Genomic DNA, 55,618 nt, shown 5'->3' on the forward strand with positions numbered 1-55,618 from the left:
AACGACGTCTGAGTCGCGTCTCGACCGTGGGGAGCACAAAAACCACCGCGTGCAAAACAGTCAACCGGCGGGCGCGTGAGAGTCGTCTATGCCAGACGTACGAGTGCTGAGTTGCGGCGGGACGATCGCCAGCGAACCGAGCGAGACGGGGGCCGCTCCGGCGAAACGCGGCGCGGAACTGGTCGAGGCGGTGCCGGAACTCGTCGAGTACGCGACGGTCACCGCGGAGGAGATCGCCTCGTACCCGGGGTTCGACATGCAGTTTTCGGCCGTCGCCGCCGTCGCCGAGGCGGTGGAAGCGTCCGACGCCGACGGGTTCGTCGTCACTCACGGCACGGACACGCTCGCGGACACGGCGTACGCGCTCTCGCTGCTGCTCGACGTCGACGTTCCGGTCGTGGTCACCGGGTCGCAGCGCCGCTTCGACGAGGTCGGAACCGACGCGCCGGCGAACCTCCTCACCGCCGTCAGAGCGGCCGCCTCCCCCCGATTTTCGGGCGTGTTCGTCGCGTTCGACGACGAACTCCACGCCGCCCGCGACGTGGAGAAGACCCACACGAACGCGCTCTCGACGTTCAAATCGCCGGGGAAAGGCCCCGTGGCGACGTTCACTCGGTCGGAGACGCATCTGCACCGCACCGCCGAGAGTACGTCCTCGGATTCGGCGTCGCTCCCGGTGGCGACCGCCGCCGACGCGTCGGCGACGGTTCCGGTCGTCCACTCGGGTATTAGTGTCGCCGGCGACGAACTCGACAGAGCGGTCGACGCCGGTGCGGACGGCGTCGTCGTCGAGGGGACCGGTCTCGGTAACGTCTCCCGGAGCCTCGGCGACGCCGTCGCGCGCGCGGTCGAATCGGTCCCCGTCGTCGTCAGTTCGCGCTGTCACGTCGGCCCGACCGACCAGGTGTACGGCACTCGCGGCGGCGGCGTCACGCTCCGCGAGCACGGCGCGCTGTTCTCGGGCGACCTTCCGACCTCGAAAGCCCGAATCAAGCTCCTGCTGGCCCTCTCCGCGGGTATCGAGGGCGACGACCTCGCGGCGCTGTTCGGCTGAGTTTCCGACTGCCGTCCGACCGATTCTTTACCCGCGGCACCGACCCTTCGGGCGAAATGGCCGACCTCAACCCCATCGCAAAGCGCATCCACAACGTCTCGCCGGAACCGGTTCGACTGACGCTCTCGGACGGGTCGAGCGCCGTCTATCAGTTCTCGGGGACGCAGTTCTTCCAACGGGAGTTCCAGGGAGAGGGCACCTGCGAGGACGACGACGCCGACTATCGGCTCATCACGAGCGAGGACAACGAGTCCGTGTTGCTCGGCCGGAAGGGGCCGGACGACGACGGCTGGTCGATGGTCGGCGAAGTGGTTGAAGCCGAGCGGACCGAACGAGCCGAGTAGCGCCCGACCCTCGGACGGCCGACGATTACGACAGCCCGGCGGAACGGCCGACCAACTGCTCGCGTATCGCATCGCGTTTCAGCAGGACGAACCCGCCGAAGATGAACAGAAAGCCGAGCGCCGTCTCCGTGCTCAGCGGTTCTTGGAGGACGAGATAGCCCGAAATCGCGGCGAAGACGGGCGCGACGTAGGAGACGAGGTTGATCTCGATGGCCCCCAGTCGGTCCAGGAGGTCGAAGTAGACGAGGAAACCGAGCGCGCTCGCCGCCAGCGAGAGGTACAGCAGCGCCGCGACGCCTCGCGTCGTCCAGGTGATGTCGGCGAGCGTCTCGCCCATCCCGAGCGAGACGACGTGCATCAGCGCCGCGCCGCCGAGCATCGCCCACGCCTCCATCGTCTCGATGGGGAGCCCGTCGTCGATGCGCTGAGAGAGGACGCTTCCGAGCGCGAACGCCGCCGCTGCGCCGAAGACGAGCAGTTTCGACACCGTCGCGCCCGCGAGCAGGTTGGTGGGGTCCAGGTCCGAGAGGACGGCGACGCCCACCAGACCCAACAGGAGGCCCGCGGCGCCGGCGGCGGTGAGTCGCTCGCTCGGGAGGAACATCCGCGCGAACACCGACGTCAAGACGGGGCTGAGGCTGACGAGAACCGCCGCGGCGGCGCTCGTCACCGGCCCGCTCTGGCCGACGAACAACAGGACGTGGTAGGCCGCGATGAGAAAGACCGCGCCGACGGCGACGGCGGCCCACTGCTGGCGGGTTCGGGGTATCGGGTCGTCGACGGCGTACGCGGCGTAGCCGAGCATCAACACGCCCGCGATGTCGTAGCGCAGCGCCGCGAACAGCACCGGCGGAAACGACGCCAGTCCGGCGTTGATGGCCATGAACGCCGACCCCCAGACGGCGGCCAGGAGGAGAAACAGCAGTGCGTCCCGTGTTTGAGTCACGTCGAAACTGGTCGGTCGGGGGGCGTGTAGTTTTCGTTTGCGGCGGAGGAGGCCGGTTGCGACGCGCCCGCGGGACCGACGTGCGACTCAGTCGGCCTCCGCGCCCGTCTCGTCGTCGCCGACGACGTCGGCTTCCGGGTGCGCGCGCACCGGGTCGCGGTCGACCGGTGCGTCCGCCGGTTGCTCGTACAGGTGGCACGCCGACGGGTGCTCGCGCTCCTGCAACAGCGGTCGAGTGGTCTCACAGACGCTCTCAAAGCGTTCGCGGAGGATGGCGATCGCTTCCTCCGTGTCGCCGTTCGACAACGCCTCCAGCGCCCGTTCGACGGCCGCTTCGTCGTCGCCGCTCAGGTCGTGACTGAAGAACTCCTCTCGGAGGTGGCGCTTGAACCCCGGTTTGTCGGTCTCGTCGTCGACGTTGCTCCACACCGACTCCGCGCTCAACTCGCCGCGTTCGAGGCGGTCTCTGAGGTCCATCACCTCGCGGTACGCCCGCTGCGAGAGCGTCACGTCGGCGGGCGGGATGACCCGCGGACAGCGCGTGCGGAACCGACAGCCGCTCGGCGGGTTCCGCGGACTCGGCACGTCGCCAGCGAGCGGCTCGACGCGGCGGCCGCTCTCCGCGACTGCGGCCCGCGGGACGCTCTCCAACAGCGCTCGCGTGTAGGGGTGCTGCGGGTCGTCGAACAGGTCGTCGGTCGGCCCGAGTTCGACGATGTTGCCGAGGTACATCACGGCGACTCGGTCGCAGATGTGGCGGACCACCGAGAGGTCGTGCGCGATGAACAGGTATGTGAGGCCGAACTCCTCCTGGAGGTCGTCCAGCAGGTTCAACACCTGCGCCTGCACGCTCACGTCGAGCGCGGAGACGGGTTCGTCGAGCACGATGAACTCCGGTTCGAGCGCGAGCGCGCGAGCGATACCGACCCGCTGGCGCTGCCCGCCGGAGAACTCGTGCGGGTAGCGCTCGACGTGGTTCGCCGAGAGCCCGACGCGTTCGAGCAGTTCGGCGGCCCGGTCGATGCGCCACTCGCGCTTCGAGCGCCCGTCGTCGGGCGACTCCTCGGGCAGTCCGTGGATTCGGTACGGCTCCGAGATTATCTCGCCGATGGTCATCCGGGGGTCGAGACTGGAGAAGGGGTCCTGGAAGACGATCTGGGCGCGGCGGCGGAACTCGGTCAGTTCGTCGCCCTCCATCTCGTAGACGTCGTCGCCGGCGAACTCGACGCGGCCGTCGGTCGCCTCTCGCAGGCGAAGCAGCGTCTCGCCGGTGGTCGACTTCCCGCATCCGGACTCGCCGACGAGCCCCAGCGTCTCGCCTTTGTGAACGTCGAAACTGATACCGTCGACGGCCTTGACGCTCTCGGACTCGCGGCCGAGCAGCGTGTCGAACAGCGAACTCTCCTCGCCGTAGTACTTCTTCAGGTCGGTGACCCGAAGGAGCGGGTCGCCGTTGGTCGCCGTCGGTCGGCGGTTCTCAGTCATCGCTCACCACCTCCTGTTCGGCGGCGTCCTCCGGCGTCTCCGGGTCCGCCGCCTCGTCCGCGCCGCGGAAGTAGTCGTCGGCGAGCGCCTCCGCGGGGTCGAACTCGCGGGTCGCGAGCACGCAGCGGGCGGTGTGAACCGCCTCCGCGTTCGCGCCGTCGCCGACGACGTCGCCGCTGTCGGTGTCGTACTCGGGGATGGGGTTGAGACACGTCTCCATCGCCTTCGGGCAGCGGTCCGCGAAGTAACAGCGGCCGCCCATCTCCGAGTCGAGCAGACTCGGCACGTTGCCTTCGATGGGCGACAGCCGCGGTGACGGGTCTTCGAGGTCCGGAATCGACCCCAACAGCCCCTCCGTGTACGGGTGTACCGGCCGTTCGAAGATGTCTTCGAGCGTGCCGCGTTCGACGACCTGTCCGGCGTACATGACGCCGACGCGGTCGCACATCCGCGCGATGACGCCGAGGTCGTGCGTTATCATGATGATGCTCATATCCTGTTCGCGCTGTAGCTCTCTGAGCAGGTTCAGAATCTGCGCCTGAATCGTCACGTCGAGCGCCGTCGTCGGTTCGTCGGCGACGAGGACGTCGGGTTCGCCCGCGAGCGCCTGCGCGATCATCGCCCGCTGGAGCATCCCGCCGGAGAACTGGTGGGGGTACTCCTCGGCGCGCGCCTCCGGGTCGGGGATGCCGACCTGTTCGAGCAGTTCGATGGCTCGCTCTTTGCTCTCGTCGCTCGTGTACTCCCGACCGGGAACGACGCTGTCGACGAGGTACTGCGCGAGACCGTACCCCTGGGTCCGCGAGCGGGTGCTCCGCGGGTTCGCGCGGGCGCGGCGCTGGACCTCGACCGCTTCGGCGATCTGTTCGCCCACCGTGATGGAGGGGTTGAGACTGCTCATCGGGTCCTGAAACACCATGCTGAACGAGGGACCGCGAAGCGACCGGCGGACGCCCTTGGGTAACTGCCGCAGGTCGACGAACGCGCCGTCGACGGCGTCCGGCTTCTGTTCGCGGAACTCGTCGGCGAGCGCCTCGTTTCGGTACCAGACCTCGCCGGCGGTCACCCTGCCGGGCGACTCGATGAGGTCGATGACCGACAGCGCCGTCACCGACTTGCCGCTGCCGGACTCGCCGACGATGCCGAATATCTCGCCGTCTCGAACGTCGAAACTGACGCCCTCGACGGCGTTGACCTGTCCCTCCTCCGTGAAGAACCGCGTCTTCAGATCTCTGACTTTGAGTATCTCGTCCATCTAAACGCCTCCTTCCCCCTCGATGCCGGGGTCGAGCGCGTCGCGCAGCCAGTCGCCGACGAGGTTGACCCCGATGACGGCGAAGACGATGGCGACGCCGGGAATCGACGCGATCCACCACGCCGACGCCAGATAGTCACGGCCCTGTGCGATGTCGAGCCCCCACGAGAGGTTCGCCCCCGAGAAGCCGAGGTACGACAGCGAGCTCTCCAGGAGGATGATGGCGGCGACCTGAATCGTCGCCAACACCAGGATGGGAGTGATGCTGTTCGGGAAGATGTGTCGCGCCACGATAGAGCCGTCGCTCGCGCCGAGCGCGCGGGCGGCTTTCACGTACTCCTCGCTGCGGAGGCTGAGCGCCTCGCCGCGGGCGACGCGAGCGAACCACACCCAGTTGACCAGCGCCACGACGAGCACGACGGTGCCCGGTAACACGATGTTCGGCGGCATATCGGGCGCGAGTCCGACGGCGACGAACGGGTCGGGTATCCGTATCGTCACCCCGCCGAACAGGCCGATGAGTGCGATAGCCAGGACGAGCGACGGGAACGCCAACATGATGTCGGACATCCGCATCAGGCCGTCGTCGACGCGGCCGCCGTAGTAGCCGGCGGTGAGGCCAACGGTGACGCCGATGAGCACCGCCAACAGCGTCCCGAGGACGCCGACGAGCAGCGACGTACGCGCCCCGTAGATGGTCCGCGAGAGCATGTCGCGGCCGAGCGCGTCGGTGCCGAGCGGGTGGGCCATCGTCGCGTTCACCGTCACCTCCTCCTCGATGACCTGGATGCTCCCGTTGACCATCTCCGAGCGCGTCTCGTTCTCGGTCGTGCTGAACCCGAGCGGCGGCACCTGCGAATTCTGTAGGTCCTGCTGATACGGGTCGTACGGCGCGATGAACGGCGCGAACATCGCCACGAAGATGATGGCCAACACCAGCACGATGCCGATCTTGGCGAGCGCGCTCCCGCGGAGTTCGCGGCGGAGATTCCGCCACGTGCGTGGAGCGACCATCAGTCGTACACCACCTGCGGGTTGACGTACGCGTACAGCGCGTCGACGACGATGTTCACGAAGACGAAACTCGACCCGATGATGATGAGACTGCCCTGGATGAGCGGCCAGTCACGGGTGTTGATGCTGTTGATGACGAGCGTTCCCAGTCCGGGCCACGCGAACACCGCCTCGGTGATGACCGCGCCGCCGATGAGCGTCCCCAGTTGGAGGCCGAGAACGGTGATGACCGGGATGAGCGTGTTCCGGAGCGCGTGCTTGTACCGGACGAGCGTCTCCGGAAGCCCCTTGGCGCGGGCGGCGTCGACGTAGCTCTTGCCGAGCTCGTCGAGCATCCCGCTGCGCGTCAGGCGCGTCACGAGCGCCGTGAAGTACGTCCCCAGCGTGATGGCCGGGAGCGTGATGTGCTGCAGCCAGAGGACGATTCTGGCGGGGTTGCCCGCGACGAGATACCCCATCGCGGGGGTGAATCCGATAGGTCGGCGGCTCGTCGGCAGGAAGTTCAACTGCACCGCGAAGACGAGCACGAGCATGATGCCGAGCCAGAAGTTCGGCGTGCTGATACCCGCGAGCGAGAACGTCGTCGCGGCGTAGTCGGCCGGTTCGTGCCGTCGCGTCGCGCTGACGACGCCCAGCGGAATCGAGATGATAATCGCGACGACGGTGGCGGCGACGGCGAGTTCGACGGTCGCCGGGATGCGAGCGAAGATACGCGTCGCCGCTTCCGTCCCCGAGATGTACGAGTAGCCCATGTCGCCGGTGAGCAAGCCCGCGAGATAGTCGAGGTACTGGACGTACAGTGGTTGGTTCAACCCGAGTTCCTCGGCGATACGCTGCCGAAGTTCGGGACTGGCGTCTAACGGGGCGATGAAGTTGACGGGGTCGCCCGGCGTAGAGAACCGCAGGAGGAATACGACCGTCACGACACCCCAGACGACGAAGATTCCCTGCAGGCTCCGCTTGATTATGAATCGTGCAAATGACATGATTGAGTGGAGAGAAGGCCGCGTGAGTCGTCCGTTACGGCTGGGCGATTTCGTACGCCTTGATGGACTCGTCGCGACGTGGCTGCCAGTCGATACGCGAACTCGCCCCGTAGACGCTGTACTGCCGGTTGAGGAAGATCCACGGCGCCTCGTCGTGGGCGAGTTGGTTCGCTTCCCGAAGCAGCTGTTCGCGCTGGTCGGCGTCGGCGGTCTGCCCCGCCTCGTCGAGTAGGCTGTCGAACTCCTCGTTGCTCCAACTCGACAGCGCGCCGTCGGTCGACAGCAGCGGGATGAGCGTCTGACTCGCGTCGAACGTCTCGTTGCCCCAGCCGATGAGGTACCAGTCGGGCATGTCCTCGATGTTGCCGGTGGTGAGCTGCGCGGCGAGGTCACCGAAGTCGCGCTGGGTCACCTCGGCTTCGACGTTCGAGAGCTCGTTGATGTAGCCGACGACCGCCTGCGCGATCTCGAGGTCTTTCAGGTAGCGACCGACCGGCGTGTGCAGTTCGAGCGTCGCGCCGGCGAACCCGCTCTCCTCGACGAGCTGTTCGGCCTGCTCGACGTCGTACGGGTACGGGTCGATGTCGGGGTTGTAGCCGACGAACCCTTCGAGCGTCGGCTGACCCGTCGGGTCCGAGAAGTCCGCGAGCACCTCCGCGACGATAGTGTCGAGGTCGATGGCGAGGTTCATCGCTCGCCGGAAGTCGCGGTTCGAGAACGGCTCGACGTCGTACCGCATTCCGTTGTAGATGACGCGCGTACTCGGTACGGCTTCGACGCTCGTGTTGTCGTTGCCGTTGATGCGGCTGACCTCCTGTGGTGGGACGTTGACGACGATGTCCGTCTCGCCGCTGACGAGCTGGTTGACGCGGGTGCTCGACTCTGACGCCGAGGTGATGGTCAGCGCGTCGACGGCCGCCGGTTCGCGCCAGTACTCTTCGTACTTCGTGTACTCGACGCTCTCGTCTTGGGTGTAGTTCGACAGCTGGAACGGTCCGGTGCCGTTTGCGTGGCTGTTGATGTAGCTGTTGTCGTTCGATTCGACCCACGACTGCTGCATGATGTCACCGTAGCTGGCGAGCAGCCCGACGGCCATCGGGTTGACGCCGTCGGAGACGACGTCGACCGCGTTCTCGCCCTCGACCGGCTGCGCCTCCGTGATACCCGCCAACTGGTCGCTCTGCGGGCTGGCGAGGTTGCCGACGTCGGGGTTGACGATGCGGTTGATGCTGAACGCGACGTCCGCGGGGGTGAGTTCGTCGCCGTTGTGGAACGTGACGCCCTCGCGGAGCGTGAGACGAACGCGGTCCGGTTCCGCCTGTTCGTAGTTCTCGGCGAGACCCTCGATGACCTGCCCCTCGCGGTTCCGGTCGAGCGCCCCCTCGTACATCTGCATGGTGATGATGTCCGTCGTCGTCTCACGGTGGTCGTGAGGGTCGAGACCGGAGTCCATCTGCCCCTGCGTGATGGTGACGGCGAACTCTCCGCCGTCCTGGTTGTCCTCCCCGTCGGAGCTCCCGGTGTCGTTACCGGTGTCGTTTCCACCGCCGTCGCCCCCGGTGTCCGCGGGCGTCTCGGTGTTTATCTCGTCGGAGTCGCCGGAACAACCGGCGAGTGCTGCCGTCGCGGCGGCACCGCCTGCCAACTGGAGGTAACGGCGTCTGCTAACACGTGACTGCCTGTCTTCAGTCATGAACGCACATGGGCGTTACCCCGATATATATGCTATGGTATGACCAATCGCAACACGTGGTCGAGTTACTACTGGTGTGACACGTCGACCATACAGTTAAGTATCGGAATTACCAAGCGTGCGACATGGCCGCACACCGCCGGTCATCGCTGAGAAATCTGTTCGACCAATCGCCCACCCCGCACATCGCGCATCCGCCGCGAACCCACCACCGCCAGTTCTACGTCGCGACCGACGGGTCGTACCGTCCCGGCGGGGGCGGACTCGGGGCCGTCATCGAGACGCGCGACGGCGTACGGGTCGCCCGCGTCTCCCTCCCCGACGCCGTTCCGAATAACAACGTCGCCGAGTACCGTGCGCTTCACCTCGGCTTGGACGTGCTGGCCGCGCGCGCACCTAGAACCGCGAGCGTCGGCGTCCTCGTCGACCACGACGACCTGGCGGCGAACGTCAACGCCGCGACGCTCGCGGCCGCCGACCCGTCGTGGAACCCCGCCGGAACGCCGCCGGTCCCGGACGGGAGCGAGAACCACTGGCGCGGCATCCTCGCGCGCATCTCGGGGTTCGCCGACCTCCGCGCGGCGCGCATCGACAGCCGCGAGAATCCCGCCCACGTGCTGGCGAACACGCCCACCGAGTACGCTCACGTGAACCGCGAACCCGACCGCTGCGTGCTCCCCGAACCGCCGGGAGCCTCGAACGGCGCCGGCGACGGCGTTCTCCCGCCGTCGCGGACCGAACGGACCGCGGGCGACTGAGACAGGCGAGTCCGGGGCGAAACGCACACAGCTATCCGTCCGCGACGACGACAGTTCGAGCGATGCCGTCACCGTGGACACGACTCCGGGAAGACCTGCGCGCCGCACTGGAGAACGACCCGGCCGCGCTGAGTTACACTGAAGTTCTGTTGACGTACCCAGGAGTCCACGCGCTCTGGATGCACCGGATAGCGCACGCGCTGTGGAACGCACATCTGCACCTCCCCGCTCGACTGCTCTCTCATCTCTCGCGGTTTCTCACCGGCGTCGAACTCCACCCGGCGGCGACCGTGGGCCGTCGGGTGTTCATCGACCACGGGATGGGCGTCGTCGTCGGCGAGACGGCCGAGATAGGCGACGACGTCGTACTCTACCACGGCGTCACGCTCGGCGGCAACTCGATGCAGCGGACGAAGCGCCACCCGACCGTCGAGGACGGCGCCGTCTTGGGCGCGAACGCGACCCTCATCGGGCCGCTCACCGTCGGCGAGAACGCCCGCGTCGGGGCGGGCTCGGTCGTCGTCGACGACGTTCCCCCCGAGACGTCCGTCGTCGGGAACCCCGCCCGAGCACCCGGAGACGGGACGAACGCCGGCGAAGGGGGAGACGAGGACGGAGACGAAAATCGACGCTCCGACTCGGTGACAGACGCCGACGACACCTGACAGCCCGGGTCAGTCGCGGACGTCGACGATGTCGACGGAGGGAGTCGCGGAGGCGGATTCGGGGGGAGAAAATTGATAACACGGTTGGGCATACCCCTCGCATGGTCCTCGAAGCAGATCGCGTGCGGGAGCTCGGACCCAGAGGGAGTGGCGTTCTTCTGCGGATTGCCCGCACGCAGGCACGCGAACTCACCCTCCTGTTTTCCGTCGCCGTCGCGCTGACGCTCGCCGCGTTTCGAGCGACCGGGGTCGACCTCCAGAAGGCCGCGCTCGGCGTCTACGCGCCCGCGGGGACGACGCTCCCGACCGACCCGCTGGTCTCGCTCGGCGTCGAACTGCAGGTTGCAGCGCTCGCAGGCGTCGGCGTCGCCGGAACGGCGCTCCTCTGGCAGGCACGCGCGGAGATTCGTCCACACGGCACGCGAACGAGACGGCTGTATCTCCTGTCGGCGGGACTCTGTCTGCTCGGCGTCGTCCTCGGTGCGGTGCTCGTCGTTCCCGCACTGCTGGAACTGCTCAAGTTCGGCATCCTCAGAAGCGGGTTCGTTCCGGCGTACCGACCGTACTGGCTGGCGGAGGTGGCGCTGTTTCTGCCCGTCGCCGTCGGCGTCGCCCTCTCGCTACCTCCGCTGATGGTCGCGCTCGTCGGCGACGGTATCGTCTCCTCGTCGGTGCTGCACCGCGACTGGGGGTTCGTCCTCCTCGGCGTGCTCGGCTACGCGTCGGTGTACTCGCCGCCGGACTCGGTGACGTTCGTCGTCTACGGCGGCGTACTCTTCGCCGGCTACGTCGCCGGATTGGCCGTGCTGACGTTCGGGTGATCGGCATTTCGCCGACCGAGATTCTAGCGTCTCGCCTGTGATACCCGTAGCTTCCACCTCGATTTGCTGGTGTCAGACGTAGTTTAGAAACGAAAAGAAAACCAGAGTCGACGGTCGCTATCGACCGACTGCTACTCTTCCTGCGCGTCCACGACCGCCACACCCGCCAGATTCACGATGTCCTTCACTTCGTCGCCGCGCTGGAGCACGTGAACGGGTTTGTCCATGCCGACGAGCATCGGGCCGATTGCCTCCGCGCCGCCGAGGCGCTGCAGCAGTTTGTAGCCGATGTTGCCCGCTTCGAGGTTCGGGAAGATGAGCACGTTCGCCGGTTCGTCGAGCTCCGTGAAGTCGTAGGTGCCTTCGAGGATATCCTCGACGACGGCGGTGTCGGCCTGCATCTCGCCGTCGACGGGGAAGTCGACCTCGGGGTCGTCGTGCAGGATGTCGACCGCCTGCCGCGGCTTTCGGGTGCCCTCGTTCTCGACGCTGCCGAAGTTCGAGTACGACAGCATCGCCGCGCGCGGTTCGACGTTGAACCGCCGCGCGAGTTCGGCGGTGTGTTTCGTGATTTCGGCGAGCACCTCGTCGTCGGGGTCGAGGTTAACCGTCGTGTCGGCGGCGAAGATGACGCGGTTCTTGAACGTCAGCATGTACACGCCTGCGGCGTAGTCGGCGTCTTCGGCGGTGCCGATGACCTGCAGCGGCGGCCGCAGCGCGCTCGGGTAGTGGTGGGTGAGACCGGTGAGGAGCGCGTCCGCGTCGCCCTGTTCGACCATCACGCTACCGAAGTAGTTGCTGTCGCGGCTGATGAGCTCGCCCGCCTCGCTCCGGGTGATGCCTTTGCGGCGGCGGAGCTCGTGGAGCCTGTCGGCGTAGCCCTCGTGGTCTTCGCCCGCCGGGTCGACGATGTTGGCGTCGAACTCCAGCCCGAGGTCGGCGGCGGTGGCGCGGATGGTGTCCGCGTCGCCGAGGAGAATCGGGTCGGCGATACCCTGTTCTTGAATCTGGTAGGCGGCGCGAATCATCTTCTCGTCGGTGCCCTCCGCCAGCGCGACGCGCTTGGGGTCCGACTTCGCCTTGTTGAGCACGACGCGCATCATCTCGCGGGACTTGCCGAGACGGGCTTCGAGGCGCTCCTCGTAATCGGCCACGTCGAGGTCCTTGCGAGCCGCGCCGCTGGTCATCGCGGCCTGCGCGACGGCGGGCGCGACCTCGAACAGCACGCGCGGGTCGAGCGGTTTCGGGATGATGTACTCCGAGCCGAACTGCAGCGGCTGGTCGCCGTAGGCCTTCACGACGGCGTCGGGGACGTCCTGACGGGCCAGTTCGGCGAGCGCCTCCGCGGCGGCGACTTTCATCGCCTCGTTGATTTCGGTCGCGCGCACGTCGAGCGCGCCGCGGAAGATGAACGGGAAGCCGAGTACGTTGTTCACCTGGTTCGGGTAGTCCGAGCGACCCGTCGCCATGATGACCGTGTCGTCGCGGGCGTCTTTGGCCGCCTCGTACGTTATCTCGGGGTCGGGGTTCGCCATCGCGAAGATGACGGGGTTGTCGGCCATCGACCGCACCATCTCCTGGGAGACGATGTCGGCGACCGAGAGGCCGACGAACACGTCCGCGCCCTCCATCGCGTCGGCGAGGTCGCCGTTCGGGCGGTCGGCGGCGAACTCGCGCTTGAACTCGTTGACCTCGTCGGAGCGGTCGACGGTGATGATTCCCGAGGAGTCGCACATCGTGATGTTCTCCCGCTTCGCGCCCAGCGAGACGTAGAACCGGGCCGTGGCGATGGCGCTCGCGCCCGCGCCGGAGAAGACGATGTCGAGCTCTTCGAGCTCCTTGTCGACGATTTCGGCGGCGTTCAGAAGCGCCGCGCCGGAGATGATAGCCGTCCCGTGCTGGTCGTCGTGGAAGACGGGAATCGACATCTCTTCGCGGAGTCGTTCCTCGATTTCGAAACACTCGGGCGCTTTGATGTCTTCGAGGTTGACCCCGCCGAACGTCGGTTCCATCGCGGAGACGCACTCGATAATCTCGTCGGCGTCGGCGCGGTCCAACTCGATGTCGAACACGTCGATGTCGGCGAAGCGCTTGAACAGCACGCCCTTCCCCTCCATGACGGGTTTCGACGCCTGTGCGCCGATGTTGCCGAGACCGAGCACCGCGGACCCGTTCGAGACGACGCCGACGAGGTTGCCCTTCGCCGTGTAGTTGTACGCCTCGTCTGCGTCGTCGGCGATGTCCAGACACGGTGCGGCGACCCCCGGCGAGTACGCCAGGCTCAGGTCGCGTTGGGTGTTCGTCGGTTTCGTCGTCGAAATCTCGATTTTGCCGGGAGGTGATTGCCGGTGGTACTCCCGTGCGTCGTCATCCAGCCCCATGGCTGCGGCGACTCCCTCCGTCAGCAAAAAACTATGGATAGCGTCGATATCGTGGTTCGACGAACGACGAATATCAGCGTTTGTCGGGACCGAATTTGAAGCCCGAATCGTCGTCGTCGCTCTCCCCGTCGCCGCCGGATTCGCCGCCGCTCGGGGGCGCTGTCTCGTCGGTGGTCGACTGCCACGACGGCGAGTCGTCGGCGGAGTCGGCGGAGTCGGCGGAGTCGGCGTCGGAGCGACCTGTGGGCTCGTCGTCGGGGTCGTCGACGGGCTGCCCGTCGTCGGTTCGGTCGTCACCGAATCCCCCGGAGCCGCCGGCACCACCGGGTCCGTCTCCGTCGTCGGACTCGTCCCCGTCGCCCGGTTCGGCTCCGGCGTTCTCGTCGCCGTCGTCGTCCGGAATCGGGACGAGGGCGAACCGCGGGTTCGAGCGACCGAGCACCATCAGTTCGTACGTCCGGAAGTACGTCTGGACGACGATTCCGACCGGGAGCGCGACGAGCAGGAACGCCAGAAACGCCACCAGAAGCGTCAGACCGCCCAGAACGACCGTGGCCGGAGAGAGCGCCGCACCGAACGCGCTCACGATTGCGATGACGACGATGACGGCTATCGCCCCGATGACGAGCGCGGGGATTGCGACGACGATGCTGGTGACGATGCCGACACCGATTCCGAGGATGGCACGCATGACGAGGTAGACGAGGTACTGCTTCCACTCGCCGCGCAGCGTCGTCCAGAAGCGTCGCCAGCCCTCGACGACACCGGTGTCGTCGACGAGCATCACCGCGGTGACGAACGTGTTCGTCAGACCGACGACGAGACCGAGAACGATACTGACGACTGCGAGGAGGGCGAAGACCGCGACGAAACCGATGGCGCCGAGGCCGGTGACGACGCCGGGGGCGATGCCGAATCCAGATAGAATCTCGGGTGCGGCGAACGCGAGGACGAAGAGGGCCGCGCCGGCGACAATCGGGATGTTCACCGCGAGCGAGAGGACGAGTTTGAACACGAACAGCCGAATGCCCTTCCCGAGTCGGCGACGGAACGGAGTACGGATGCGCACGTCGCCGGTGCGGAGGGCGTCGAGGAAGACGAAGCGCATCACGTCGCCGACGAGGCCGAACAGGAGCGAGAGGACGATGACGAACACCACGAGGCCCGCGACGAGGAGGGCGATGTTAGTGAGCGTCCCGGGGTCGACGCCGCCCGTCGGGTCCGGCGACGGAGACGGCGAGGGCGTCGGCTGCGGCTGGGTCGGCACGTCGCCGCTTCCGCCGAAGTTACCGAAACTCGGCGGTGAACCCCCGGTGCTCAGCGCACCGAGGAAGAAGACGATCACTGCGAGTCGGAGCCACCGACCGAGACTGAACGGGAACAGGAACCGACGAGTCGAATCTATCGCGTCGTCGATTGCATCGATTGCGTACCAGGGCACGGTCGCATGGTTTCACTCACACGACAAATACGTTGCCCTAAAAAGCCCTCCCGGGTCGGCGGCGCAGTCTCCTTGTTATACTTTCAGACTACAAGGAGAGCACGTCGTGGCGTTCCACCGTCGCGTCGTACCCCACGGCGTCGGCCTCCCGAGTCGGCCACTCGCCGGTGCTCGTGAGCACCTCGAACCCGTCGTCGGTGACGAGTACGGTGTCCTCGCTCTTCGCGCCCTGAATCGTCGGGTTCCAGGCGTATCCCATCGGGAGACGTACCTCGTCGTCGGCCGTCGGCGTCGCGAACCACTCGCGGCCGGCGTAGCCCGCCGCGCCGCCCTGGTGGTGGTTCTGCCACTCGTCGGGGAAACCGACGTCGTCGTACGCCGCCTGAACCGCGCCGAACACCTCGGACGCCGGTCCCCTCTCGCGCCCAACCGCGCGCGTCGCCGCCAGCGCCGTCGCCTCGACTCGCGTCGCCTTCTCGTGTCGCTCCGCCAGCCACTCCGGCGGGTCGAACGCGACGGTTCTGGTCGTGCTGGCGTGGAGGCCGCCCCGCTCCGCCGTCACCGAGACGAGCGCATAGTCGCCGAGTTCGGCGAGCTTCGGGGTGTAATGGCGATACGACTGCGCGCGTTCGGAGCCACCGACGAGAACGACGGGCGCGTTGATTCCGCGCGCCGACAGCGTCACGCGCAGCGCCGACGCCGCCTCGTGTTCGGTGTCGCCGGATTCCAGTTGACGGCAGACCTGCTCGACGGCAGCGGCGGTGTCGCGGCCGAGTTCCCGGTATGCCTCGATATCGCCCTCCGAGAGCGGCTGTCGGAGCGTCGAGGCGTCGACCTCCCCGAACCCCGGAACGTCGAAGTCCGCGGCCGCGTTCTCCGGCGAGTGGTCGGCGACCGACTCCGCGAGCGACGACTCGTACCACCGGCCCGCCTCGACGGTAAACTCGCCGGGAAGCTCCTCGTCGACGAGCCGCGGCGCTTCGATGTTGTCGGTGACGACGCGGAACTCGCCGGCGTCGGCGTCTCCGTCCTCGGCGACGTAACCTGCGGCGGCGACGCCGAGGTCGGCCGTCGCGCTGACGACGTTGTCGCCGCCGGTGAGCCACGCGAAGGAATTCGGGCGGGCGAACCAGACGGCGTCGAGACCGGCGTCGTCGAGATACTCGCCGAGCCGGCGTCGCCGGTCGGCGAGTCGGTCGGAATCGGCCGTCTCCGTGACTCCGCTGTCGCTACCCCCGGTGTCGTCGGTGTGGTCGGTCACGTTCGAGTGCACCGGCGGAACGTACTTCAACCGGTCGAAGGCGGTCAGCGAGGACGCCGACTCCGCCGTCTCAGCGCGGTTCGAAGCGGTTCGTTTCGACGCGGGTCGAACCGGTTCGACCCGATTCGGCGGTCTCACGTTCGATGAGTGGACCAGACGGGCGTTCGGACAGGTCTAAGTACGCCCGCTCCCGAGTCTGCGATAGGGATTATGCTGAGAACACGCACCCGCCCGAACTGGCTCTCGTTCCGGCGCTTTGCGGCCGTCACCACCGCGTCGACGGCGCTGCTCATGATGTTGGGCGTCTACACCGCCGCGACCGGGTCCGGACTCGCCTGTTCGGCGCAGTGGCCGCTGTGCGACAACGGACTGCTGCCGCAGACGATTCCGAGTTTCATCGAGTGGTTCCACCGGCTCGTCGCGATGGTCGTCGGCTTCCAAATCCTCGGAACGGCCGCGTGGGCGTGGAGGCGCGGCGCGAAGCGGAGCGTCAAACTCTCGATGACGCTCGCGCTCGTCGTCCTCCCCCTGCAGGTGAGCATCGGCGCGGTGACGGTGACGCTGTCGGGGCTGATTCCGAACGGCTACTCGGTGCCGACGCAGGCGGCGCACTTCGTCGTCGCGCTGACCATCTTCACCGCGCTGACGTTCGGCACGCTCCGCGCGTACGACGGCCACTTCCGGCGCTCGGCGCTCGAACGGGTGAACCTCGCGCTTCCGGCGACGTTGGTGCTCGTCGCCTTCGCGGCGCTGACGAGTCGGGTCTGGGGGCTCCTCCCGTACGGGTCGACGGCGCAACCGCTGTTCGTCGGGTCGACGCTCGTCGCCATCGCGGCGCTCGTCGCGACGGCGGTCTGGGTGACGCAGGCGTCGCACTCGCAGGCGCCGCTGACGCGCCTCCGTCCGCTCGTCCTCACCGCCGCCGGTCTGCTCGTGGTCGTGGCGCTGCTCGGTCGCGACCTCGTCGTCTACACGCCGCTCGTCCGCGACCTCAACGCGCTGCTGTTCGGTCTCGCGGCGCTCTGTATCGTCGCCGCGACGTGGCTCGCCCGACGCGTCGAAACCAGCGAACAGGCGACGACTCACGGCGTCAGCGGCGATTGAGGCGACCGTTCGGGTTCGTCGCTTTCCTTCCGGTCGAACATTAGTAAACGAATAAACACGTCAGACCCAGTGGTTGTTTCCGGTCAGGAAGAAAAGTTGAAGCGTCTGCTTGGCCTCGTCTATCGGTATGAAGTCAAACCGTCAGTCTGGCGTCAGTCGTCGGACGTATCTGAAGTTAGCCGGAGCGAGCAGCGTCGCAGGCCTCACCGTGACCGCAGGATGTACCGTCGACACCGGCGGAGACGGTGAAAACGGCGGGGGCGGCGGCGACGGCGGCGACGACGGGTCCGGCAACGACACCGGAACCGACGGGGGCGACGGCGGCAACACGGAGATCGTCCCCGGCACCGCGCCCGGGTTCCCGCCGTTCGAGTTCAAAGACGAGCAGGGCGAACTGGTCGGCTTCGACATCGACCTGCTGGAGGCCGTCGTCGAGGAGACCGACTACACGCTCGCCGACTGGGAGGAGTTCGAGTTCGACTCGCTCATCCCGGCGCTACAGAACGACCGCATCGACGTCATCGCCGCGGCGATGACCATCACCGAGGACCGTCAGGAGACCATCGCCTTCTCGGACCCCTACTACAACGCCGACCAGTCGATTCTCGTCGCCGGCGGAAGCGACTTCGACCCGCAGTCGCTCGACGACCTCGCCGGCCAGACCGTCGGCGCACAGGAGGGCACGACGGGCGCGGGCGTCGTCGAGAGCGAACTCGTCGAACCCGGCGACGTCGACCAGTCGAACTTCCGGACGTACGGCAACTACGTCCTCGCCGTGCAGGACCTCGAAAACGGCAACGTCGACGCGCTCGTCATCGACCAACCCGTCGCGCAGACGTTCGCCGACCAGCGCGACGTCGAGATCGCGTTCGTCTACGAGACGGGCGAGCGCTACGGCTTCGGCCTCCGGCAGAACGAGAGCGACGTGCAGTCGGCGCTCAACGAGGGGCTGCAGGCGGTCCGCGACAGCGGCCAGTACGAGGAGATTCGCAACGAGTGGTTCGGCGGCTCCGGCGGGGAGACGTCGGGCAACGAGTCCTCGGGTAACGAGTCCGGAAACAGCTCGAACTCGTCCGCAGTCGGGGAGTAACGGATGGACCCGACTGTCGTCGCACAGACCACGGGCGACTGGGCGTTCGTCCTCGACAACGCCCCCTACCTTCTCGTCGGCGCGGTGCTGACGGTCGTTCTCACCGTCGTCAGCATGCTGCTCGGCTTTCTCGTCGGCTTCCCGGCGGGCATCGTCGAGGTGTACGGCGGCCGGGTGAGCACGTTCCTCGTCGAGACGGTCGGTATCGTGCTCAGAGGGACACCCATCGTCGTCATCCTCATCTTCATGTACTTCGTGTTCTCGACGCCGAGTCTCACCCTCGGGCTGTTCGACGTGACGGTGACGCTCTCGGACGCGTTCATCGCCAGCGTCCTCGGGTTGGGGTTCCGAAGCGCGGCGTACCAGTCCCAGATTTTCCGCGGGGCGCTGCAGAGCGTCGACGAAGGACAGTTGGAAGCGGCGCGCTCTGTCGGGATGAGCAAACTCGAAGCCATCCGCCACGTCGTCGTGCCGCAGGCGCTCCGTCGGTCGATTCCGGGCTTCCAGAACGAAGTCACCATCGTCCTCAAGGACACGAGCGTCGTCTTCGCCATCGGTCTCGCCGAGTTGCTGACGCGGAGCTACGACCTGTTCGTCCGACAGACGACCGCGGTGCTGGAGGTGGTGTTGTTCGTCAGCGCCATCTACTTCGTGCTGACGTTCGTCACCAATCGGGGACTCGACTTCGTCGGCTCGTACTACGAGATACCGGGCGGTGAACAGGCGTGACGGCGGTTTCGAGCGGTCGGAGTCGGCGCAGTTACGAAGGAGGTCGACGCACATGAGCGATAGCGATCACACACATCTACTCGAGGTGGACCGCGTCTCCCAGAGCTACGGGACCGAGAAAGTGCTGCGCGACGTCAGTTTCGAGATGGACCGCGGCGACGTGACGGTGCTCGTCGGCCCGAGCGGGTCGGGCAAGTCGACGATGCTCCGCTGCGTCAACCGACTCACCGAGATAGACAGCGGGAACATCTACCTCGACGGCGAGCGCGTCACCGGCCCCGACATCGACGTGAACGAACTCCGCAAGGAGGTCGGCATGGTGTTTCAGGACTTCAACCTCTTCGCGCACCTCACGGCGCGACAGAACATCATGCTCGGGCCGCGTCGCGTGCTCGGCCTCAGCAAGGAAGAGGCCGGAAAACGCGCCGACGAGCATCTGGAGATGGTCGGGCTCACGCCGCAGGCCGACTCCTACCCCGGCGAGCTCTCCGGCGGCCAGCAGCAGCGCGTCGGCATCGCCCGCGCGCTCGCGATGGAGCCGAAACTGATGCTGTTCGACGAGCCGACGAGCGCGCTCGACCCCGAACTCATCGGTGAGGTGCTGGAGGTGATGCGCGACCTCGCAGACCGCGGGATGACGATGCTCGTCGTCACCCACGAGATGAGCTTCGCGCGGGAAGTCGCCTCCGAGATGCTGTTTCTCGACGGCGGGAAGATCGTCGAGCGCGGCCCGCCCGAACAGCTGTTCGACCGTCCCGAAGAGGACCGCACGGCGTCGTTCCTCCGGCGCATCACCGAGATGCACTCATGAGCGAACCAGTCGTCGACGCGGCCCAAGAGCAAGAGAAGCCGAGCGAGCCTCGAATCTCGACCGGCGCGGTCGGACGGGCGCTGCTCGTCGCCGCCGGCGTCCTGTTCTGGGGGTGGCTGCTGCTCCGGTGGGCCAACGACTGGCTCGGCGGCCTGCTGGTCCCGGTCGGCCAGCCGTTCGTCGCACCCGAGACCATCGAGTCGTTCGGAGCCGAGGTTCCGGGTCTCGCGGGCGCGTTCGACGCGCTCGCGTTCGCCGTCGAGTATCTGCCGACTCTCTCGGAGGGGCTGTGGCTCACGCTCGTGTTGACGGTTCTCGGCATCTTCTTCGGCTTCTTCATCGCCGTGCCGCTGAGCGTCGCCCGCGTCTACGGCAACCTCTCGAAGTACGTCTCGCTCCTCTACACCGAACTCCTTCGAGGGACGCCGCTTCTGGCGCAGTTGTTCGTGCTCTACTTCGGACTGGACATCTCGGGGTACGTCCCCGGCTTTCTCGACGGCGTGTTCGCCAACAACGCCGCGTGGGCCGCGCTCGTCGGGTTCGTACTCAACAGCGCCGCCTACCAGGCGGAGTACATCCGCTCGGCGCTGCAGAGCGTCGACACGGGGCAACTCACCGCCGGTCGCGCCATCGGCCTCTCGAAGGTGGACGCGATTCGGTACGTCGTCCTCCCGCAGGGACTCAGATTCGCCATCCCCGGCTGGACGAACGAGCTCATCTACCTCATCAAGTACTCCTCGCTGGCGGCGTTCATCACCGTCCCGGAGCTGTTCAAGCGCGCCAACGACATCGCCTCCTCGAACTTCCGCTACACGGCGATGTTCACCATCACCGCGGTGCTGTATCTGGCGCTCGTCATCACGGCGTCTCGGCTGATGAACTACGTCGAGGACCGGACGTCGATTCCGGGACTCGGTTCGGGGAGCGGGCGGTAGCGCGCGTTCAGAACTCGGTCACGACCTCGATTCCTTCCGTCTCGTAGTTCGTCATCGCCGCCAGTCGCTCCGGCACGTCCGACAGCGGCACCTCTCGGCTCACGAGCGCGCCGGGGTCGACGTCGCCGGTCGCCATCAGTCCCAGCAGTTCCTCGTACCGGGTCGGGGGCATCCCCCGAGAGCCCAAAAAGGAGATCTCCTGCATCGTCATCCTGTCCGTCGGCAGCGACACCTCGCCGCGTTCCTTCTCGGTCGTCAGCCCGAGTTGGACGTGCGTGCCGCGCTTGCGAAGGCAGAAAATCGAGTTGCGACACGTCTCTTCGAGGCCGAGCGCGTCGACGGAGACGTGCGCGCCGCCGTCCGTTTCGGCGCGAATCGCGCTCGTGACGCCGCGGCCGTCGAGCTCCGAGGAGTCGACGACGGCGTCCGCGCCGACCTCGCGCGCGAGGTCCAGTTTCCCGGCGTCGATGTCGACGGCGACGACTCGCGCGCCGACCGCGTTGGCGACTTGCACCGCCGAGAGACCGACGCCGCCGCAGCCGTGGACGGCGACCCAGTCGCCCGTGCGGACGTCGGCGCGGTGCGCGAGTCCGTGGAAGGCGGTCATGAACCGACAGCCGAGCGCGGCCACGTCGCGGGCGGCGACGCTCTCCGGCAGGGGCATCGCGTTGTAGTCGGCGTAGGGGACGTGGACCTGCTCGGCGAACGCGCCCGGCGCTTCCGACTGAAAGCCGAGCGAGAGACCGTCCGCACAGACGTTCCCGTGACCGTTGCGGCAGTACGGGCAGGTGCCGTCGCCGAGGTTGAACGGGACGGCGATTCGGTCGCCCTCGCGGAGGTGGTCGACGCGCTCGCCGACGGCGACGACGCGACCCGCGGGTTCGTGGCCGAGAATCTGGCCCTTCGGCACCTGGTCGTCGGCCCACTCGCCGTGGCCTTGCCACGCGTGCCAGTCGCTCCGGCAGATACCGCAGGCTTCCACGTCGACGACGACGCCGTGCGGCGCGGGGTCGGGTGCGTCTACGTCTTCGACGACGAGCGGTTCTCCGTACTCGTGCAGGACTGCGGCACGCATCACGCTCCGGTATGCGAAGCCGTCACAAAAAGCCGCGCGTACACGTCCCGGAGTGCCGGTGTCCTTCGCTGTGACGACGAGTCGCCACCACCGACACTCCGGTAAGCCGTACGTTCTACCCCAGGCCGAAAAACGTTTAGCACCGGCCCGTACCTTGGGTGGAGTATCACCTCCAAAGACAGTCCTCCGAAGACGACCCGACGACAGTATCTGGCGACGGTCGGGCTGGGCGCGCTCTCGGCGCCCAGCGCCGTCGAGTCGGCAATCGAACCGACGGAGGCCCGACGCGCCGGACTGTCGGACCCGCGCGCATCGCTCACCAACCAGCAACTCGCGAAGGAACTCCACGCCCTCGCCGAGGGCTCTCCGCACGCCGCACTCCGTCGAATCGGCCGCTCCGCCGGTCGAGACGACCCCATCTGGGAGCTGCGGGTCGGACGGGGAGAGACGAACGTCCACCTCGTGACGCAGTTACACGGCGACGAACCCGCCGGAACCGAGGCGATACTCGCGCTCGTCCGCGACGTGACCTCGAACCCCGAGGCCAACCTGGACCTCCTCTCTCGACTCACGCTCACCGTCGTCCCCCGCGCGAATCCGGACGGTGCGATGTTCGCCCGCGACGAGGACGCCGACGGTGCCGACGAGCGCGTCACCCGGCGCGAGAACGTCCAACCGTGGCGACGGCGCGACTCCCGACGCGAACCCGACTACCACAGTGCGGACGAACCGCCGGGGTACGACTTGAACCGCGACTTCGACCCGACAGTCGAGTTTTCGGGCGCGGACCGGTCGTCGGACACCCGTTCGTCCGGCGAGTGGACCCGGTACGAAGAAGACGGCGAGACGCGGTGGCGACACGACCGGCAGTACCGAGGTACCACCCTCCGGGGATGCGGCCTCGGACTCACGCCGGAAACCGCCGCCGTCGCCGACTCGTACCGGCGCGCGAACCCCGACGTGGCGATAACGCACCACCACAAGAGCGTCGAGACGCGGGGGCGCGGCGGCGAGGCTCCGTCGCTTCTGAGCGTCATGGCCCCGTTCGGACCGGCGTACCTCGAACGAGCGCCCTCGTACGAGCGGGACGACCCCCCCGAGACCATCGTCAACCCGTTCGTCGACGCCGAGACGAGTCGGCGCTCGCTCCGTCTCAACTCGTTCGTCGCTCGTCAACTCACGTCGCTGGGCGAGTTCGGAACCGTGACGCGCTACGGTTACGAACCGCTCTGGGGGTCGTATCTCGACGCGCTCACGCCGAAGACGAACGCGGCCGGGATGCTGTACGAAGTCGCCGGGCAGTCCGACGAACGCGACAGCGTCGACTACGCCCGAAAGGTCGCCGTCTCGCGGACGGCGTTCCGGCGGACGCTCGAAGCGCTGGCGTCGGACCCGGACCTCGGCACCGTCGACGAGAACCGGTACTTCGACCTGCCCGTGGAGTCCAGCGGCCCGACGAGTAGATAGCGGAAACCGGGTCAGAAGAAGTCGGTGAGACCCGCTTGGCCGTCGTCGCCGCCGTCGCCGCCGTCGCCGCCGTCGCCGTCGTCGCTGTCGCTCGCATCGCTCTCGTCGCCGCCGTCGGCCGCCGATTCGGCCGCTCCGTCGTCTTCGGTCGTCTCGGTACCGGCGCCCGTTTCGTCGTCTCGTGCGTCGTCGCCCCGCGCTCCGTCGTCGCTTCCGTCGCCGGCGGTTCCGCCCGTCGAACCGGCGAACGCGCCGCCGGAGTGTTCCTCCATCGCCTCCTCGCGGAGCTCTCGGGCGTCCTCGACGATGGACTGCACCTTCTTCGTCGACTCGCCGCTGCCGGTGACGTGGGCGACGTGCTTCTCCTCGAACTCGTAGTACGCCGCCATCGCGACGGTGAGATCGCGCGGCTTGCAGTGGTGGGTCATCACCGAGAGGTACGGTACGATGCGTTGCCGCGCGATGCTCATGCTCGTCCCGCTGGACTCGGCGACGCGGCGGGCCACCTCGTCGCCGGTCTTGTCCTTCGAGCGCCAGAACTGCGGGCGACCGTAGCGCGTCCACCCGCCTTTGGTTTCGTCGCGGGCGGCGGCGACGCCCGCGGCGAGGTTGTCACCCGCGTAGCGCCAGTAGCTGTAATCCTGACTCGCGCGCACGCGACCTAACCACCGGTCGGCGTTGGCGAGGAACTCGTAGGCGCGGGCGACCTCCTCGCCCTCGTACACGTCGAGCATGTTGTCCTCGACCCACTTCGTGAGGTCGTCGGGCGTCTCGTCGACGTCGTAGGAGGTGTACAGCGCCTCCTGCGGCGACTCCTCTTTCAGCACCTGGTCTAAGAACTCGAAGATACCGACCGAGCGGTCGCGGTCGCTCGTCGCAACGGACTCCTCGGTGATCGCGTCGCGGCCCTCGGCGGCGGCCTGCAGGTCGTTCACCGCGCCGCGGAGGTCGCCGCTGTTGACGTCGGCGATACGTTCGAGCGCCGCGGACTCGTACTCGACGCCCTCCTGTCGGCAGATATCTCGGAGGACGGGAACGATGGAGCGCGCGCTCACGTCGCGGAACTCGATGGACTCGCAGGCGTTGCGCAGCCCGCGGCTCATCTCGTAGAACTCGTTGGCGATGAGCACCATCGGCTGTCCCGCCTCCTTGACGAGCTTCGTGATGGCGCGCGCGCCGCCGCGGTCGTAGTTGCCGTGGATGTTGTCCGCCTCGTCGAGGATGATGAGCTGTCGGCCAGAGCCGCCGGAACTCGACCCGCCGAGCGTCGCGTTCATCGCCGCGCGGCCGGCGAACCGTTCGATGACGGCGGCGGTCCGCTGGTCGGAGGCGTTCAACTCGACGGTCTCCCAGCCCATGTCGTTGGCCAGCGCGTGCGCCGCGGAGGTCTTGCCGACGCCGGGACTGCCGTAGACGATGACCGCGTCGCCGTGGTCGTCCCACGTCTCGGCCCACTCGCGGAACTGGTCGCGGGCTTTGTTGTTGCCGCGTATCGCCGACAGCGACCGAGGGCGATACTTCTCCGTCCAATCCATTACTCGGACAGAGGCGAGTGCCGCGTTTAGTGGTTCCGGAGCGTCGGTCGGCGCGTTTCGCTCTCCGCCGGCGACGGCGTTTCGACCTCGAACGGTTCGACGGCCCGACTGTGCCGTACGGGAGTACGAAGCGGTATGGCGCCCTCTCTGGACTACCCTCACATGGAGGACCACTCGACACACGACCACGGTGAATCGTCGCCGGAGACGGCCGACCCCGTCCGAGGCTACGCGCCGAACGGACACGCCGCACCGGGCGGGTTGGCCGTCGCGGCGAACGGACTCCGACTCGACCCCGCAGAGACCCGCTTCACCCCGGGAACGAGCGCCGAGTGGACGTTCCGTATCGTCGACGACGACGGGAAGGTCGTCACCGACTTCGAGGAGGCACACGGCGAGCGAAGCCACCTCGTCGTCGTCCGACGGGACCTGACTCGGTTCCAGCATCTCCACCCGGAACTGACGTCGGACGGCACGTGGCGCGTCGACGATTTCGCACTCTCCGACTCGGGAGTGTATCGGGCGTTCGTCGACGTCGTCGTGGACGGGCGGCCGACGACGCTCGGGTTCGACCTCTTCGCGTCGGGGGCGGGAACGGGAACGGAAACGGTCGCCGAGCGACCCGACTCGTCGCGCCGGGCGACCGCAGACGGGTACGACATCGAACTGCTCACAGACGGGGTTGTGGCCCGAGAATCGAGCCGGCTGACGTTCGAGGTTCGGCGCGACGGCGACCCCGTCTCGAAGCTGGATGAGTACCTCGGCGCGCTCGGTCACCTCGTCGCGCTCCGCGAAGGCGACCTCGCGTACCTGCACGTTCATCCGGAGGGGACTGACCCCGACAGTGGTCAGGTCGCGTTCCAGGCGCGGTTTCCGACATCGGGGCGGTATCGACTGTTCCTCCAGACGAGGCCTGAGGGTGAACTGGTGACGACAGCCTTCGACGTTCGCGTCCGTCAGTAGTCGTCGACGCGTCGACTCGCATCCTGACTCGACGTTCGTCTCCACGTTATTGTCACCGATTCACGTCGATAGGGGCTCTTATGCCGACCTTCGCGGAGTACTCTCACGGTGAAATCGCGTGGCTAAATTTCTGGTGTGCTACGGCACCGGTGAGGGACAGACGGCGAAAGTCGCCGAGCGACTCGCGGAGCGACTCGGCGAGCGGGGACACGAGGCGACGGCGGTGAACGCGGGAGACCGGTCGGGTGACCGCTCGGTGGCCGCGTTCGACGCCGTCCTCGTCGGCGCGTCGATACACGCCGGAAAGCACCAACCCGCCGTCGTGGAGTTCGTCGAAGCGAACCGTGACGCGATGGCGACCAAACCGACGGGGTTCTTTCAGGTGTCGCTGTCCTCGGCGGACGAAGAGGGGGAGGCGCAGGCGGCGGGGTACGTCGATTCGTTCGTCTCCGAAACCGACTGGCATCCGGACCGCATCGGACTGTTCGGTGGCGCGCTCCGCTACTCGGAGTACGGCTTCCTCAAACGGTTGCTGATGAAGCAGATCGCCAAACGCACGCTTCCCGACGTCGACACCTCCCGGGACGTGGAGTTCACCGACTGGGCGGAGGTCGACGCGTTCGCCGCCGATTTCGCGGCGTTCGCCGAGGGCCGGCTCGGCGTCGTCCCGCCCGGAACCGACGCATCCGACGGCTCCCGAGCGGAGTCGAGCGAGTAGGGCGGACGCGAGAGCGACCCCGAGGAGCCAGACAGTTTTTGCACGAGTGTGACATATGTACTCGTATGGTGAGTTCACGGTCCGTCGAGGTGAGCGACGAAGCGCGCGACGAGTTCCTCGGCAACGGCGGGACGGGTGTCATCTCGTTCAACGCCGCCGAGAGCGACGACGCACCGTACGCCAGGCCGGTCTCGTACGGCTACGACCCGTCGGATACGACGTTCTTCTTCAGACTCGCGTTCGGTCCCGAGAGCGAGAAACGCGAAGTCGTCGGCGCGAGCGCTCCGGTCACCTTCGTGGTGCACGACCGGGGAGACGAGGGCTGGCAGAGCGTCGTCGCCTCCGGCAGACTGGAGAGAGTGACCGAAGCGGCTATCGACTCGGACGTCGTGCAGGCGATTCGACGCGTCCACATCCCGCTCGTCGACGTCTTCGAGCGCCACCCGCGGGAGTTGGAGTTCGAGTTCTACCGACTCGTCGCGGACTCGGTGAGCGCCCGAAAGGAGGCGCAGGCGGAGAGCTAACCGACCACCGAGGCGGGATGTCGGCTGACGCCCGAGTACGGTCGCCTCTGCCACCGAAACCGTTTAGCCAGCAACTTTCAAAACGTCAGGTACGAACACGATGGATATCGCAGCTGACTTACGACGGCCACGCGCTCGTCCCTGATGACCGGCGAGGCTCGACGTCCCGACACCGACACCGGTCCCCTCGACGGCGTGACCGTTCTCGACGCCTCTCGCGTTCTCGTCGGACCGTTCTGTACGATGCAGTTGGGCGACCTCGGCGCGGACGTCATCAAGATAGAGCTCCCCGGCAGCGGCGACCAGACCCGCGGGTGGCACCCGCCGACGCACGGCGACTCCGAGGAGAGCGCGTACTACCTGAGCGTCAACCGCAACAAGCGCTCGTTGACGCTCGACCTCGCCTGCGACGAGGGGCGCGACGTGTTTCGCACCCTCGCCGGCGAAGCGGACGTCGTCGTCTCGAACTTCCGCGTCGGGAAGATGGCCGAGTACGGTCTCGACTACCGGACGCTGAAGCGGGACAATCCCGGCCTCGTCTACTGCGCGCTATCGGGCTACGGCGAGTGGGGCCCCGACCGCGACCGGCCGGCGTACGACCTCATCATGCAGGCCGAAGGCGGTCTGATGAGCATCACCGGCGAGGAGGACGGCGCGCCGGTACGCGTCGGCGTCGCTATCGCCGACATCGGCGCGGGGATGTACGCGACGCAGGCCATCCTCGCCGCGCTGTTCGAGCGCGAACTCGGCGACGGCACCGGCCAGAAGGTGGACGTCTCGCTGCTCGACGGGCAGGTGGCGTGGATGAGCTACATGGCCTCGTACTACTTCGCAACGGGGGTCTCACCGGGGCGGATGGGGAGCAAACACCCGACCATCGCCCCCTATCGAGCGTTCCCCACCGAAGACGGCTACGTCGTCGTCGCCGTCCCCTCGCCCACCCTCTGGCCGAAGTTCTGCACGGCCATCGGCTACGAGGAACTCGTCGACGACGAGCGCTTCGCCGACAACGCCGCGCGGGTCGAACACCGCGACGAACTCGACGCGATACTGGAAGCCGAGTTCGAGACGCACACCACCGAGGAACTGCTGGCGCTGTTCGACGAGTTCGGCGTCCCCGCCAGCGACGTGAAGGATATGGAAGACGTGTTCGAGAACCCGCAAGTTCGCGCCCGAGGGATGCGACAGTCGGTGACGCATCCGACCGCCGGCGAGGTGGAGCTGTCGGGCAGTCCGATGCACCTCTCGAAGACGCCGACCTCCATCCGCCGACATCCGCCGCTTCTCGGCGAGCACACCGTCGAGATACTCCGCGAGTTCGGTTATCCGGACGACGAGATAGAGCGATTCGCCGAAGACGGCGTCGTCTGATTCGCTCTCGGTTATTCGGCCGTTCTCCCGGCTATTCGACCGTACTTCCGGACGCCGACGCCGTGCTACTCACTAACTCACCGTGACAACTCTTTTTCACATACCGCGAGACGAGCGACCATGTTCCCCGAGACGGTCGAGACCGAACGTCTCCGCTTGGAGCGCCTCGGTCCCGATACGGTCGACGTCTACGAGTTCTACGCGATTACGTCGTCGACGGAGATGGACGAGGTGGTTCGTCACCACACGCAGTCGCGACACGAGACGCCGAAAGAGAGCGCCGACTACCTCGACGAGAAGGCCGAAAAGTGGGAGAGCGGCGAGGGCGCGCAGTACGTCGTCCGTCCGCGCGAGGGCGAAGACGGCGCGGGCGAGTTCGCGGGCGTCACCGGTCTCGGGTTCCAGTGGGACAAACAGAGCGCCGTCATGGGACTGTGGCTCCGCAAGCGGTTCTGGGGTCGCGGCTACTCCGGCGAGCGCGCGGCGGCGCTGTTACACGTCGCCTTCGCCGAACTGGACCTCGAACTCGCGTCGCCCGCGCACACGCCAGAGAACGAACAGTCCAAGCGCGCTATCGAGAAGTACGTTGAGAGGTTCGGCGGTCAGTACGAAGGAATCCTCAGAAACTGGGTGCCCGCCGAGATGACGACTACGGGAGAGCCGTGGAACCTCCATCGCTACTCCATCTCCCAAGACGAGTGGCGCGCCGCCGTCGACGACGAGGCTATCGAGACGCCGGAGGTGCGAGTCAGCTATGAGTAGCGACCTCTTTCCGACGGTCATCGAGACGGAGCGCCTCCGACTCGAACCCCGAACGCCCGACTACGTCGACGTGCACGAACTGTACCGCATCTGCTCGCCGTCGCCGGAGATGGACGAAATCACTCGGTATCTCCCGTGGTCGCCGCACGAAACTCCCAAGGAGACGTTTGACTTCCTGCGTCGGGGGCGGCAGCACCGCGAGAACCACGAGACGGTCGACTACGTCATCAGACCACGAGAGAAGGAGGACGGTGCTGGGGAGATCGCCGGATTCGGCGGGTTGAACCTCCAGTGGGACCGCCGCAGCGCCGGACTCGGTCTCTGGCTTCGCAAGCGGTTCTGGGGTCGCGGCTACTCCGGCGAGCGCGCGGCGGCACTTTTCGAACTCGCGTTCGAGCGTCTGGACCTCGAACTCGTCCGCGTGGCCCACGACCCGAAGAACGAGAACTCCCGACGCGCCATCGAGAAGTACGTCGACAGATTCGGCGGCCAGTGCGACGGCACGTTCCGCAACGCGGCGGCGACTGTCGACGGCGAAGTCGTCGACCAGACGCACTACACGGTAACGCAGAGACAGTGGCGCGAAGCCGGTGGTGACGCCGAGCAGACGGTCCGAATGTGGTGGCGCGACGACTGATTTCGATTACTCCGCGTCCGGCAGCGACCCGGCAACGAGTTCGCCGCCCTTCAGCACCGCCTCGGGGTTGTTGAGCAGCGTCACGTCGTCGGTGGGGTCGCCGTCGACGACCACGAGGTCGGCGTGGGTCCCGGTTTCGAGCGTCCCCGCCCCTTCCAGACCGATCGCGTCGGCGGCCGTCTCGGTCATCGCCCGGATCGCCTCCGCCTCGCTCATGCCGTACTCGGCCATGAACGACACCTCGGTCGCGTTCGAGCCGTGGGCGTTGAACGGCGTCCCGGCGTCGGTGCCGCCGGCGATTCTCACGCCCGCCTCGACGGCCCGGCGGAACGAGTCGATGTGACGTTCGTACACGTCGCGCGTCTTCCTCGCGCTCTCCTCGGTCGCCATCTCGGTGTTGCGGATGATGTGGTACGGCGCGGAGAGCGTCGGCACGAGCGTCACGTCCTCGTCGACGAGCATCTCGATGGCCTCGTCGTCGAGAAACGTCCCGTGTTCGACCGTGTCGACGCCCGCCGCGACGGCGGCTTTGACGCCCTCGCCGCCGTGGGCGTGCGTCGCCGCGTGGACGCCGCGGCGGTGCGCTTCGTCGACGATGGCGTGCAGTTCCTCGTCGGTCATCGCCACCGCGTCGGGGTCGCTACCGGGCGTCGTCACCCCGCCGGTGGTCATGAACTTGATGAACTCCGCGCCCTGCTTTTTCTGCTCGCGGACCGCCTTTCGGGCGTCGTCGGGGCCGTCTATCTCCCGGCCGAGGTGGTGGCCGTGACCGCCGGTGATGGTGATGGAACGGCAGTTGGCGACCATTCGCGGCCCCGGCACGTCGCCGCTGTCGACGGCGCGCTTCAGGACGGGGTCGATGTCGCGCGCGCCCATCGCTCGGACGCCCGTCACGCCCGATTCGAGCGTTCGGCGGGCGTTTCGCGCCTCGACCAGCGCGAGCTCCGCGTCGCTCATGCCGACGACTTCCTCGACGCTCACCTCTCCGGAGAGCGAGAAGTGAACGTGCGCGTCGACGAGCCCCGGAAGCACCGTACGACCGGGCAGCGAGACGACCGATTCGTCCGCGTCGGCGTCGGCGTCCACGTCGCCGACGGCGAGTATCTGCCCCGTATCTGCGTCGACGCGAATCGACCCTTCACGGGTCTCTCCTCGGTCGAACAACAGCACGTCTCGAAGAATCATCGTCGCCCCCTACTGTCGGCGGAGGCTTGAACGTGTCTTTCTACGGTGTGTGTTTCCATACGACACATCTCGGCCACGTGTCACGTGGCCAGAAAGTACTTTTCACCACGCTAGTTCCGAGTGGATATGACAGAGACGAACAGCGGCCGGTTCGGTGCGCTCGCCGCTGCGGGCGGGGCCCTCGTCGGGGGTATCGCGTACGCGTTCGGCTACGCGATGACGTACGTGGTCGCGAGTTCGGAGATTCAAAACTCCGGTGCGCAGCAACTCCTGGAGGTGTTGACCGGCGAATCGGCGACGTGGAAAGCCGTCGGCTGGGTGTTCTACAACGCTCACTTCGTCGACACCGATATACCCGGACTGTTCGGCGCGTCGCGCGCGGTAAACTTCGTGGCGGAGGTCGAGGCGTTCCCCACGATGCTGTACGTCCTCCCGCCGGTGCTGCTCCTGCTCGCGGGAGCCGCCGTCGCGCGGACGGCCGGCGTCACCGACCCGACGGGCGGAGCGAAAGCGGGCGCGGCGGTGCTCCTCGGCTACTTCGCGCTCTCGGTCGCCGGTGCGTTCGCCTTCGCCGTCCCGGTCGGTCAGACGGCGACGGCCGAACCGGACTTCGTCGCGGCCGTACTCGTCGCCGGCGTCGTCTACCCCGCCGTCTTCGGAACGCTGGGGGGCGTCGTCGCCGGGACGGTTCAGAGCTCTCGGGCGACCATCTCGCCCCAGTGAGCGAAGCCGAACCGTTCGTAGAACGCCCGCGCTCGCTCGTTCTCGCCGTCGACGTCGAGCACTATCCGGTCGAGCGGGAGCTCCTGCGCCCGCGCCGCGTCGAGCGCTGCCTCCAGTAGTTCGTCGGCGACGCCCGTCCCGCGGTGGTCGGGCGCGACGTAGATCTCGTTGAGCACGGCGGCGTCCCAGATCATCGACAGCGACGCCGGCAGGACGAACGTGTAGCCGACCAGTTCGCCCCCGTCGCTCTCGGCGACGTGGACCGCCCGCTCGTCCTCCTCGACGCAGCGGTCGACCCACTCGCGGTAGCGCTCGCGGTAGTCATCGGTCAGTTTCGCCTCGTACTTCTCGCGCTTGTCGTCGCCGCCGGTCCCGTCGCCGAGGCCAAGTTCGAAGGCGCGTTTCAATCTCCAGAGTTCGCTGTACTCCTCGGTCGCGTACGGTCGAATCTCCATGCCGAGGGGTCGTCCACCGACGGTATCAGTGGTTCGAAGCCGGCGGTTCGTCGGACGCCCGGACCCGGCCGTTCTCTCGCAACCGCGCCCCGACGACGACGGCGCTCACGAGCACGAGCATCAACTGCGTGCCCGAGGAGACGACGGGGAAGACGCGCTCGACGTTCTCGGGTTCCGCGCCGGGCGAGGGGTCGACGCCCGTCCGGTAGTGGCGCGTCTCCGTCGTCGCCCGCGGCTCCTCGGGTGCGAACTCGACGAACGTCTGCACGACGCCGCGCTGGTTCGAGAGGTACAGGTGGCCGTTTATCGAGTAGAAGCCGTCGTACAGCGGGTAGAACGCGTTGATACCGTTCGTGAACAGGTCGGGGAAGATGCCGCCGAACGCGAGCGCCGCGAGCGCGGCCCATCCGAGGCGAACGCCGCGGCCGCCGAACCGGTCGCGGAGCCGAGAGCCTCCACGGAGACGAGTATCGTAGACGAGTCCACCGCCCAGAAGCGTCGGCAACAGCAGCGTGTGGAGCAGCGAACGATGCGCGCCCACGAGGACGAACCCGAAGAACGTGTCGAGGTCGGGAGTCGCGGCGGCGACGAGGACGACGGCGAGCGCGCGGCGGTCGAACTCGTCGCCGAGAAGCGCAACCCCGACGAGCGCGCCGAGAGCGAGGTGGACGACGGTCGACGGCACGTCCGGAGATAGCAGAGCGAGCGTATGTACGTTGCGCCGCTTCGGGGGCTGTTTCGAGTCCGTCGGAGAAATCGTCATTCGTCGAACCCCCCTTTCGATACCCTTTTGTCCGGTCGCCGACCCACACCGCCTATGTGGCAGTCCGTCCGCGGAGGGCTTCGCCGATGACCGAAACGCCGAGAGAGGACCTCGCGCGCCGAATCGCCGGCGAAGTGACGCTCAGCGACGAACCCGGAGCGACGCTCCGGAAGTGGCGTACCGACTTCGACATCTCTCAGACCGAGCTCGCGGCGCAGTTGGACGTCTCCTCGTCGGTTATCTCCGACTACGAGAGCGGCCGCCGCGAGAGCCCGGGCATCGGCGTCATCCGGCGGATGGTCGACTCGCTGCTCGACATCGACGAACAGCGCGGCGGCGGGCGGATTCGTCAGTACGCCCGGGTGCTCTCGGCGGGGTTCGAGAGCGACATCGTCCACGACCTCCGGGAGTACTCCACGACGGTTCCGCTGGACCGACTCTACGACGCGATGGACGCGACCGAACTCGTCCGCGGCGACGAGGACAGGGTCAGCGGACACACCGTCATCGACAGCATTCAGGCGATAACGCGGCTCTCCTCCGACGAGTTCTACCGGCTGTACGGCCAGAGCACGAACCGAGCGCTCGTCTTCACCGGCGTCACCCGCGGGGAGTCGCCGCTGGTGGCGATGCGCGTCGTCAACCCGACGCCGAACGCCGTCGTCCTCCACGGCGTCGAGGAAGACGACCTCTGGGAACACGCCCCGGCGCTGGCGCGCATCGACGGCTTCTCGCTCGCCGTCTCCAACCGAGACTTGGACGAGATGCTCGACGACCTGCGCGAGCTGCCGTAGTCGGCGTTCCGACCGACTCTATCGTCGAAGTGTCGACTCTCCCGGGCCGGTGTCGATGTGGTGTACCGCCTTCGGCGAGAGCAATCGACCGCTCGGGAGTTCGACCCACCCTGTCGCCAGCACGCGAATCCGCCCTTCGTGCAGCACCGTCTCCTGTTCGAAGTCGCCGTAGACGACGGCGTCTCGGTACTCCCGCTCGAACAGATCAGAGAACATCTCCCAGAGCGAAGCTGTCGGCACCATGCCAGAATGTCACACTGACTGATTAAAAGCGTAGCGTCGATCGTTCCGTCGACGGCGTGAAATCGCCGTCACTCGGCCGCAATCGCCCGACTGCTGTGTTCCTCCACGAACCCGACTATCGCGTCCGTCCCCTGGAACCCCTCTGCGAGTCGGCCGACGAGTTCGCCGTCCTCGAACAGCAGGAGCGTCGGGACGCTCCGAACGTCGAATCGCTCGATGAGGTCGGGGTCGTCGCGGGGGTTCAGCATCGCCACGGTGACGTCGGTCGCGCGGGCGACGTTGCCGACGACGGGTTCGATGGACTGACAGAGCGTGCAGCCTTTCGTGTAGAGGTCGACGAGCACGAGGTCGTCCTCGGCGACGAGGTCGTCGAGTTCCTCGCCCGAGGAGAGCCGAATCGGTTTGCGTCGCTGTGCGTCGGCGTCGGCGGCGTCTGCGGTCACGGCTCACGGTACTCGCTCTGCGTTAAAAGTGGTTGCGCGGTTCGGCCGCCGGGTCGCACGGTTGCCGTGCGCTCACCCGAACAGCGACTTGTTTCGGGCGTCCTGAATCGCGTACGCCGCCCCCAGAATCGCCACGCCGAGGAACACTTCGGTGTACCCCGGCGGTGTCGGATTCGGCAGCAGCGACCACGCGAAGATGGCGAGGCTGAGGAGGACGAGGAGCCAGATACGCCACTTGCCGAGGAGTCGCCTTCCGAAGCCGGTGTCGTTCGACCGCTCTTCTTCCAGTCTCCCGGTACCTGAGTCGGCTCGAATGGCCTCCTCTCCGGTTTCGGCGTCCGTGCCGGTTTCGACGTCCGTATCGTTGCGAACAGACATCCGTTCTCACCACTTGACAGTACGGTGTCGACTCTCAAAGGGAGAAGGCAGGAATACAAAAGCCGTTGAAGTGGAGGCCGAAGCTACTCGACGTACTCGTACTTGCGCTCGTTCATCCGGCCCCACCCGGTGAAGACGAACTCGTCCACGGGCGCGGTGAACTCCTCGACTTCCGTCTCCTTCTGGTGGTTGTGGACGTCGTGGACCTGCTCGTACTCGCTGTAGCTGAGTTCGTAGCGGCGTTCGAGCTGCTCGTCGACGTTGAGCGCGTGAATCTCGTCGAGCCAGTTATCGCAGACCGTCTCGGCGTGTATCTCCGCCTGCGCGCCGGAGCCGTAGGAACCGACGAGCAGCCGTTCGCCCGAGAGCGACCGACCCGCCTCGGCGGCGTTCTTCAGCGCGCTGATGCGGGCGATGTGGACCGACCCGGTGTACCAGTTGCCGACCTGCTCGGAGATGGCGAGCGTCGGTTCGATGGCGCGAGCGTACCACTCGCTGTAGTTGTCGGTCTGCTTCAGCGCGTCCATGTAGTCGCGGATAGCCGCCTCGTACTCCTCCCAGGAGCCGAAGTCGGCCTCGCGGGGCTGGCGACCGATCTCGTCGGCCATCGCGGCCTCGACGTCGGTACCGCGGGTCATGTGCCGATACCCCAGCAGCGCCGCCTTCCGGACCATCCCGGGGAACGGCGTGTGGAAGGGGATGTACTCGAAGTCGTCGGGGTGGGTGTCGCCCGCGACGCTCTCGTAATCTTCGAGCGCCTCGCGCATGCGGGCGAGGTACACCTGCACCGAGCGCTTGCCGTCGACGCTCGGGAACTGCTGGTTCGGCTTGAGGAAGTCCGTCTCGTCGGCGGAGCCGTACCCCTGTTCGGTCGAGAGTTCGACGAGGTCGGGGTCCTCGGAGATGAGCATCGCCACCGCGCCGGCACCCTGCGTCGCCTCGCCGGGGTCGCCGCGCTCGTACAGCGCGGTGTCGGTGGCGATGACGAGCGCCGACCGACCGCGGTTGCGACCCGCCTGTATCCAGTTGTACGCGTCGTCTAAGCTCTGGGTTCCCGCGATGCAGGCGAACTTCCGCTCGCCTTTGTTCGCGTGGTGGAAGTCCTCGTCGTACAGCTGTTCGAGACAGCCGGCGATGTACGTCGAGACGGGCTTGGAGTTGTCGAAGGAGCTCTCGGTGGCCACGTCGATGCGGCCGATGTCGTCGGGCGTCAGGCCGCGGCGTTCCATCAGTCGCTTGGCCGCGTTCGCGCCCATCGTGACGATGTCCTCGTACACGTCGGGGAACGAGGAGGCTTCGAGACCGATTCCCTTCGTGTACTTCTCGGGGTCCTCCCCTTTCACCGGTGCGAACGTTCCGGGGAGGTCGAGGACGAGCTTTCCCGTCCAGATTTCGACGGCGTCGATACCGACTGCAGTCATGTGTGAGTGATAATGAACGTCGGTATATGGGCCTGTCGATGGGTGGTTCGTCAGGTGTCGAACTCAGAACGAGCCGACGGTGAACGTCATCGACTTCGCGGACCCGTCGGCGAAGTAGAGCGTGACGGTGAGTCGCTCGTTCTGCATGTCCACGGAGTCGCCGGAGTTCCCGGACCCGCTCTCGTAGAAACGGAGCAACGAGAACGTGATATCGCTACCCGACTCCGCAGTCGCTCGCCGAATCAGCGTCACTCGGTCTCCGAGAGTGTACCGACTGTTACCGCCGTCGCCCGCTTCGTAGTAGCCCGACTCGTCGGTTTCGAGGTGCATCTCGTGCTGTCCGGCGCCCTGTCCGCCGTTCCTCTCGCGCAGTTTACCCGCCGCGGCGGTGTCGACGGTTATCGCCTCGACGACCGCCGGCCCGGGACCGTCGTTCGAGACGCTGAATCGAACGGTGGACGACCCGCTGAACGGCTCCGCGTCGTCGTTGTAGCGCACGTCGCTCGCGGCCGTTCCGCCGTTCCCGCCGTCACCGTCGCCGCCGCTGGCGGTCCCCGATACCGTCAGGTCGAACGTCGCGCGCTCCGCCTCGGTGTCGGCGTCGCCGAACCCGACCTCGACTTCGACGCTCTCGCTCTGCGACGAGCCCTCCGGTGGCTCGTAGACGACGCGCACCTGCCCCTCGCCGTCGGTTTTCGTTCCTTCCGGGAACGTCACGCTACCGCCACCGTCGGTCACCTCGGCGGTCACGTCTTCGCCGATGACTGGGTTTCCGAACTCGTCGCGCACCTCCGCGACGAGCGTCCGAGTCGTTCCGGCTCGTACCGTCGAACCGTCGCCCTCCACGTCGGTGACGTACGCCGCCTCCGTCTCGCCGACGTTCGACCCCACGCCGACCTTCGCCATCCGGAGCGAGTACGTCTCGTCGGCTTCGAGTGTCATCGTCAGGATGCCGTCGTCGACGGCGACGTCCTCGACGTACCCGCCTTCGGTCTCCGATTCGAGCAGTTTGCGCCAGTCGTCCTCCGACAACTCCGTCGCCAGCGATATTCGAATCGGCTCCCCGTCGCTCGTCACCGTCGTCGTTCGCGTCGATGCGCTCACCGACCGCACGTCGAGCGGTTCTACTCCAGTTCGCTCTCTCGACAGCTCACCGCCGAGTGCGACGAGCGAGATGCGCCGTCCGTCGACGAGCGTCTGGTCGCTCTGCGGCAGCGCCGCGCCGTCGTCGAAGCGGTTGTAGACGACGGAGTTCTCGTACACCGTCGTCGGGGGGTTCTGGTACTGGGCGTAGTCGGGCGTGTACTCCAGCGACCGCGTCTCGAACGTCCGAACGTCGTCGCCCGTCCAGTAGTCGGCCGTCTCCGCGTCGACGGCTCTCGCGTTCTCGATGACGATGCCGTCGGCGACGCTCTCTGTCGTCGAGAGCCGTCCGCTCGCCGGCGGCGGGTTGACGAAGAGCACCCGGTTCGGATACTGCGCCCCGAGAGAGACCGAGATCGGGTGCGTCGTTCCGGTGCCCGCGCTCCGCAGAATCGCGTTTCTGGCGTCCAGCAGGTCCGATTGGACGCGCTGGTTGTGGTCGAACTCGACCCGCTCGTTGTCCGCCGGGACGACCTGGACCTGATACATCGACAGCGAGAGTATCAGCACACCGAACAGGAGGACGAAACCCACCTGGACGGTGACAGCACGTCGGTCGTCCCGAAAGTTCATGGACGGGACAAGTCGTCGGGGCAGTAAAAGTTACTGCTCCGGCGACTGTCCGGCCGTCGAACACGTCACTCGTCGTCTTCGACGACTTCGGGGTCGCTCATCGCGCTCTGGAGGCTGTCGAGACCGTTGACCCACTCGGAAACGAGACCGTACTCCAGTTCCTCGGCGACCGACATGTCCAGTTCCGACCCGTCGATGATGTGCGTGCCGGCCTGGACGAGATAGCCCAGCGCGGCGTCGAGGTCGTCCTCCGCCTCGGCGTCGGCGGCGGCGTAGACGTACTCCTCGACGGGCGCGTCGCCGACGGTGCCGCTGTTGACGTACTCCTCGGCGGCGTAGAAGACGCAGACGAGACTCGTCTGGACGCCGTCGATGAGCATCAGTTTCTCCTCGTCTTCGAGCGAGGGTTCCGAGAGGACGATGTCGCGAATCTTCGCGATCTCGTCGAGCGCTCGTCCCTCGTCGAGCGAGTCGTCCTCGTACGCGGAGACGATTTTGGCGACGGCGATGGCCGCGTCGTCCTGCAGGTTCAACAGCAGTCGGGCGGAGTCCTCGTTCTCGGGGTCCAGCTCCTCTTCTTCGACGCGGGTCAGCCAGTTTTGCCACCGTTCCTCCGTGTAGAACGTTTCCTCGGGGTCAACCATATCTCACCCGAACGCTGCAGTACTCAAATGCCTTTCTTCTCAGCGGACACAACGTGTGAACGCCTCACTCGGTGGCGACTCGGGGGCGAATTTCGCCGACCGAACGGCGTCTGACGCAGCGTCCTCGCCGAAGAAAGTCAAAATAAGTGACAGTTTTCGGTGCACAGAGGTCTCACCGCGGCTTCGGTCGCGCGTCCGTCACCCGTCGAGCGTCGCCTCCGTGTCGATACCGTAGACGCGCTTCGGCGTCTCGACGTGTGCGTTCCGCATCGCGTCCTCGTACCCCTCCTCCAGCAGCCAGCGGACGCGACGCGGCACCGTCTTCGGCCCCAGTACGGCGCCCGGTCGGTCCGGGTCGTCGACGAAGTCCGTCTCCATCAGGAACGGTTCGTTCGCTTCGACGGCGACGCGGAGTCGGTCCTTCTCGCTCATCACGCTCGGCGTCGGGCCGCGGAGTCTCCCGGCCGCGTAGTGTTTGACGACGTTCTCGGCCGGGAGGCCCCGCGCTTCGGCCCACTCCGCGATGTCGGTGAGGTCCTCGCTCGCTTCGGTGTGCAGTTGCACCGCGCAGTCGCGCTCCGCGCCGAGCGAGAGCGCGTGCTTCAGCACGTCGTTGGAGGCGTCCCAGACGTCGTCGGACACCTCGTAGTGGGGGCGGCCCGACTTCAACGCCAGCGCGCGTCCCTCGGCGACGAACTCGGCGGCGACGTCGAGCCCGGCGCACATCAGGTCGCGGGCGTCTTCGGGCGCGAAACCGCGCTCGTCGGTCAGACGGGTGACGAGGCCGGGGTGGACGCCGAGCACCGGCCACGCGCGCCCGTCGAGCACCTCGTTCGCCTCGGCGACTGCGCCGAGCGTCTCCTCGAAGACGGCGCGAAACTCCTCGCCCGTCTCGGCTTCGACGCCGAGATGCCACGACGGCTTGTTGACGACGAGCAGGTGCGTACCGCCGAGGCGCGCGAACTCCTCGACGGCCTCGACGCCCCGGCCGTGCCGCGGGTCGAGGTGGAGGTGGTTGTCCAACACCGGCGTGTCGAGTTCGTCCATGGGCGTCGTCGGAGCGAGAGAGAGAAAAATCTGGCCGAGTCGACCGGCGGATTCGCCTGTCGGTTCCGACGCTTCCGGCGGCGTTTACTCGCCTAAGGTGATGCTTTCGGTGGCCGAGTTCCGAAGCGCGTCCGAGCGTCCGTGCGCGCCCGGCGCGATAGCCAGCGTTCGAATCCCTCTGGCGTTGGCCATCTCCAAGACCGGTTTGAAATCCGTGTCGCGCGAGGCGATAGCCAGCGTCCCCGCGCTCTCCTCGACCGCGAACCGCGTCGCGTCGACGGCGAGCTTCACGTCCACGTCGCCGCTGGTGACGACCACCTCGAATCCGCGGGCTTCGGCGGCCTGAATCAGTCCCGGCGTCGCGTGCTCGTCGAGGTACAGACGAATCGTCACGAGTCGGCCCGCCTTCTCGGCGGCCTCCCGCACGTCGTCGAGGTCGACGTCGAACTCGTCGCGCAGAATGTTCGGCCCGTCGACGAACAGCGCGACGCCTCTGTCGCGCCCCGATTCGTCCGTGAGCCGTCCGAGCAACTCCATACTCCCGAACTTTGCCGGGAAACTATATGCGTGCTGATTCGGCCGGAGTGCGTGGTGATTCGGTCGAAGAGGTTAGTTCTAAGCTATGAGCTAAGAATGTTTTGCCATCCTTTTATAAGATATTACTAATAAAGTATGAAAATAATTATATACCGAGTGTGTGAAAGTCAGGCGCAGCCATGCCAAACGAAGACACACCGTCGTGGAAACGTCGTGGATTTCTGAAGACGACCGGTGCGCTCGGCCTCGTCGGCCTGAGCGGCGTCGGGGCGGCGACGCCGGGACGCAGCCCCGGTCCGAAGGAGGACGAGATTCTCGTCGGCGTCTCGAAGACCGCGGACAGTCCGAAGGCGGAAGTCGAGAAAGCCGTACCGGGCAACGCCCGCGTCGTCCACGAGAACAAGCAACTCGGCTACGTCGCCGTGAAGTTCCCGTCGGAGGCGTCCGAAACCGCCCGCGAGAACTTCGTCGAGGCGGTCACGAAGCGCGAGAAAGTCAAGTACGCCGAGAAGAACGAGACGCTCGAAGCACTGTACACGCCGTCGGACGAGCGCTACTCCGACCAGTACGCGCCCCAGCAGGTCAACGCCGACGTGGCGTGGGATACGACGCTCGGCAGTTCCGACGTCACCATCGCCGTCATCGACCAGGGCGTCATGTACGACCACCCGGACCTCGCCGACCAGTTCGGCTCGAGCGAGGGCTACGACTTCGTCGACGACGACTCCGACCCCTATCCGGACGACCTCGAAAACGAGTATCACGGCACGCACGTCGCCGGCATCGCGGCGGCGACGACGGACAACGGCGAGGGCATCTCCGGCATCAGCAACTCCACGCTGCTGTCGGGTCGCGCGCTCTCCGAGGAGGGCAGCGGTTCGACCGCCGACATCGCCGACGCCGTCCAGTGGGCCGCAGACCAGGGCGCGGACGTCATCAACCTCTCGCTCGGCGGCGGCGGCTACACGGACACGATGAAGAACGCCGTCTCGTACGCCTACGACGCCGGGTCGCTCGTCGTCGCGGCCGCGGGCAACGACTACGGGTCGTCGGTCTCGTACCCGGCGGCGTACAGCGAGTGTCTCGCCGTCTCCGCGCTCGACGAGAACGAGTCGCTGGCGAGTTACTCGAACGTCGGTCCCGAGATCGAACTCGCCGCGCCCGGTTCGAACGTCCTCTCGACGTGGACGACGAGCACCGAGTACGACAGCATCTCCGGCACGTCGATGGCGACGCCCGTCGTCTCCGGCGTCGCCGGGCTGACGCTCGCCGCCTACAGCCTCACGAACGAGGAACTCCGCACCCACCTCAAGAACACGGCCGTCGACGTCGGCCTCTCCAGCGACGAACAGGGCAGCGGCCGCGTCGACGCCGGCAACGCCGTCACGACCGAACCCGGCAGCGGCGGTGGCGGCGACGACGGCGGCGACGACGGCGGCGACGACGGTGGCGACGGCGGCGGCGACGACTCCACGTCGGCCTCGGTCGACGGCTCGCTCAGCGGCTACTGGGACTCGAAGTGCTGGAGCTACGGCTTCGAGTACGACGGTCCCTCGAAGGTCGTCGTCGAACTCTCCGGCCCGTCGGACGCCGACTTCGACCTCTACGTCGACGAGGGCTCCGGCTCCTGTCCGACGACCGGCGACTACGACTACCGCTCGTGGACGACCGACAGTCAAGAGACTATCACCATCGACGACCCCGACGACTCCGCGGACCTGACGGTGCTCGTCGACTCCTACAGCGGGAGCGGCGACTACACCCTCACCATCACCGAGTACCAGTAACTCGGTAGCGATAGAATCGTCAGCCATCGACTCCGGTCCCTGTTCTCGTCGCGCCGCATCCGTCGTCGACCCGCCGGTCCGGGCATCGCTACACGTCGCTCAGTCTCCAAAACTTGTACAATTTCTAAAATTTGTACAATTTGTACGCGCGCTAGTTCGCACCGCCTCGGTCCCGTACGCGTGTTGTTCGACTTCTGGATGTCGGCGGCGCGTCCTACCCCGACGGCTCGCCGGACGCCCCGCCGCTCCCGGTTTCGCCTCAGATCGGTTCGGTGTCCAACTCGAACGGCGGCGGTTGCGTGCCGTCCGTGTCGGTGAAGCCGTACTCGCGCGCGAGGTCGCCGGTGACGAGTACCTGCCCCGACTTCCCCATCATGTCGGGGTCGGCGGCGAGCGCGGTGACGGCGCGGCCGACGTACTCCGGAGAGTGCGTCTCTTCGGGCACTTCCTCGCCCGTCTCCTCGAACGCGCGGACGACGCGCTCGGTTCGGACGAACCCCGGATACAGCGAGACTGCCGCGACGCCGCGGTCGCGGAGTTCGTGGGCCATCGCCTTCGCCATCCGGTCGACGGCCGTCTTGGCGACGTCGTACATCACGCTGCCCCGATACTTGTCGCCGTCACCCGAGGAGACGTTGACGACGAGACCCTCTCCCCGGTCGACCATCCGTCGGGCGGCGAGTCGACTCGCGGCGTAGTGCGCGCGGACGCCGGCGTCGAACATCCCGGACCAGCGGTCCATCGACTGCGTCCAGAACGGGTCGTCGAACGTCTCGTCGAAGCCCTCGTAGCCGCCCCAGACGTTGTTGACGAGCAGGTCGACGCGGCCCTGTTCGTCGTCGACTCGCGCGAACAGCGCCTCCACGTCGGCGTCGACGGTGTGGTCGCACCGGACGGCGATACCCTCGCCGCCCCGGTCGGCGACGAGTTCGGCCGTCTCGGTGACCGTCCCCGGCAGATTCTCGGTCGTGTCGTCGGCGACACTCCGGCCGGTCACGTAGACGGTCGCACCCGCGTCACCGAGCGAGAGGGCGATACCGCGGCCGACGCCCCTGCTCGCACCGGTGACGACGGCGACGGTATCGGAGAGGTTCGGCATAAAAAGCGGACCGGGTTACCGCTCGTTGACCTTCAGCACCTTGCCCGCGGCGATGGTCTGACCCATGTCGCGGATGGCGAACGAGCCGAGTTCCGGAATCTCGCTCGACGGCTCGATGCTGAGCGGTTTCTGCGGGCGCAGGGTGACGATGGCGGCGTCGCCGGCTTTGATGAAGTCCGGGTTCTCCTCGGCGACCTCGCCCGAGGCGGGGTCGAGTTTCTGGTCGATGGACTCGATGGTGCAGGCGACCTGCGCCGTGTGGGCGTGGACGACCGGCGTGTAGCCCGCGGTGACGACCGAGGGGTGCTGCATCACGACGATCTGCGCCTGGAACGTCTCGGCGACTTTCGGCGGGTCGTCGGCGGGACCGCAGACGTCGCCGCGGCGGATGTCGTCCTTGCCGACGCCGCGCACGTTGAAGCCGACGTTGTCGCCGGGTTCGGCGCGGTCGACCTCCTCGTGGTGCATCTCGATGGTCTTCACTTCACCCGAGACGTCCGACGGCTGGAACGAGACCTGTGCGCCCGTCTCGAGGATACCGGTCTCGACGCGGCCGACCGGGACGGTCCCGATACCCGAAATCGTGTAGACGTCCTGGATGGGGAGGCGCAGCGGCGCGTCCGTCGGCGGCGACATCTCGGGGAGGTTGTTCAGCGCCTCCAGTACCGTGGGCCCGTCGAACCACGTCATGTTCTCGGAGTGCTCGGCGATGTTGTCGCCCTCGAACGCCGAGATGGGGATGAAGCGCGCGTCGTCGGTGTCGAAGCGGACCTGGGTGAGCAGCTGCTTCACGTCGTCGACGACCTCGCGGTAACGGTCCTCCTCGTAGTCGACGGTGTCCATCTTGTTCACCGCGACGATGAGCGTCTCGATACCGAGCGTCCGCGAGAGGAACACGTGTTCGCGCGTCTGCGGCGCGACGCCGTCGTCGGCGGCGACGACCAACACGGCGTGGTCGGCCTGCGACGCGCCCGTAATCATGTTCTTGACGAAGTCGCGGTGACCGGGCGTGTCGACGATGGTGAAGTAGTACTTGTCCGTGTCGAAGCGCTGGTGGGCGATGTCGATGGTGACGCCGCGCTCTCGCTCTTCGGCCAAGTTGTCCATCACGTAGGCGAACTCGAAGCCGCCTTTCCCTTTCTCGGCGGCCTCCTCTCGGTGCTGCTCGATGACGTGCTCCGGTACCGACCCCGTCTCGAACAGCAGACGCCCGACGAGCGTGCTCTTGCCGTGGTCGACGTGACCGATGATAGCTAAGTTCTGGTGTGGTTTGTCCTGTGACATGGTAACGCAGGCGCCGCGCGCCTGTCAGGTGGTTTATGTTGTACGAGAGCAAAACGGTTGCCTCCAGTACGTCGGTTGAACACACTTACCGTTGACACTATACGGAACGAACGATACTCGGCGTCGACAGAGTGTCGTCGAAATATAAGGAGTCCGTGAGCGCCGAGGGCGTCGGGAGGCGTGGTCTACGCCGAGTAGCCCGGCGACTGCGACTCGATGACGTCGGCGATGCTCGTCATCTCCTCGCCGACGGTGGCCACCACGTCGTCGAGCGTGACGATGCCGACGAGTTTGCCGTCGTCGTCGACGACGGGGAGTCGGCGTACCTTCGCCTCGCCGAGTTTCTTCGCCACGGCGAACCCTTCCTCGTTCTGGTTGATGGTCTCGGGGTTCTCCGCCATGACGTCTTCGGCGGTCATCTCCGAGATGTCGTCGTGTTCGCCGACAGCGAGCGCGATCTCCCTGTCGGTGACGATACCGCGCGGTTCGTCGTCTTCGACGACGACGACGGAACCGACGCCCTCCGACGAGAACTGCTGCGCGATCTCCTCGATTGTCGTGCTCGGGTCGACCGTGACGACGTCTTCGGTTGCGAGGTCACCAACTGGCATAGCATCTACTAGCCCCACACTGACCGTGGTAACCGTAGGGCCTGTATTTGCGCGGCGGGTCGGGGGCGGCCGAGACGGCCTGCAGGCGGGTCGCCGCGGACAAATTCCACAATTTTTGAGAGTTCCATAGTGTGTAGGGTGTTCAGACGACGTTCGCTTCGTACCGATTGGAAGGGGGCGACGGCCGACGACCGGACGACTCGTCTCAGTCGTCGGTCGCTAGCAGATACCGCTCCAGCAACCGCTCGTAGACGCGGGCGGTCGCGACCAGGTCGGAGACGGCGACGGACTCGTCGACGGTGTGGGCGTCGTCTTCGATGGTCCCCGGACCGAACAGCACGGCGGGGATGCCGCGGGGGATGAGATGGCGGGTGTCGCTGCCGGCGTTGAACCCGACGACGTCGCTCTCGACGCCGACTTCGCCGGCGGCGGCGACCGTTTGCCGAACCAGCGGGTGGTCGGCGTCGATACCCGCGGCGTCGACGGTGAGCGTCCGGCGGAGCTCGAACTCGACGGGCGGCGCGTCGACGAGACCCGACTCGACGGCCGCTCGCATCCGTTCGTCGTAGTTCTCGGGTTCCGGTCCCTCGGGGAGCGTCCGCCACGAGACGGTCGCTCGGGCCTCGCCGGGGACGACGTGCGGGGCGGACCCGCCTTCGATTTCCGTGACGGTGATGGTCGGGCCGGGTTCGAGAATCGGGTGGTCCTCGGCGGCGACTTCCTCGGCGAGGTCGGCGACGCCGTTCAGCGCGCAACGGAGGCCGTCGATGGCGTTGATGCCACGGTCCGGGCGGCCGGAGTGGCTCTCGCGGCCGTACACGACCAGTTCCCAATCGAGCGCGCCGTACTGCGCGATGGCGACATGGAGGTCCGTCGGTTCGCCGACGACCGCGGCGTCGACGTCGCCGACTGCCTCCGCGATTCGCTCGGTGCCCGGACCGCCGCGTTCCTCGTCGATGGCGAAGCCCAGGACGACCTCGCCGGGGTCGGCGGAGCTGTCGGAGTCGTCGTCGCCGGTCAGAAACGCCTCGGCAGCGACGACTTTGGCGGCGAGAGCACCCTTCATGTCCGCGACGCCGCGACCGACGAGACGGTCGCCATCGGGGCCGTCGCTCTCGCGCCGGAGTTCGTACGGGTCGCCCGTCCAGTCGTCGGCGTTGGCGGGAACGACGTCGGTGTGGCCGGTCAGGAGCAATCGGCCGTGTTCGGGGTTTCCTGCGCGTGCGACGAGATTCGGTCGCCCCGGTTCGAGTTCCTCGCGCTCGAGCGTCCATTCGACGGGACTGGCTTCGAGATACTCGACCAGCGCGTCGACGACGGGGCCCTCGCCGCCCGGCGGGTTCGGACTGGGGCGTTCGACGAGCGTCCAGGTCAACTCGACGACTGCCGACTCGGTGATCTTCACGGCTCCCGCTCTCGCGGAGCGCGTATAGCCCCGTCGACGCCGGAAAAACCCGCTGACAAGCTGTTCTCCGCGTCGATTTCCGACGACGACGGCGTTAAGCGACCCGACCGTCACGCTCCCGTATGACCGAAGAACTCGTGACGCGAGGCGACGTCGAAGCGGCCGCGGAACGCCTCGACGGCGTCGTCAAGCGCACGCCCGTCGATAGCTCCCGTACGTTCGCCGAGCGCTGCGGAGCCGACAGCGTCCACCTCAAACTCGAATCGCTCCAGCGAACGGGATCGTTCAAGATCCGCGGCGCGTCGAACCGCATCGCTCAGTTGAGCGAATCCGAACTCGACGGCGGCATCGTCGCGGCCAGCGGCGGCAACCACGCGCAGGGCGTCGCGTCGGCGGCGGCGGCCCACGGCGCGGACGCGACTATCGTGATGCCCGAGGTGACGCCGATGGCGAAGATCGAGGCGACGCGGGGCTACGGCGCGGAGGTCGTTGTCCACGGCGACGTGTACCAGGAGTCGTACGAGCGAGCGATGGCTATCGCCGAGGAGCGGGGCGCGACGTTCGTCCACCCGTTCGACGACCGCGCGGTCATCGCCGGGCAGGGAACCGTCGGGCTCGAAATCGTCGAGGACGTGCCCGACGTCGACACCGTCGTCGTCGCCATCGGTGGCGGGGGGCTCATCTCGGGCATCGCAACGGCGGTAAAAGCGCACACCGACGCGCGGGTCGTCGGTGTCCAGACCGAGGGCTGCGCGCACATGAGCGAGTCGCTCGAACGGGGCGAGGTGTACGAGCGCGACTCCATCGACACCATCACCGAGGGCATCGCGGCCAGCAAGACGGAAGCGTACACGTTCCGGCACGTCAGCGAACGCGTCGACGAAGTGGTGAACGTCACCGACGCCGACGTAACCGCGGCGATGGCGCTCCTCGCCGAGCGTTCGAAACTCGTCACCGAATCGGCCGGAGCCGTCGCCCTCGCGGCGCTGGTCGGCGACTACCTCGACGTGACCGGCGAGACGGTGGCGGTGCCGGTCTGCGGCGCGAACATCGACCTCACGCAGTTCGCCGACTACGCCAAAGCCGGCCTCGCCGAACTGGGGCGATACCGGACGCTTCGGCTGACCGTCGACGACTGGCCGGGGTCGCTGGGTGCCGTGGCCGAAGCCGTCGAAGGGGCGGGTGCGACCGTCGACGAGATATCGCGTCTGCCGCCGCGCTCGGGCGTCGACCCGGCGCAGACGGAACTCTCCGTGGCCGTCGAGGGCAGCGGTCCCGACCACCTCGACCGGGTCGTCGCCGCGCTGGACGAACGTCCGGAAGTCGGCACCGTCGACTGATTACGCACCCGGAAACTGCAGAAGGTTCGAGCCGGCGGTCCGCAACATCGCGACCACGCCGTTTTCGTATCTCCACATTTGGTTTACGTGGACTGTTACGACGGGGACTCCGAACGTCGTCGAGCGGCGCGAACAGCCTCGACGACCCGCCAGTGGGCGTGAAAGCGGAAGAGACGGAGAAACAATAGAGACGGAGAAACAGCAGGGATGGGGGAACTCAGAAGATTCTCATCGCGCGACTCATCTCGGCAAAAGTTGCAGTGCGGCGTTCGGTAGTAGTGGCGACCTCGGTCTGAGTCTGCTCAGAAATCTTTGCTACAATCATAGTAAATACCACCACGAGCAGGTATATAAACCTTCGTCCGACACGTCGGTTCGGAGCGCGTCCAACTCGCGTCGTTTCACACGTTCGTGCATAGAGAACCGGTGAATTCCGGGTTCGAGGCCGACGAACTCGTCTCTCTCGTACTCCCGATGCACAGACGCGCATATCGTCGGTAGTCACGCGGGAGGAGATACCAAAGCATTACTTACCCCGAACCAAGCCACTGATATGGCCCATCGGAAGCCGCCACTGCGGGAGGTCCACGCCGACCGCGGGGCGAAGTTCACCGGGTTCGGCGGGTGGGAGATGCCGGTGGAGTTCGACTCCATCCGCACCGAACACGCCGCGGTCCGCGATTCGGCGGGCATCTTCGACGTCTCGCACATGAGCGAGATCGAGGTGTCCGGGCCGGACGCGACCGAGTTGATGCAGCGACTCACGACCAACGACGTGACGGCGCTCGACCCGGGCGACTCGCAGTACTCCTGCATCACCGACGAGTCGGGCGTCATCCTCGACGACACCGTCGTCTACGCGCTGCCCGACGAGTTGGACAACTCCGACTCGGCGGACCCGACGTATCTGTTCATCCCGAACGCGGGCCACGACGAGCAGATGTACGAGCGGTGGACCAGCCACCGCGACGAGTGGGGTCTCGACGCCGCCGTCGACGACCAGACCGAGGAGTGGGCGATGTTCGCCGTCCAGGGGCCGGACGCGCCCGGCCTCGTCGCCGACGCGGCGGGCTCCGACGTTCTCGACTGCTCGCGGTTCGAGGCGACGTACGCCGAGATTGCGGGCGCGGACTGTCTCGTCGCACGCACGGGCTACACCGGCGAAGACGGTTTCGAGGTGCTCTGTCCGTGGGACGCCGCCGAGTCCGTCTGGAGCGAGTTCGACTGCCAGCCCTGCGGCCTCGGCGCGCGCGACACGCTCCGAATCGAGATGGGGTTCCTGCTGTCCGGAGAGGATTTCGACCCCGAGGAGGAGCCGCGGAACCCCTACGAGGCGGGCATCGCGTTCACCGTCGACCTCGACACCGAGTTCGTCGGGCGCGACGCGCTCGAACGGGCGAAAGAAGACGGCGTCGACGAGCGGTTCGTCGGCCTGAAACTCGCCGAACGCGGCATCGCCCGCCACGGCTACGAACTCCGCGACGAAAGCAGGGAGAAAATCGGTCACGTGACCAGCGGGACGATGAGTCCGACGCTCGGAGAAGCTATCGCGCTGGGCTACGTTCGAACCGACCACGCGGAACCGGACACGCGCGTCCGGGTCGTCGTTCGCGGCGACGAAAAGCGCGCACAGATCGTGAACACACCGTTTCTGGAGAACAAATAGATGTTCGAAGTACCTGACGACCTGCGGTACATGGAATCGCACGAGTGGACCAGCACCGACGACGTGGCGCGAATCGGTATCACCGACTTCGCCCAGGACGAACTCGGCGACGTGGTGTTCGTGGAACTGCCCGACGAGGGGAGCGAACTCACCAAGGGCGACGAGTTCGGCGTCGTCGAGAGCATCAAGGCGGTGTCGGACCTCTACGCGCCCATCTCGGGCACCGTCGTCGGCGTCAACGAGGCGCTGTTCGACCAGCCCGAACTCGTCAACGACGACCCGTACGCGGAGGGGTGGATGCTCGAAGTCGAACCGGCGGACGACGGAGAGTTCGACGAGCTACTGACGGCAGAGGAGTATCGCGAGCAGACCGAATGACGCGAGAACGAGGCAGTCCGTACGCACCGCACGCGGAGGGCGAGACCGCCGCGATGCTCGACGCCGTCGGCGTCGACGACGAGGAGGCGCTGTTCGACATCCCCGAGGGCGTTCGCTTCGACGGCGAGTTCGGCATCGAACCGCGAAGCGAGCAGGCGCTTCGGCGCGAACTGACGGCGCTGCTCGGGAGAAACGACGACCTCACGGAGTTCATGGGACGCGGGCACTACGACCACTACGTCCCCTCCATCGTCGACAACCTCTCGCAGCGCGCGGAGTTCCTGACGAGCTACACCCAGTACCAGCCCGAGATCACGCAGGGGTTCCTGCAGGCGCTGTTCGAGTACCAGTCGATGCTGGTCGAACTCACCGGGCTTCCGGTGGCGAACTGCTCGATGTACGACTCGGCGACGGCGCTCGCCGAGGCCGCTCGTCTCGCGGACCGAGTTCGACAGGCCAGCGGCACGCGGGTATTCGTCCCCGAGTTCCTGCGCTCGGGCAAGCGCGGCGTCCTCGACAACTACCTCGCCGGGACGGAGATGACCGTCGAGACGTACCCGATGGACGACGGCAACGTCGACGTCGAGGCGCTCGCCGAACTCGTCGACGACGAGACGGCGATGGTCTACGCGGAGAACCCGACGGTTCGCGGGAGTATCGAGGAGCGACTCGCCGAGATCGGCGAACTCGCCTCGGAGAACGACGCGCTGTTCTGTCTCGGCACGGACCTCGTCGCGCTCGCGCTCCTCGAAGAACCCGCGAGCGTCGGCGCTGACGTCGTCGTCGGCGAGGCCGGCGTGCTCGGCCTTCCGAACGCGTACGGCATGGGTCTCGGCCTGTTCGCCACGCGCGAGGAGTATCTCCGACAGGTTCCCGGCCGCCTCGTCGGCGTGAGCGAAGACGCTGCCGACAGGCGCGCGTACACGCTGACGCTGCAGACGCGCGAGCAGCACATCCGCCGCGAGCGTGCCACGAGTAACATCTGCACGAATCAGGCGTGGGTGGCGCTCCGCGCGGCCATCCACCTCGCGTGGCTCGGCCCCTCGGAACTCGTCGACCTCGCGGAGGACTGCGTCCGCGACGCGGCCGCCCTCGCAGAGCGCCTCGACGCGCTCGTGGGGCTCAAAGCGCCGGTGCACGACCGCCACCACTTCCGCGAGTTCGTCGTCCGCTGCGACCAGCCGGCGGCGGCCATCGCCGGGGACCTCGAAACCGAGGGATACGCGGTCCACGTCGTCGGCGAACACCTCCTACAGGTGTGTATCACCGACGCGAACGCGCACAAGGCGGACGAACTCGTCGCGGCCTTCGAGGGGGTGCTCTGATGATTCACGACCAGGCGAGATACGTCGAGAACGGTCAGTACGAACCGCTGCTGTCGGAGAAAGGGACGAGCGAGGTCGACGTCGGCGGCGACGACTCGCCGCTTCCCGACGACCTGACGCGCGACTCCGTCGAGCTCCCGGCGCTCTCGGAACCCGAGTTGGCCCGTCACTACACGCGGCTCTCGCAGATGAACTGGAGCATCGACAGCGGACCGTACCCGCTCGGCTCCTGTACGATGAAGTACAACCCCAAGTTCACCGAGGAGGTCGCCGCCGACCCCAAGGGCGCGGTGCATCCCGACCGCTCGGCGCGGAGCGTGCAGGGGAGCCTCGGACTGCTCCACGGCTTGCAGGAGTACCTCGCCAGAATCGGCGGCATGGACGCCGTCACGCTCCAACCGCCCGCCGGGGCCGCCGGCGAGTTCGCGGGCATCCTCGTCGCGAAGGCGTACCACGAGGCCAACGGCGAGGACAGAGACGAGGTTATCATCCCCGCCAGCGCCCACGGCACGAACTTCGCCAGCGCGGCGATGGCCGGCTACGACGTGGTCGAACTCCCCTCCGCCGAGGACGGCCGCGTCGACGTCGAGGCGCTCGAAGCCGCCGTCGGCGACGACACCGCGGCGCTGATGCTGACGAACCCGAACACCGTCGGACTGTTCGAGCGCGACATCGAGCGGATCGCGGAGACGGTCCACGACGCGGGCGGGTTGCTCTACTACGACGGTGCGAACCTCAACGCGTTGCTCGGCCGCGCTCGGCCGGGCGACATGGGGTTCGACATCATGCACTACAACGTCCACAAGACGTTCGCGACGCCGCACGGCGGCGGCGGTCCCGGCGCCGGTCCGGTCGGCGTCGTCGACGAACTCGCCGAGTTCCTCCCCGCGCCGCGGGTGCGCGAGCGGTCGTCCGGCTCCGGCTACGAGCTGTTCGACCCCGAGCGGTCGGTCGGGAAAGTCCACGGCTTCCAAGGTAACTGGCTCGTGCTCGTCAAGGCGTACGCCTACATCGCGCGTCTCGGCGATGAGGGACTGCTCGACGCGAGCGCCAAGGCCGTGCTGAACGCGAACTACCTCGGTTCGCAGGTGGAGTTCGACATCCCGTACGGCCCGTTCCACCACGAGTTCGCGGCCACCGCCGGCGAGAAGGACGCCGCCGACGTGGCGAAGCGGATGCTCGACTACGGCGTCCACCCGCCGACGACGAAGTGGCCCGAGATGGTGCCGGAGGCGATGCTGACGGAACCGACCGAGATAGAGACGAAGAAGTCGCTCGACGACCTCGCCGCGGCGTTCAACGCCGCCGCCGGCGACGACGAGGAGACGCTCGCCGACGCGCCGTCGCGGACGACCGCCCGACGCATCGACCAGGTGAGCGCCGCGCGCAATCCGCGACTGTCGTGGCAGGCGCTCGACGGCGACGAGTAACGCAGTTACTCCTCGTCGAGCACGACGCCGTCGTCTTTGACGTTCGGCGCGCCGACGACGAGCACCGTCCCGCTCTCGACGGCGGTCAACCGCCGCCTCGCCTGCGGTTCGACGACGACGTAGTCGTCGGGAACGAGTTCGAGCGTCTCGTCTTCGATTCGGAACTCGAATCGACCGTCGAGAACCGCGTACAGCTCCTCTTGTTCCTCCTGGTAGTGGTACGGCGTCGATTCGCCTCTCTCGAACGTCCAGACGTTCGGCCGCATCTGCGCGGGACGGAGGTGGTAGCCGACCGGTTTCACGCGTGCGTCGGCTACATCCGCCTCGTGGGCGTCGACGTCCGCGAGATTGATTCGTGAGTACACGGCGGGCAGTTCGTCACAGAGTATCAAAGGCATTTCTCGGTCGACGCGTGTCCGACGACGCGGGAAACTGTTCGGCGGACTTCACACTTCCCCGTAGACGATTTTTCGATATCGCAATAATTAGTGTATGCGTCGCCGGTCAGTCTCCGACGACGCCTCTAGAGCAGGCAGATAAATCGGCGAACTCCGGAAGTACAGTCCGAGCTGTCGGCGGTCAGACTGAGCGAGAGAACTACTCGGCGGTCGTTACTGCGTGCTGTCGATGCCGTCGATGAGGACGAATCCGTAGTTGCACTCGGTGCAGCGCCACTTCGTCTTCTCGCCGAGGTGGACGTTCGTACTGGCCGAGCGGTAGAACTCCTGGCTCCCGCCGCAACTCGGGCAGTCGTGTTCCATTTCGAGGCTCATGTCGGTATCTCGCGCGTGTGGTGTGTTGAAGATGTTGGTTCGGCGTCGGTCGCCATCGGCGGGGGCGCGGAGAGAACCCCGGATACTGTCGATTACGCGGCGGCGTCGAGCGGCGTGTACCGAGTCGCTGGACCACCCATACACTGTATACTACGATACCGAGTTTCGATCGACTGCCGTCCGCGACCCGGTTCGCCGCACCGATTTTCGACCGACTGTCCCCGCGGGCGAACCTCTTTGACGGGCGCGCACCTACGACCGGGCATGGTCACCGAACTCTACGCGCTGGACGGCTGTCCGTACTGCGAGAAGGTCCACGACGCGCTGCAGGAGAACGACGTCGATTACGAGACGCACTGGACGGAGGCGATGCACTCCGACCGGGACGAAGTCAAGCGCGTGAGCGGCCAGCGTGCCGTTCCATTTCTCGTCGACACCGACCGCGGAGTGACGATGGGCGAGAGCGAGAACATCCTCCGGTACATCGAGAAGACGCTGGCGCGATGAAGATCTACACCGGCCGCGGTGACGAGGGACTGACCGACCTCAAGGACATGTCGCGCGTCTCGAAGACGAGTCCGCGCATCGAGGCCTACGGCACCGTCGACGAGGCGAACGCGCTCGTCGGCACGCTTCGACCGACCGGCTACGAAGACATCGACGAGATACTCGAACGCGTCCAGAACCATCTGCACATCATCCAGGCGGACTTTGCGAACCCCGACCCCGACGAGGGCGACCCGCAGGTGCGCGAGAAACACGTCGAACGGCTAGAACAGTGGATCGACGAGATAGACGAGGAGCTCGAACCGCTGCAGTCGTTCATCCTGCCGGGCGGGAGCGAGTCGGGGGCGGCGCTGCACCACGCTCGGGCGGTGGTCCGCCGGGCCGAACGCCGCGCCGTCGCGCTCGCCAGCGACGAACCGGTGAACGACCACGCGGTGACGTATCTCAACCGGCTGTCGGACGCGCTGTTCGTCTTCGGACGGGCGGTCAACGCCCACGACGGCGAGAAGGAGGAGTCGCCGACGTACTGACCGCTCGTCGGAGCGAGACTGAGAGAACCCGGTGAGTCCGAGATGATGCCCACGGACGCCGGGGTCGGGACAGATGCGGTGTCTGACGAGACCGGACAGGCACGGTCACAACACCGTGTTTTAGGTTAGCCTAAGATTGGCAAAAAGCGTTACGATTTAGGTTTACCTAAAACGCCTCGGAACGCGCGAATATGCGGAGAATCGAGTCGGCGGCGGCGATGTCGGTCGGAAGACGCCGCGGTCGGACAAGAAAATCCTTAAGTCCTATCCGCGGGTACGACCGAGTGCCGGGTTGGTGATCTAGTCTGGTTATGATACCTCCTTCACACGGAGGAAGTCGGCAGTTCAAATCTGCCCCAACCCATCTTCTGATTCCTCGCGACGACGAGCGATAGCAACGGCGTAGCGCGGGCAGGACAAAGCGTTCGCGGAATCGAACGTGACGACGGCATTCGAACTCGGGAGTGAAGCGAACGGAGCGAGCGGAACGACCGAAGCTCGAACTGCTCCATTCCTTCGATGGAACGGGCGCGGACGCGCCTCTGAGTCCGATTTGCCGCCGCGCGCACGTCTCTCGACACCACACCAGCACTCCTGACCTGTTGCGAAACAGTTTAACTGACCGGTCGGTTAGTACGACCAAGACCTGACCGACCAGTCAGTCGGAAGTCGACCCGAGATGAGCGAGGACACTACGGACGAACTGATGCGCGCGACGTACCGCGCGCTCTGCGAGCGGGGGTACGCCGCGTTGACGATGCGCGACATCGCCGACGAGTGCTCGAAGAGCAAAGCGACTCTCCACTACCACTTCGACGGCAAACACGACCTCCTGGTCTCGTTTCTGGAGTTCCTCGACGAGCGGTTCGCCCGGAAAATCGCGGCCATCGACGCCGACGACCCGACGACGGAACTGTTCGCACTCCTCGACGTCGCCTGTCCGTCCGCCGAAAGCGACGACGCCGGCGAGTTTCAGACGGCGATGCTCGAACTGACCGCACAGGCCCCGTACGAAGAGGAGTACCGAGAGCGACTGCTCGCCTTCGAGAGCCGCCTTCGCGCGGAGTTCGAGGGAGTCATCGACTCCGGCGTCGAGTCGGGCGCGTTCGACGGCGACGTCGACCCCGAACGGACCGCCGAGTTCCTCCTCACCGCCATCGACGGCGCGCAGACCAGGCGGGTCGCGGTCGGTCACGACGCAGACAAGATGAGACAGATGATATACGACTACGTACAGACGACCGTGTTAGCGGACGAATCGCCGAGACGAACCGAGGTGCGCGCCGAGTGAGCTTGCTCGACCGCATCG

At 66.7% G+C, this 55,618-nt stretch carries 58 protein-coding genes and 1 tRNA gene (1 of these 59 only partly in view); 31 read left to right on the top strand and 28 right to left on the bottom strand.

Annotated elements, in window-relative coordinates; genetic code table 11:
- The first annotated feature begins 88 nt into the window (after positions 1-88).
- Together DV709_RS13325 and DV709_RS13330 are read left to right on the top strand one after the other, a co-directional pair.
- A complete protein-coding gene (locus tag DV709_RS13325) occupies positions 89-1,054 on the top strand; it encodes an asparaginase (protein ID WP_117594903.1) in 966 nt (321 codons plus the stop codon).
- Between the two features lie 56 nt (positions 1,055-1,110).
- Complete coding sequence (locus DV709_RS13330; protein WP_117594904.1) at positions 1,111-1,398, top strand: transcriptional regulator; 288 nt, start codon at positions 1,111-1,113, stop codon at positions 1,396-1,398.
- A 25-nt stretch (positions 1,399-1,423) separates the two neighbouring features.
- Here DV709_RS13330 and DV709_RS13335 read toward each other — a convergent pair whose 3' ends face one another.
- The 6 genes from DV709_RS13335 to DV709_RS13360 form a co-directional block, all read right to left on the bottom strand.
- Complete coding sequence (locus DV709_RS13335; protein ID WP_117594905.1) at positions 1,424-2,344, bottom strand: DMT family transporter; 921 nt, start codon at positions 2,342-2,344, stop codon at positions 1,424-1,426.
- Positions 2,345-2,431: 87 nt separating this feature from the next.
- The gene (locus tag DV709_RS13340) at positions 2,432-3,829 is read right to left on the bottom strand and encodes an ABC transporter ATP-binding protein (protein ID WP_117594906.1); all 1,398 of its coding nucleotides are present in this window, start codon (positions 3,827-3,829) and stop codon (positions 2,432-2,434) included.
- A complete protein-coding gene (locus tag DV709_RS13345) occupies positions 3,822-5,084 on the bottom strand; it encodes an ABC transporter ATP-binding protein (protein ID WP_117594907.1) in 1,263 nt (420 codons plus the stop codon). The genes DV709_RS13340 and DV709_RS13345 overlap by 8 nt, the downstream gene beginning before the upstream one ends.
- Positions 5,085-6,098: an ABC transporter permease gene (locus DV709_RS13350; RefSeq protein ID WP_117594908.1), complete on the bottom strand. Its 1,014-nt coding sequence runs from the start codon at positions 6,096-6,098 to the stop codon at positions 5,085-5,087.
- A complete protein-coding gene (locus tag DV709_RS13355; RefSeq protein WP_117594909.1) occupies positions 6,098-7,084 on the bottom strand; it encodes an ABC transporter permease in 987 nt (328 codons plus the stop codon). Before DV709_RS13355 ends, DV709_RS13350 begins: the two co-directional genes overlap by 1 nt.
- Positions 7,085-7,118: 34 nt before the next feature.
- Positions 7,119-8,777 (bottom strand): ABC transporter substrate-binding protein, encoded by a 1,659-nt coding sequence (locus tag DV709_RS13360; protein ID WP_117594910.1) that lies wholly within the window; start codon positions 8,775-8,777, stop codon positions 7,119-7,121.
- A gap of 125 nt (positions 8,778-8,902) precedes the next feature.
- Between DV709_RS13360 and DV709_RS13365 the strand changes: the two genes are divergently transcribed.
- The 3 genes from DV709_RS13365 (at position 8,903) to DV709_RS13375 (ending at position 11,021) form a co-directional block, all read left to right on the top strand.
- Positions 8,903-9,535 carry a ribonuclease H gene (locus DV709_RS13365; RefSeq protein ID WP_117594911.1) on the top strand — a complete coding sequence of 211 codons (633 nt, stop codon included), beginning with the start codon at positions 8,903-8,905 and terminating at the stop codon, positions 9,533-9,535.
- 62 nt (positions 9,536-9,597) lie between these two features.
- Entirely contained in the window at positions 9,598-10,200 is a 603-nt protein-coding gene (gene cysE, locus DV709_RS13370) for a serine O-acetyltransferase (protein WP_117594912.1), read from the top strand.
- 101 nt (positions 10,201-10,301) lie between these two features.
- The gene (locus DV709_RS13375; protein WP_117594913.1) at positions 10,302-11,021 is read left to right on the top strand and encodes a twin-arginine translocase subunit TatC; all 720 of its coding nucleotides are present in this window, start codon (positions 10,302-10,304) and stop codon (positions 11,019-11,021) included.
- Between the two features lie 131 nt (positions 11,022-11,152).
- Here the strand turns inward: DV709_RS13375 and DV709_RS13380 are convergent, their stop codons facing one another.
- From DV709_RS13380 to DV709_RS13390, 3 genes are all read right to left on the bottom strand, one after another.
- A complete protein-coding gene (locus DV709_RS13380) occupies positions 11,153-13,402 on the bottom strand; it encodes an NADP-dependent malic enzyme (RefSeq protein ID WP_117594914.1) in 2,250 nt (749 codons plus the stop codon).
- A 73-nt stretch (positions 13,403-13,475) separates the two neighbouring features.
- Positions 13,476-14,843, bottom strand: a complete 1,368-nt coding sequence (locus DV709_RS13385) for a DUF7544 domain-containing protein (protein ID WP_117594915.1) — start codon at positions 14,841-14,843, stop codon at positions 13,476-13,478.
- 88 nt (positions 14,844-14,931) lie between these two features.
- Positions 14,932-16,104 carry a M24 family metallopeptidase gene (locus DV709_RS13390; protein WP_117594916.1) on the bottom strand — a complete coding sequence of 391 codons (1,173 nt, stop codon included), beginning with the start codon at positions 16,102-16,104 and terminating at the stop codon, positions 14,932-14,934.
- On the opposite strand from DV709_RS13390, the gene DV709_RS13395 reads away from it, so the two are divergent.
- The 6 genes from DV709_RS13395 (at position 16,091) to DV709_RS13420 (ending at position 20,773) form a co-directional block, all read left to right on the top strand.
- The gene (locus tag DV709_RS13395) at positions 16,091-16,282 is read left to right on the top strand and encodes a hypothetical protein (RefSeq protein WP_157972739.1); all 192 of its coding nucleotides are present in this window, start codon (positions 16,091-16,093) and stop codon (positions 16,280-16,282) included. The two genes, DV709_RS13390 and DV709_RS13395, sit on opposite strands and share 14 nt — an antisense overlap.
- 32 nt (positions 16,283-16,314) lie before the next feature.
- Complete coding sequence (locus tag DV709_RS13400; protein ID WP_117594918.1) at positions 16,315-17,208, top strand: COX15/CtaA family protein; 894 nt, start codon at positions 16,315-16,317, stop codon at positions 17,206-17,208.
- A 127-nt stretch (positions 17,209-17,335) separates the two neighbouring features.
- On the top strand, positions 17,336-18,298 hold the full coding sequence (locus DV709_RS13405; protein WP_117594919.1) for a basic amino acid ABC transporter substrate-binding protein: 963 nt from the start codon (positions 17,336-17,338) through the stop codon (positions 18,296-18,298).
- Between the two features lie 3 nt (positions 18,299-18,301).
- Entirely contained in the window at positions 18,302-19,027 is a 726-nt protein-coding gene (locus DV709_RS13410) for an amino acid ABC transporter permease (protein WP_117594920.1), read from the top strand.
- 52 nt (positions 19,028-19,079) lie between these two features.
- On the top strand, positions 19,080-19,838 hold the full coding sequence (locus DV709_RS13415) for an amino acid ABC transporter ATP-binding protein (RefSeq protein WP_117594921.1): 759 nt from the start codon (positions 19,080-19,082) through the stop codon (positions 19,836-19,838).
- Positions 19,835-20,773, top strand: coding sequence for an amino acid ABC transporter permease (locus DV709_RS13420; RefSeq protein ID WP_117594922.1), 939 nt, complete (start codon positions 19,835-19,837; stop codon positions 20,771-20,773). The genes DV709_RS13415 and DV709_RS13420 overlap by 4 nt, the downstream gene beginning before the upstream one ends.
- A 7-nt stretch (positions 20,774-20,780) precedes the next feature.
- Here the strand turns inward: DV709_RS13420 and DV709_RS13425 are convergent, their stop codons facing one another.
- Positions 20,781-21,848, bottom strand: a complete 1,068-nt coding sequence (locus DV709_RS13425) for a zinc-dependent alcohol dehydrogenase family protein (RefSeq protein ID WP_117594923.1) — start codon at positions 21,846-21,848, stop codon at positions 20,781-20,783.
- Between the two features lie 294 nt (positions 21,849-22,142).
- On the opposite strand from DV709_RS13425, the gene DV709_RS13430 reads away from it, so the two are divergent.
- Positions 22,143-23,315, top strand: coding sequence for a M14 family zinc carboxypeptidase (locus DV709_RS13430; protein WP_269801704.1), 1,173 nt, complete (start codon positions 22,143-22,145; stop codon positions 23,313-23,315).
- A gap of 11 nt (positions 23,316-23,326) precedes the next feature.
- Here DV709_RS13430 and DV709_RS13435 read toward each other — a convergent pair whose 3' ends face one another.
- Entirely contained in the window at positions 23,327-24,850 is a 1,524-nt protein-coding gene (locus tag DV709_RS13435) for a replication factor C large subunit (protein WP_117594925.1), read from the bottom strand.
- Positions 24,851-24,985: 135 nt separating this feature from the next.
- Here DV709_RS13435 and DV709_RS13440 point away from each other — a divergent pair, with 135 nt between their 5' ends.
- From DV709_RS13440 to DV709_RS13465, 6 genes are all read left to right on the top strand, one after another.
- On the top strand, positions 24,986-25,813 hold the full coding sequence (locus DV709_RS13440) for a FixH family protein (protein WP_232819743.1): 828 nt from the start codon (positions 24,986-24,988) through the stop codon (positions 25,811-25,813).
- A 118-nt stretch (positions 25,814-25,931) separates the two neighbouring features.
- The gene (locus DV709_RS13445; protein WP_117594927.1) at positions 25,932-26,531 is read left to right on the top strand and encodes a flavodoxin domain-containing protein; all 600 of its coding nucleotides are present in this window, start codon (positions 25,932-25,934) and stop codon (positions 26,529-26,531) included.
- Between the two features lie 65 nt (positions 26,532-26,596).
- Complete coding sequence (locus tag DV709_RS13450) at positions 26,597-27,055, top strand: pyridoxamine 5'-phosphate oxidase family protein (protein WP_117594928.1); 459 nt, start codon at positions 26,597-26,599, stop codon at positions 27,053-27,055.
- A 144-nt stretch (positions 27,056-27,199) separates the two neighbouring features.
- Positions 27,200-28,426 (top strand): CaiB/BaiF CoA transferase family protein, encoded by a 1,227-nt coding sequence (locus DV709_RS13455; protein ID WP_117594929.1) that lies wholly within the window; start codon positions 27,200-27,202, stop codon positions 28,424-28,426.
- A 120-nt stretch (positions 28,427-28,546) separates the two neighbouring features.
- Positions 28,547-29,188 (top strand): GNAT family N-acetyltransferase, encoded by a 642-nt coding sequence (locus tag DV709_RS13460; protein ID WP_117594930.1) that lies wholly within the window; start codon positions 28,547-28,549, stop codon positions 29,186-29,188.
- Complete coding sequence (locus tag DV709_RS13465) at positions 29,181-29,825, top strand: GNAT family N-acetyltransferase (RefSeq protein ID WP_117594931.1); 645 nt, start codon at positions 29,181-29,183, stop codon at positions 29,823-29,825. Before DV709_RS13460 ends, DV709_RS13465 begins: the two co-directional genes overlap by 8 nt.
- A 6-nt stretch (positions 29,826-29,831) precedes the next feature.
- Here DV709_RS13465 and DV709_RS13470 read toward each other — a convergent pair whose 3' ends face one another.
- Positions 29,832-31,010, bottom strand: a complete 1,179-nt coding sequence (locus tag DV709_RS13470; protein ID WP_117594932.1) for a metal-dependent hydrolase family protein — start codon at positions 31,008-31,010, stop codon at positions 29,832-29,834.
- Between the two features lie 126 nt (positions 31,011-31,136).
- Here DV709_RS13470 and DV709_RS13475 point away from each other — a divergent pair, with 126 nt between their 5' ends.
- The gene (locus DV709_RS13475; protein ID WP_117594933.1) at positions 31,137-31,733 is read left to right on the top strand and encodes a transporter; all 597 of its coding nucleotides are present in this window, start codon (positions 31,137-31,139) and stop codon (positions 31,731-31,733) included.
- Here the strand turns inward: DV709_RS13475 and DV709_RS13480 are convergent.
- Positions 31,700-32,188 carry a GNAT family N-acetyltransferase gene (locus DV709_RS13480; RefSeq protein WP_117594934.1) on the bottom strand — a complete coding sequence of 163 codons (489 nt, stop codon included), beginning with the start codon at positions 32,186-32,188 and terminating at the stop codon, positions 31,700-31,702. The two genes, DV709_RS13475 and DV709_RS13480, sit on opposite strands and share 34 nt — an antisense overlap.
- A gap of 25 nt (positions 32,189-32,213) precedes the next feature.
- Positions 32,214-32,873, bottom strand: coding sequence for a metal-dependent hydrolase (locus DV709_RS13485; RefSeq protein WP_117594935.1), 660 nt, complete (start codon positions 32,871-32,873; stop codon positions 32,214-32,216).
- 164 nt (positions 32,874-33,037) lie between these two features.
- Here DV709_RS13485 and DV709_RS13490 point away from each other — a divergent pair, with 164 nt between their 5' ends.
- Positions 33,038-33,745 (top strand): helix-turn-helix domain-containing protein, encoded by a 708-nt coding sequence (locus DV709_RS13490; RefSeq protein ID WP_117594936.1) that lies wholly within the window; start codon positions 33,038-33,040, stop codon positions 33,743-33,745.
- 18 nt (positions 33,746-33,763) lie between these two features.
- Here DV709_RS13490 and DV709_RS13495 read toward each other — a convergent pair whose 3' ends face one another.
- The 8 genes from DV709_RS13495 to DV709_RS13530 all read right to left on the bottom strand — a co-directional run bounded on the left by DV709_RS13495 (position 33,764) and on the right by DV709_RS13530 (position 40,174).
- The gene (locus DV709_RS13495; protein ID WP_198665738.1) at positions 33,764-33,961 is read right to left on the bottom strand and encodes a hypothetical protein; all 198 of its coding nucleotides are present in this window, start codon (positions 33,959-33,961) and stop codon (positions 33,764-33,766) included.
- 95 nt (positions 33,962-34,056) lie between these two features.
- Positions 34,057-34,431 carry a thioredoxin family protein gene (locus DV709_RS13500; RefSeq protein WP_117594938.1) on the bottom strand — a complete coding sequence of 125 codons (375 nt, stop codon included), beginning with the start codon at positions 34,429-34,431 and terminating at the stop codon, positions 34,057-34,059.
- A 72-nt stretch (positions 34,432-34,503) separates the two neighbouring features.
- Complete coding sequence (locus tag DV709_RS13505) at positions 34,504-34,809, bottom strand: hypothetical protein (RefSeq protein WP_117594939.1); 306 nt, start codon at positions 34,807-34,809, stop codon at positions 34,504-34,506.
- A gap of 83 nt (positions 34,810-34,892) precedes the next feature.
- Positions 34,893-36,230 (bottom strand): hydroxymethylglutaryl-CoA synthase, encoded by a 1,338-nt coding sequence (gene hmgB, locus DV709_RS13510; protein WP_117594940.1) that lies wholly within the window; start codon positions 36,228-36,230, stop codon positions 34,893-34,895.
- Positions 36,231-36,293: 63 nt separating this feature from the next.
- The gene (locus tag DV709_RS13515; RefSeq protein ID WP_117594941.1) at positions 36,294-37,946 is read right to left on the bottom strand and encodes a hypothetical protein; all 1,653 of its coding nucleotides are present in this window, start codon (positions 37,944-37,946) and stop codon (positions 36,294-36,296) included.
- A gap of 65 nt (positions 37,947-38,011) precedes the next feature.
- Positions 38,012-38,590, bottom strand: a complete 579-nt coding sequence (locus DV709_RS13520) for a DUF2150 family protein (RefSeq protein ID WP_117594942.1) — start codon at positions 38,588-38,590, stop codon at positions 38,012-38,014.
- 198 nt (positions 38,591-38,788) lie between these two features.
- Complete coding sequence (locus DV709_RS13525) at positions 38,789-39,637, bottom strand: TatD family hydrolase (protein ID WP_117594943.1); 849 nt, start codon at positions 39,635-39,637, stop codon at positions 38,789-38,791.
- Positions 39,638-39,721: 84 nt separating this feature from the next.
- On the bottom strand, positions 39,722-40,174 hold the full coding sequence (locus DV709_RS13530; RefSeq protein WP_117594944.1) for an NYN domain-containing protein: 453 nt from the start codon (positions 40,172-40,174) through the stop codon (positions 39,722-39,724).
- A 179-nt stretch (positions 40,175-40,353) separates the two neighbouring features.
- On the opposite strand from DV709_RS13530, the gene DV709_RS13535 reads away from it, so the two are divergent.
- The gene (locus tag DV709_RS13535; protein WP_117594945.1) at positions 40,354-41,961 is read left to right on the top strand and encodes a S8 family serine peptidase; all 1,608 of its coding nucleotides are present in this window, start codon (positions 40,354-40,356) and stop codon (positions 41,959-41,961) included.
- A 259-nt stretch (positions 41,962-42,220) separates the two neighbouring features.
- On the opposite strand, the gene DV709_RS13540 is transcribed toward DV709_RS13535, so the two are convergent.
- The 4 genes from DV709_RS13540 to DV709_RS13555 form a co-directional block, all read right to left on the bottom strand.
- Positions 42,221-43,060, bottom strand: coding sequence for an SDR family NAD(P)-dependent oxidoreductase (locus tag DV709_RS13540; RefSeq protein WP_117594946.1), 840 nt, complete (start codon positions 43,058-43,060; stop codon positions 42,221-42,223).
- Positions 43,061-43,075: 15 nt separating this feature from the next.
- Positions 43,076-44,344, bottom strand: a complete 1,269-nt coding sequence (gene tuf / locus DV709_RS13545) for a translation elongation factor EF-1 subunit alpha (RefSeq protein ID WP_117594947.1) — start codon at positions 44,342-44,344, stop codon at positions 43,076-43,078.
- 185 nt (positions 44,345-44,529) lie between these two features.
- Positions 44,530-44,955 carry a CBS domain-containing protein gene (locus DV709_RS13550; RefSeq protein ID WP_117594948.1) on the bottom strand — a complete coding sequence of 142 codons (426 nt, stop codon included), beginning with the start codon at positions 44,953-44,955 and terminating at the stop codon, positions 44,530-44,532.
- 205 nt (positions 44,956-45,160) lie between these two features.
- A complete protein-coding gene (locus DV709_RS13555; protein WP_157972740.1) occupies positions 45,161-46,360 on the bottom strand; it encodes a M20 family metallopeptidase in 1,200 nt (399 codons plus the stop codon).
- A gap of 122 nt (positions 46,361-46,482) precedes the next feature.
- On the opposite strand from DV709_RS13555, the gene ilvA reads away from it, so the two are divergent.
- From ilvA to gcvPB, 5 genes are all read left to right on the top strand, one after another.
- On the top strand, positions 46,483-47,700 hold the full coding sequence (gene ilvA, locus DV709_RS13560) for a threonine ammonia-lyase (protein WP_117594950.1): 1,218 nt from the start codon (positions 46,483-46,485) through the stop codon (positions 47,698-47,700).
- A gap of 553 nt (positions 47,701-48,253) precedes the next feature.
- Positions 48,254-49,366, top strand: coding sequence for a glycine cleavage system aminomethyltransferase GcvT (gcvT, locus tag DV709_RS13565; protein ID WP_117594951.1), 1,113 nt, complete (start codon positions 48,254-48,256; stop codon positions 49,364-49,366).
- Entirely contained in the window at positions 49,367-49,744 is a 378-nt protein-coding gene (gcvH, locus tag DV709_RS13570; RefSeq protein WP_117594952.1) for a glycine cleavage system protein GcvH, read from the top strand.
- On the top strand, positions 49,741-51,069 hold the full coding sequence (gcvPA, locus tag DV709_RS13575) for an aminomethyl-transferring glycine dehydrogenase subunit GcvPA (RefSeq protein WP_117594953.1): 1,329 nt from the start codon (positions 49,741-49,743) through the stop codon (positions 51,067-51,069). The genes gcvH and gcvPA overlap by 4 nt, the downstream gene beginning before the upstream one ends.
- Complete coding sequence (gene gcvPB / locus DV709_RS13580) at positions 51,069-52,499, top strand: aminomethyl-transferring glycine dehydrogenase subunit GcvPB (protein WP_117594954.1); 1,431 nt, start codon at positions 51,069-51,071, stop codon at positions 52,497-52,499. Before gcvPA ends, gcvPB begins: the two co-directional genes overlap by 1 nt.
- 5 nt (positions 52,500-52,504) lie before the next feature.
- Here gcvPB and DV709_RS13585 read toward each other — a convergent pair whose 3' ends face one another.
- Positions 52,505-52,864, bottom strand: a complete 360-nt coding sequence (locus tag DV709_RS13585; protein WP_117594955.1) for a cupin domain-containing protein — start codon at positions 52,862-52,864, stop codon at positions 52,505-52,507.
- A gap of 246 nt (positions 52,865-53,110) precedes the next feature.
- Positions 53,111-53,272 carry a DUF7838 family putative zinc beta-ribbon protein gene (locus DV709_RS18075; protein ID WP_168191204.1) on the bottom strand — a complete coding sequence of 54 codons (162 nt, stop codon included), beginning with the start codon at positions 53,270-53,272 and terminating at the stop codon, positions 53,111-53,113.
- Between the two features lie 264 nt (positions 53,273-53,536).
- Here DV709_RS18075 and DV709_RS13590 point away from each other — a divergent pair, with 264 nt between their 5' ends.
- The 5 genes from DV709_RS13590 to DV709_RS13610 form a co-directional block, all read left to right on the top strand.
- Positions 53,537-53,779 carry a glutathione S-transferase N-terminal domain-containing protein gene (locus tag DV709_RS13590; protein WP_117594956.1) on the top strand — a complete coding sequence of 81 codons (243 nt, stop codon included), beginning with the start codon at positions 53,537-53,539 and terminating at the stop codon, positions 53,777-53,779.
- Complete coding sequence (locus DV709_RS13595; protein ID WP_117594957.1) at positions 53,776-54,309, top strand: cob(I)yrinic acid a,c-diamide adenosyltransferase; 534 nt, start codon at positions 53,776-53,778, stop codon at positions 54,307-54,309. The genes DV709_RS13590 and DV709_RS13595 overlap by 4 nt, the downstream gene beginning before the upstream one ends.
- Positions 54,310-54,598: 289 nt before the next feature.
- Positions 54,599-54,673, top strand: a tRNA-Val gene (locus tag DV709_RS13600).
- 315 nt (positions 54,674-54,988) lie between these two features.
- Positions 54,989-55,600: a TetR/AcrR family transcriptional regulator gene (locus tag DV709_RS13605; RefSeq protein WP_117594958.1), complete on the top strand. Its 612-nt coding sequence runs from the start codon at positions 54,989-54,991 to the stop codon at positions 55,598-55,600.
- On the top strand, positions 55,597-55,618 hold the 5' end (the start) of the coding sequence (locus tag DV709_RS13610) for an MATE family efflux transporter (RefSeq protein WP_117594959.1). Its footprint extends 1,481 nt past the window's final position; the window shows 22 of its 1,503 coding nt (coding positions 1-22); it begins with the start codon at positions 55,597-55,599; the stop codon falls past the right edge of the window. Before DV709_RS13605 ends, DV709_RS13610 begins: the two co-directional genes overlap by 4 nt.

The organism is Haloprofundus halophilus (assembly GCF_003439925.1).
Taxonomy (GTDB): domain Archaea; phylum Halobacteriota; class Halobacteria; order Halobacteriales; family Haloferacaceae; genus Haloprofundus; species Haloprofundus halophilus.

What these genes read in the sequence shown, in the direction of transcription:
- DV709_RS13325 (WP_117594903.1), top strand. Translation starts at nt 89, where the DNA reads ATGCCAGACGTACGAGTGCTGAGTTGCGGCGGGACGATCGCCAGCGAA.
- DV709_RS13330 (WP_117594904.1), top strand. Translation starts at nt 1,111, where the DNA reads ATGGCCGACCTCAACCCCATCGCAAAGCGCATCCACAACGTCTCGCCG.
- DV709_RS13340 (WP_117594906.1), bottom strand. Translation starts at nt 3,829, where the DNA reads ATGACTGAGAACCGCCGACCGACGGCGACCAACGGCGACCCGCTCCTT.
- DV709_RS13345 (WP_117594907.1), bottom strand. Translation starts at nt 5,084, where the DNA reads ATGGACGAGATACTCAAAGTCAGAGATCTGAAGACGCGGTTCTTCACG.
- DV709_RS13350 (WP_117594908.1), bottom strand. Translation starts at nt 6,098, where the DNA reads ATGGTCGCTCCACGCACGTGGCGGAATCTCCGCCGCGAACTCCGCGGG.
- DV709_RS13355 (WP_117594909.1), bottom strand. Translation starts at nt 7,084, where the DNA reads ATGTCATTTGCACGATTCATAATCAAGCGGAGCCTGCAGGGAATCTTC.
- DV709_RS13360 (WP_117594910.1), bottom strand. Translation starts at nt 8,777, where the DNA reads ATGACTGAAGACAGGCAGTCACGTGTTAGCAGACGCCGTTACCTCCAG.
- DV709_RS13365 (WP_117594911.1), top strand. Translation starts at nt 8,903, where the DNA reads ATGGCCGCACACCGCCGGTCATCGCTGAGAAATCTGTTCGACCAATCG.
- cysE (WP_117594912.1), top strand. Translation starts at nt 9,598, where the DNA reads ATGCCGTCACCGTGGACACGACTCCGGGAAGACCTGCGCGCCGCACTG.
- DV709_RS13375 (WP_117594913.1), top strand. Translation starts at nt 10,302, where the DNA reads ATGGTCCTCGAAGCAGATCGCGTGCGGGAGCTCGGACCCAGAGGGAGT.
- DV709_RS13380 (WP_117594914.1), bottom strand. Translation starts at nt 13,402, where the DNA reads ATGGGGCTGGATGACGACGCACGGGAGTACCACCGGCAATCACCTCCC.
- DV709_RS13400 (WP_117594918.1), top strand. Translation starts at nt 16,315, where the DNA reads ATGCTGAGAACACGCACCCGCCCGAACTGGCTCTCGTTCCGGCGCTTT.
- DV709_RS13405 (WP_117594919.1), top strand. Translation starts at nt 17,336, where the DNA reads ATGAAGTCAAACCGTCAGTCTGGCGTCAGTCGTCGGACGTATCTGAAG.
- DV709_RS13410 (WP_117594920.1), top strand. Translation starts at nt 18,302, where the DNA reads ATGGACCCGACTGTCGTCGCACAGACCACGGGCGACTGGGCGTTCGTC.
- DV709_RS13415 (WP_117594921.1), top strand. Translation starts at nt 19,080, where the DNA reads ATGAGCGATAGCGATCACACACATCTACTCGAGGTGGACCGCGTCTCC.
- DV709_RS13420 (WP_117594922.1), top strand. Translation starts at nt 19,835, where the DNA reads ATGAGCGAACCAGTCGTCGACGCGGCCCAAGAGCAAGAGAAGCCGAGC.
- DV709_RS13425 (WP_117594923.1), bottom strand. Translation starts at nt 21,848, where the DNA reads ATGCGTGCCGCAGTCCTGCACGAGTACGGAGAACCGCTCGTCGTCGAA.
- DV709_RS13435 (WP_117594925.1), bottom strand. Translation starts at nt 24,850, where the DNA reads ATGGATTGGACGGAGAAGTATCGCCCTCGGTCGCTGTCGGCGATACGC.
- DV709_RS13440 (WP_232819743.1), top strand. Translation starts at nt 24,986, where the DNA reads ATGGCGCCCTCTCTGGACTACCCTCACATGGAGGACCACTCGACACAC.
- DV709_RS13450 (WP_117594928.1), top strand. Translation starts at nt 26,597, where the DNA reads ATGGTGAGTTCACGGTCCGTCGAGGTGAGCGACGAAGCGCGCGACGAG.
- DV709_RS13455 (WP_117594929.1), top strand. Translation starts at nt 27,200, where the DNA reads ATGACCGGCGAGGCTCGACGTCCCGACACCGACACCGGTCCCCTCGAC.
- DV709_RS13460 (WP_117594930.1), top strand. Translation starts at nt 28,547, where the DNA reads ATGTTCCCCGAGACGGTCGAGACCGAACGTCTCCGCTTGGAGCGCCTC.
- DV709_RS13465 (WP_117594931.1), top strand. Translation starts at nt 29,181, where the DNA reads ATGAGTAGCGACCTCTTTCCGACGGTCATCGAGACGGAGCGCCTCCGA.
- DV709_RS13470 (WP_117594932.1), bottom strand. Translation starts at nt 31,010, where the DNA reads ATGATTCTTCGAGACGTGCTGTTGTTCGACCGAGGAGAGACCCGTGAA.
- DV709_RS13475 (WP_117594933.1), top strand. Translation starts at nt 31,137, where the DNA reads ATGACAGAGACGAACAGCGGCCGGTTCGGTGCGCTCGCCGCTGCGGGC.
- DV709_RS13480 (WP_117594934.1), bottom strand. Translation starts at nt 32,188, where the DNA reads ATGGAGATTCGACCGTACGCGACCGAGGAGTACAGCGAACTCTGGAGA.
- DV709_RS13490 (WP_117594936.1), top strand. Translation starts at nt 33,038, where the DNA reads ATGACCGAAACGCCGAGAGAGGACCTCGCGCGCCGAATCGCCGGCGAA.
- DV709_RS13495 (WP_198665738.1), bottom strand. Translation starts at nt 33,961, where the DNA reads ATGTTCTCTGATCTGTTCGAGCGGGAGTACCGAGACGCCGTCGTCTAC.
- DV709_RS13505 (WP_117594939.1), bottom strand. Translation starts at nt 34,809, where the DNA reads ATGTCTGTTCGCAACGATACGGACGTCGAAACCGGCACGGACGCCGAA.
- hmgB (WP_117594940.1), bottom strand. Translation starts at nt 36,230, where the DNA reads ATGACTGCAGTCGGTATCGACGCCGTCGAAATCTGGACGGGAAAGCTC.
- DV709_RS13515 (WP_117594941.1), bottom strand. Translation starts at nt 37,946, where the DNA reads ATGAACTTTCGGGACGACCGACGTGCTGTCACCGTCCAGGTGGGTTTC.
- DV709_RS13520 (WP_117594942.1), bottom strand. Translation starts at nt 38,590, where the DNA reads ATGGTTGACCCCGAGGAAACGTTCTACACGGAGGAACGGTGGCAAAAC.
- DV709_RS13525 (WP_117594943.1), bottom strand. Translation starts at nt 39,637, where the DNA reads ATGGACGAACTCGACACGCCGGTGTTGGACAACCACCTCCACCTCGAC.
- DV709_RS13530 (WP_117594944.1), bottom strand. Translation starts at nt 40,174, where the DNA reads ATGGAGTTGCTCGGACGGCTCACGGACGAATCGGGGCGCGACAGAGGC.
- DV709_RS13535 (WP_117594945.1), top strand. Translation starts at nt 40,354, where the DNA reads ATGCCAAACGAAGACACACCGTCGTGGAAACGTCGTGGATTTCTGAAG.
- DV709_RS13540 (WP_117594946.1), bottom strand. Translation starts at nt 43,060, where the DNA reads ATGCCGAACCTCTCCGATACCGTCGCCGTCGTCACCGGTGCGAGCAGG.
- tuf (WP_117594947.1), bottom strand. Translation starts at nt 44,344, where the DNA reads ATGTCACAGGACAAACCACACCAGAACTTAGCTATCATCGGTCACGTC.
- DV709_RS13550 (WP_117594948.1), bottom strand. Translation starts at nt 44,955, where the DNA reads ATGCCAGTTGGTGACCTCGCAACCGAAGACGTCGTCACGGTCGACCCG.
- ilvA (WP_117594950.1), top strand. Translation starts at nt 46,483, where the DNA reads ATGACCGAAGAACTCGTGACGCGAGGCGACGTCGAAGCGGCCGCGGAA.
- gcvT (WP_117594951.1), top strand. Translation starts at nt 48,254, where the DNA reads ATGGCCCATCGGAAGCCGCCACTGCGGGAGGTCCACGCCGACCGCGGG.
- gcvH (WP_117594952.1), top strand. Translation starts at nt 49,367, where the DNA reads ATGTTCGAAGTACCTGACGACCTGCGGTACATGGAATCGCACGAGTGG.
- gcvPA (WP_117594953.1), top strand. Translation starts at nt 49,741, where the DNA reads ATGACGCGAGAACGAGGCAGTCCGTACGCACCGCACGCGGAGGGCGAG.
- gcvPB (WP_117594954.1), top strand. Translation starts at nt 51,069, where the DNA reads ATGATTCACGACCAGGCGAGATACGTCGAGAACGGTCAGTACGAACCG.
- DV709_RS18075 (WP_168191204.1), bottom strand. Translation starts at nt 53,272, where the DNA reads ATGAGCCTCGAAATGGAACACGACTGCCCGAGTTGCGGCGGGAGCCAG.
- DV709_RS13590 (WP_117594956.1), top strand. Translation starts at nt 53,537, where the DNA reads ATGGTCACCGAACTCTACGCGCTGGACGGCTGTCCGTACTGCGAGAAG.
- DV709_RS13595 (WP_117594957.1), top strand. Translation starts at nt 53,776, where the DNA reads ATGAAGATCTACACCGGCCGCGGTGACGAGGGACTGACCGACCTCAAG.
- DV709_RS13605 (WP_117594958.1), top strand. Translation starts at nt 54,989, where the DNA reads ATGAGCGAGGACACTACGGACGAACTGATGCGCGCGACGTACCGCGCG.